The following is a 56,019-nucleotide window of genomic DNA, read 5'->3' on the forward strand; positions in this document are numbered from 1 at the left end:
CCGATAAATCTTTCCCCCGAAGGGCGTATAAGGTATTACTCACCGTTTCCAGTGGCTATTCCTTAGAGAAGGGTATGTTCCCACGCGTTACTAACCCGTCCGCCGCTAGACCCGAAGGTCTCGCACGACTTGCATGTGTTAGGCCTGCCGCCAGCGTTCGTTCTGAGCCAGGATCAAACTCTCAAGTTGAAACGCATTACTGCGTATCCTTGACGGTTGAACCTCTGCACATCTTTGATTGCACGACCGTAGCCATCTACTTGAGCGCCGAAGCGCCCGGGGAGTAGACAGTCACAGCACCCTCACCCGGCTAGGAACGAGAGTGGCAACCAAAAGTCATCTGTCTGTCTGTGCTTCAGGTTTCTAAGAAACCGAAAGTCCATACAAACAGTGAAGCTGACACCGGTCATCGGTACTCACTCGAAAGCAAATCCCTACCGGCGTTGATATACAGACGTCCATCCGTCGAAACGAACCAAACCGCCCACATATCTCTTCAGATATTAGCAATGTCAAACAGCGCAGAGACAAAAACAAACCGGATGCGCCCAAACTTATCGGCGCGCCCGCCCGTCAAAACCTCTAATTTTCTTCTCCGCTTCGTCTGCGTCAGCTCCGCGTCTCCGCCTCGCCGCCGCCCCGTCTCGCGTCCCGTTGTGCGCCTCAGCGCCGCCGGTGAGGGGGCTTTTACGGTTAGCACCTAAAACCCGCAAGGCCTTTTTGACCAAACAATGATCTTTTCTTCAAATATCCGTCACAATATAACAATATCAACGGCTTACAGGATGAAGTTTCTTCAGACAAATCCACCCGATCCCGATTTCCCACCCCCCAAGCAGCGCCCAATCCGACTCGTTTCCCCTCAATCCAAACTTCTCCACAGCCTTACCCACAGATTCACGCCAAATCAGACACGAGCAACACGCGAGTCACTCCCGACTCGGACCCGATTCACCGCCAAAACCCCTGAGTCGCCCCCGACTCGCCCCCAGCCGACTCGCCTAAAACCAAAAAGCAGCCCCAAAGGGCCGCTTCTGGTCGAAGCCGTCGAAAAGGGTCGACTTCGCGGCCCGTTACCCGAACTCTTTCGGCACTTAGAGCGATCGCGCCTCAGAACTCCGGCGCGCCCACCGCTCACCCCCTGCATTTGCACACCCCGTATAGGAGAGCAGCCCCCCGCGCAGCGCACCTTATATGCTGGCCACCACAGAGGCCCGCCTTTCCCGACCGCCACGCCGCCCTATAACAAAGCCATGGCTGACGTTCTCACCTTCACAGACAGCGGCATCTATTGCCCCGCAGGCGATTTCCATATCGATCCCTGGCGCCCGGTGCCGCGCGCGCTGATCACGCATGGCCATTCCGATCACGCCCGCCCCGACATGGGCCACTATCTCGCCACCAACGCCACGGCCCCAGTGATGCGCTATCGGCTGGGCGATGCGGCGCAGATCGAGACCATTGCCTATGGCGAGCCCCGGCAGATTGGCGGTGCGCGAGTGTCGTTCCATCCTGCGGGCCATGTGCCCGGCTCGGCGCAGATCCGGGTTGAGGTCAAAGGCGAGGTCTGGGTGGCCTCGGGCGATTACAAGACGGTCGACGACGGGCTATCCGAACCGTTCGAGCCGGTGCGCTGCCATGCCTTCATCTCGGAGAGCACCTTTGGCCTGCCGATCTTCAAGTGGACCCCGCAAGAAGAACTGGTGCAGCAGGTCAACGCCTGGTGGGCCGCCAATGCCGCCGTGGGCCGCCCCTCGCTTATTGGCGCTTATGCTCTGGGCAAGGCGCAGCGGTTGATGCGCACGGTCGACACCGGCATTGGCCCGCTGCTGACCGGCACCGCAGTCGAGAACACCAATGAGGTGCTGCGCGCCCAGGGCATCGCCCTGCCCGAGACCGTGCGGATCACCGAGGAGGTCTCGGCCAAGACCCACCCCGGCGCGCTGATCATCGCCACGCCGGGCAGCACCGCGCACAATTGGGTGCGGCGCTTCCCCAAGGCCGCCACCGCCTTCGCCTCTGGCTGGATGGCGCTGCGCGGTGTGCGGCGCAGGCGCGGCACCGACCGGGGCTTTGTCGTCTCGGACCATGCCGATTGGGAGGGGCTGAACGCCGCGATCAAGGCCACCGGGGCCGAGAAGGTCTTTGTCACCCACGGCTACACCACAGCGTTCCAGCGCTATCTTTCGGAACAGGGTTATGACGCGCATGTGGTGTCGACCGAATACACCGGCGATGACGGCGAGGAGGCCACATGAAGGAGTTCGCCGCGCTGTTCGCCCGCATCGACGAAACCACCAAGACCACCGTCAAGGTCGAGGCGCTGGCCGCCTATCTGGGCAGCGCCGCGCCGGAGGATCGGCTCTGGACCATCGCGCTTTTCACCGGACGCAGGCCCCGGCGCGCCGTCACCTCGACCCGGTTACGCGAATGGGCGGCCGAGGTGGCTGGGCTGCCGACATGGCTGTTTGAGGACAGCTATCATGTGGTGGGCGATTTGGCCGAAACCATCAGCCTTGTTCTGCCGGACCCCAGCCAACAGCGCGACCAAAGCCTCAGCCACTGGATCGCCACGGTCAAGGAGCTTGCGACCCTGGAAGAAGCGGCGCGCAAGACTGCGGTCATTGCCGCTTGGGACAGCCTCGAAGTGCGCGAACGCTTTCTGTTCAACAAGCTTTTGACCGGGGGTTTTCGCATGGGCGTCAGTGCTCGGTTGATGACCCGCGCCCTCGCAATCTCGACCGGACAGGACGAGGCGACGCTGACCCACAAGCTTATGGGCAACTGGACGCCTGAGACCACCAGCTGGGACGCGCTGATCGAGGCCGATGACCCCACCGCCGACCTCTCTCGCCCCTACCCATTTTACCTCGCGCATCCGGTGGATGACCCCACCGAACTGGGCGATCCCGCCGACTGGCACGCCGAGCGCAAGTGGGATGGCATTCGCGGCCAGTTCATCCGCCGTGGCGGCACACATCATGTCTGGTCACGCGGAGAAGAGTTGATGACCGACCGCTTCCCCGAGTTGGCGCAGCTGACTGATGTCCTGCCCGACGGCACGGTGCTGGACGGCGAGCTGTTGGCCTTTGAGGACGAGCGGCCTCTAGGCTTTAACGCGCTGCAAAAGCGCATCGGGCTGAAGAAGGTGCCGGCCAAGGTGCTGCGCGCGTCGCCGGTGATCTTTATGGCCTACGATCTACTCGAAGCCGATGGGCAAGACCTGCGCTCGGTGCCCTTTGCGAAGCGCCGCGCGCAACTGGCCGCTCTGCTGGACAAGGTGCCGCCCGAAGTGCCGCTACGCCTGTCGCAAGAGGTGGCGTTTGCCGGCTGGGATGCGCTGGCCGAGGTGCGGCTCCAGTCGCGCCAGCACCATGTCGAGGGGTTGATGATCAAGCGACGCGACAGTGCCTATTTGGCGGGCCGCAAACGCGGCGATTGGTGGAAATGGAAGGTCGACCCGCTGACCATCGACGCGGTGATGATCTATGCGCAATCTGGCAGCGGGCGTCGCGCCAACCTGTTCACCGACTACACCTTTGCGGTCTGGAACGGTGACGAGCTGACGCCCTTTACCAAGGCGTACTCCGGTCTCACCGATGCCGAATTTCGCCAGATCACCGCTTGGGTGCGCAAAAATACGCTGCAAAAGTTCGGTCCGGTGCGGCAGGTGACGCCGGCGCACGTCTTTGAAATCGCCTTTGAGGGCATACAGGCCTCGTCGCGCCATAAATCGGGCGTCGCGCTCCGCTTCCCGCGCATGCTGCGCTGGCGCAAGGACAAGCCGGTTTCCGAGGCAAACACGCTGGAAGATCTCAACGAAATGCTGGCGCTTTATGGTTAGCGAGTGGGTCAGCGTTGTGCGGCTGGACGCCACTCCCCAACGCTTGATGCCTCGGGCGCTGCCCCCGCGCAACCGGAGCCGATTCCAAAGGCTAGACTGGCCAACGGCTATGTCGGCCCAACGCGCCCCTTACCCATCTTGGGATATCAACCGGCAAGCAGAGCACTCTGCACCGCCTCGTCCCACCCCAGATACAGCGCATCCTGATCGCGGATCACCGGCCGCGCCATCACCTTGGGCTTGGCCGAAATCTGCGCCTCGGCCTCTGAATTCTTCAGCCAATCACTAAGCCCCCGGTAATCATTCGACGTTCGGTCCACCAATCGATCCCCGAACTCTGCAATCAATTCCGCCAGCTCAACGTCGCTGAGAGGGTCGGCCCGGACATCACGGAAATCGACCTCCTTGCCCTCTGCCTCCAGCGCCTTACGGGCCTTTTGACACACTGCACAGGTGCTCAATCCATAGATCATCATGCCGTTAACTCCTCTTGCGATTACCGTGTAAGGTCTTGCATCCCGGCCAAGCGCGCAACCCGTTCGTCGCCTGCGAACGCGACCAAGGCGATCTTTCATCAGATGGTGCGTGACACAAGCGACCGTTCGCGTAAGACTGGTCATATGAAGAAAATTCCCAAAGAAAACACGGATGACGCGCTGATTCAGGAATTCCTGAACAAGGGCGGCAAGGTCAAGGTCGGCAAAACCAAGCCGCTCCCCAGCGAGCTCGGCTTGAGCAACAACACCTGGAACAACAAGATGACCAAAGAAGAAAAGGCCGCGCGCGGGAAAAAGTGATTCCGTGGTGAATGCAGATTTTTCTCACGTGACATGAAGGGCTTGCGGCCCCTTGCAGCCGTCCGCTTCGGCTTGACTGTTCTTCCCCACATCGCAAAGGCAGGCGCATCCGGAGCTCTCTGGACACTCAAAACCTGCGGGCGAACTGCACATCTAAATGATGGATTTCGCCACTAAACGGCAACGAAACAGTTAACCGGAATGCGGCCATCCGTTTCAAAGCTTAGCCCGCTAACCCCCTCGGCACCCCGTCCCGCCGCTTAATATCCCAACCGCCGATATGTCACTGAGCGGCAACCGCTGAATATCTATCGGCGGCGCGCAAAGTCATGCGCACCGCGAGAATGCTGAAGGAAGTATTAGCTACGACTTATCAGATACTTAGGAGAAATTATCCGTGCAGTCGCATTTCACTCGTTGCTATTCTGGATCGCTACCTCACAGACGCCCAAGATATCTGCGCTCGACTAATGGTCACCTAAATTCAGCCATTGCCCATGAACGGGAGTGAAAGCTCATGAGGCAAATTCCGACTCTCAACGCGGCATGTCTGCGCATTCCGACGCATTCGGTCGGCTGTTCCGACAACATCCGGTCAGTCATTCCGGGGTATCCGGTCACTTGAGGATCGTCGCCGCGAAGGCATGGTTTTTGATGTCAGGCCGTGGGGCCTTCGTCAACTTTTTCTGTGGCACCTGTCGAGCGGCGCATTGAATGGCCGTCCAGTTCGAGGCGATAGGCGTTATGGACCAAGCGGTCGAGTATGGCATCGGCGAACGTGGGTTCGTCGATGACGTCGTGCCAGGCTGCGACCGGGAGTTGGCTGGTGATCAGGATCGAGCCGCGTCCATGGCGGTCCTCGACGATCTCCATGAGATCGCGACGCTGACCGGCGGTCAGGCGGTCCGGCCCCCAGTCGTCGAGAATGAGCAGGTCTGCCTTTACCAGCGATCGGAAAAGGCGTGGAAAGCGTCCGTCGCCATGGCCCAAGTCGAGATCGGCGAACAGGCGTGGCAGCCGCTGGTAGATGACGGTGAGGTTGTCGCGGCAGGCTCTCTGGCCCAGGGCGCAGGCAAGCCAGGTCTTCCCGACCCCGCAGGGGCCGGTGATCATCAGGTTGCGGGCGTCTTTGATCCAGCGTCCGGTAGCGAGTTGCTGGAACAATGCCCGGTCCAGTTTGCGCGGTGTGCGGAAGTCGACGTCTTCAATGGCTGCCCCGACGTGGCGCAGCTTTGCCGCTCGCATGCGGGTCTGGAACCGCCGGGTATTGCGGGTAGCGACCTCGCGGTCGACCAGTAGGCCAAGCCATTCGGCGTGGCTCAGGTCGGTGGTGGCATCTTGCGCCTGCAAGTCGACGAAAGCCTCGGCCATGCCGTCGAGCTTCATCTGTCGGAGCTGGTCCAAGGTGGGGTGGGTCAACATCGTTTGTCCTTGCAATGGAAGTAACCGGGGCCGCGGATATTGCCGTGCTGGATCGCGGGCCCGTCCGCGGCGGGTTCGGGCTGGTTGCGATGCAGGTTGTTCTTCAAGATCGAATTGACCGACGAATAGGACCGCGCCCCGATCGTGAGCGCCCGCTCGCAAGCCGCCTCCAGCGCCTCTGGGCCGTGTGGTTTGGCCAGGCGCATGATGCCGAGGCAGGAGCGGAAACCCTGCTCGGGGTGGCTGCGGTCGCGCAGGATCACTTCGACCAGCGTCGCGGTATTGGGCCCGATCTTCGCAGCCCAGTTCTTCAATCGTTGCGGCGACCATTCGGAGTAACGCCGATGGCTGGCTGGCATGTGATCGGCGATGGTGGTGTGCTTGCGATTGGAGGACGTTCTGGCGTGGGCGGCGACACGTTTGCCGTGGTGGAAAATCTCGACCGTCCGCGCAGTGAGCCGGACCCAGACCTTCTCCCGCAGCAGGCTGTGCGGGGCCGAGTAGTAATGCTTGTCCACCTCGACGTGATAATCGAGTCCGACAGTGCATTGCTTCCATTCAGAAAAAACGTAGGGGGCCGCGGGCAAGGACCGCAGTGCGGATCGCTCGACCTGATTGAACAGGGCCCTGCGGCTGGCACCAAGATGCCGGGTCACCCGATCATTGAGCTGGTCGAGGAGGCTGCGGATCGCCGCGTTCAGTTCCGCCAGCGAGAAGAACCGCTGGTTGCGCAGACGCGCTGCGATCCAGCGCTCTGCGATCTGAACTGCCACCTCGACCTTCGCCTTGTCCCTGGGTTTGTAGGGCCGTGCTGGCACGACAGCAGTGCCGTAATGCGCGGCCATGTCGGCGTAGGTCCGGTTCACTGCCGGTTCAAAAAAGCAGGCCTTGGTCACGCCGGACTTCAGGTTGTCGCATACCACCTGCGCCGGGACGCCGCCGAAGTAGCTGAAAGCTCGGCAGTGCGCGCCGATCCAGTCTGACAGGCTCTGGCTCCAGCTTGCCTCGGCATAGGTCAGGTTCGAGGCCCCGAGTGCGGCCACGAACAACTGCGCCTGACGAACCTCGCCCGTGCCTGCGTCGATCACCTCCAGCGTGGTGCCCGCGTAGTCGACAAAAACCCGCTCCCCGGCGACATGGTGCTGGCGCATCACCGGCGTCAGACGCCCGTTCCAACGGCGATGCAGATCGCAGAACCGGCTGTATCCATAGCCTTCCGGATGAACGGCGCGGTATTCCTCCCACAGCAAGGACAGTGTCACGCCCGGGCGCTTGAGCTCGCGATGGATCGTCGGCCAATCCGGTTGCGCCTCGACAAGTCGGCTGGCGCCACCGATCGGTTGAAACAGCAGCGCTTCCAATGCGGCGTCCGTCATCTCCGCCGCAAGCGGCCATGTGAGCGCGGCCCGTTCAATCCGCTTCAGATACTCACTGGCCGTGCTTTGCCCGACGCCAAGGCTCGTCGCTATCTTCCGGGTCGATAATCCGCTGGCGTGAAGCCGCAGCGCTTCTCTGATCTTCCGCATCTTCAGTCTCTTCATGGGGCCGCCTGCTCTGTTTGAAAGAACAAGCGTAGCCCGCCACAGGACTGCCCGGCAGCGTCACAACCTCACCCCGAAAGGGTGACCGGATACCCCGGAATCGGTGACCGGATCAGATTGGAATGGGTGACCGGATCAAATCGGAATCCCCGACCGGATCACCCCGGAATGCGCACGGCATGTCCTCTCCCTCGTAAGTGCAGGGAAGCGCATATATTTTCGCGCCGCAATAGAGCTTAGAACCGCGTTACCATACATTTATTAGAGATTGAGGCGGAACGCTCCGTGTAGTCACATTTCGTTCATAGCTGTTCTCGGTTGGAATCGCGTAGAGGCAAGTGTGTTGTCTTAGAGCTCCCGACTCCCTAAGCCTTACCATTGCCCATGAAAGAGAGTCATATCTTATTGACTCATAGGCACTTTTCGACGTGAAGGCTTTTCCACTCCAGGCGAGAAGTTGGCTAACGCGGTGCCGAATGTCTTCTTGCATCGAATTGGCCTGACACACGAGGAATGCGAATTGCCGCGAGCCCCGGACCAAGCTTCATACGCAAGAGTGCTTCGACCTCTGGCTTGTTTTCTGAGCTCCTTTACTCGCTCATTCTAAATTCGAAATCTTGCAAGAAACGCGTCTCGGTGGCTTTCTTAGCAGAAGGCTGTTGATTGTCACTGAGAACTGACCCGGTATTTTCACCGAGAATTGACCCACTTTTTCTTATGCGTCGGTGCTTATGACGCGGTCAATGCTGGCGCCTCCTTCCTTGTTTTCTTCGCTGCTTCGGAACTGGCCTTGAAACGGTAGCTGTCGTTGCCGGTTTCCAGGATGTGGCAGCGGTGTGTGAGGCGGTCCAACAGCGCGGTGGTCATCTTGGCATCCGTTGCCCGGCAGACGTTTGCTTGCAAACGCCGGGAGGGGCCGAAGACCTGAGCCCATTCTGAGAAGCTGAGGTTGGTGGTAATGATCACGCTGGTGCGCTCGTATAGTTTGCTCAGGAGGTGGAACAGCAATGCGCCGCCTGATGAACTGAACGGCAAATAGCCGAGTTCGTCGAGAATGACCAAGTCGACTTTGGTGAGCATCTCGGCCATTTTTCCGGCCTTTCCGAGCGCCTTTTCCTGTTCCAGAGCGTTGTCGAGTTCCACGGTCGAGTAGAAACGCACTTTGCATCTGTGATGCTCGATGGCCTGGACGCCGATGGCCGTTGCGATGTGGCTTTTGCCTGCCCCAGGGCCACCGATCAGAAAAACGTTTTCCGCATTTTCCATGAACTTGGACCTGTCGCGGTTTGATGCCGCTCCTTTGATAGCATTTACTGCAACAAAGGAGATTGACTATGGGACTGAAACGGACGGACGAATTCCGCCAAGATGCGGTTCGTATCGCACTAACCAGTGGGCTAACACGTAAGCAGGTGGCTGACGATCTGGGTGTTGGCATGTCAACGCTGAACAAATGGATCACCGCGCACCGAGATACAGACGTGGTTTCCAAAGAGGATTTAGACCTCGCCAAAGAGAATGATCGGCTTCGGCGCGAGATCAGGCTCCTCAAGGAGGAGAGGGAGATCTTAAAAAACCGTTCCCGGCCGCAGCCCGCCTGTGCGCAGTATAAACAGCCTGTGCTATGCTGCGCCTGAAGGGCAGTTGCCGATGGCTTATTGGTGGGCTGGACCCCGTTAAAAAACGTGGCACATGGGCTGATGCGCACTTGAGAGTGGTGACGCCGCCATCGCGGTGATCCCGGTTAGGAAGATGACGAACTTGCATAGCCCACGCCCTTCGCCTTGAACGGAGGAGGTGCCATGACGAAGCGTAAATCCGGTGGCCACCCGGACTTGAAGATGGTCAATCCCAATGCGGCCGCGATCGACATCGGCTCGACGATGCACATGGCGGCTGTGAACCCTGACACCGACATCATGCCAGTGCGCGCCTTTGGGACATTCACACAAGATTTGCACGACCTTGCCGACTGGTTCCGGTCGTGCGGTGTCACCAGCGTGGCCATGGAGTCGACCGGCGTTTACTGGATACCGGCCTTCGAGATCTTGGAAGCGAATGGCTTCGAGGTCATCCTCGTGAACGCCCGTTACGCCAAGAATGTGCCTGGCCGCAAAACCGATGTCAGCGATGCCGGATGGCTGCGTCAGCTACACTCCTATGGTCTGTTGCGTGGCAGTTTTCGGCCTGAGGCCGAGATCGCCACCTTGCGCGCCTATATGCGCCAGCGCGAACGCCTGACAGAATATGCCGCCGCTCACATCCAACACATGCAGAAGGCGCTGATGGAGATGAACCTGCAACTGCATCATGTCGTCTCCGATATCACAGGCGGGACCGGTATGCGGATCATCCGCGCCATCGTCGCTGGCGAGCGTGATCCGGAGGCTCTCGCCGCGTTCCGGGATGTTCGCTGCAAATCCTCTATGGACACGATCAAGGCCGCGCTGGTCGGCAACGACCGTGAGGAGCATGTCTTTGCCCTGACACAGTCGCTGGAACTTTACGATTTCTACAAATCGCAGATCGAAGCATGCGACCGCAGGCTCGAGACGGCGGTCGGAGCGCTGACTGCCAAGGCAGATGGAGATCTGGCCCCACTGCCCAAGGCACGGATCAAGTGCAAGCAGCACAACGCGCCGTCTTTCGATGTGCGCGCTGCACTTTACGGGGTGCTGGGCACGGACCTGACGCAGATCCATGGCCTTGGGCCGTCGCTGGCTTTGAAGCTGGTGGCCGAATGCGGCACGGATTTGCGCGCGTGGAAGAGCGCCAAGCACTTCACGTCGTGGCTCTGTCTGGCGCCGGGCAACAAGATCTCTGGTGGCAAGCTGCTGTCTTCGCGGACACGCCGATCTTCAAGCCGCGCCGCTGCACTTCTGCGTCTTGCAGCCGTCACGATTGGCCGAAGTGACACGGCCCTCGGTGCGTTCTATCGACGCCTCTCGGCCCGGATCGGCAAGCAGAAGGCGGTGACCGCAACGGCGCGCAAGATCGCAGTTCTGTTTTACAACGCTGTGCGGCACGGCATGACTTACCAAGATCAAGGCGCCGCAGCTTATGACGAACGACATCGGCAACGTGTGCTGTCAAACCTTCAACGGCGCGCCAAGACCCTCGGATTTGCATTGGCGCCCATCCCGGAGACAGCGGCTGTTTCTTAGGAAGGCCACCCAATTCTTCGCGGGTCTAAAGCAATGAGGTTTAGGTTCATCGAAGAGCACATGTCCAGCTTCCCAGCCAATCGCTTGTGCGATGTCGTTGGTGTCAGCGCACGCGGTCTACGTGCCTTCCGCAGTCGTCCTGCCAGCCGTCGGCAGCGGTCAGATCTGGTGACCTTGGCCCACATCAAAGAACAGTCCCGTCTTAGTTTGGGCAGTTATGGAAGGCCACGGATGACCGAAGAACTGAAAGAGATTGGTCTGGATGTCGGGCACCGCCGTGTCGGGCGCTTGATGCGTCAGAACGGCATATCTGTGGTCAGGACGCGCAAACACAAGGTGACCACAGACAGCAATCACAAGTTCAATATCGCGCCAAACCTGCTGGATCGTGACTTCAACGCAGATGGGCCAAATCAGAAATGGGCTGGTGACATAAGCTACGTCTGGACCCGTGAGGGATGGCTGTATCTGGCTGTGGTCATAGATTTGCATTCCCGTCGTGTCATCGCCCTCTCATGGTTTGCAAAGGCAAACCACTGCCGGGTAACAGGTGGGCTGTGAGCAATCGCATGAAGCGCGATCTTGCGATCCGGGCTTTGAAAATGGCCATCGCGTTCCGGTCACCGCCGAAAGACTGCATCCACCACACGGATCGCGGCAGCCAAGGCGGATTCAACTGGTCGTCGCAACGGTTCCAGATTGGAGGTTGTGATGACAACACACAAACGAGCTTCGGATCGAAGCACCCGAGACAAGATGCGCTCGCCAGGACGGCCCAAAGTGGCAGATCGCGCTCAGCAAGTTTTGTTTTGGCGATTGATTGAACAGGGCATTTCCAGCGAAGAAGCCGCAGTTCAAGCTGGAGCGTCTGCCCCTGTTGGCAGTCGTTGGTTTCGAGAGGCCGGAGGCATGCCGCCATCACAATACTCCAGTTCCGCACCGCCACCTTCGGGGCGCTATCTCTGTTTTGCAGAACGTGAAGAGATTGCGCTTTGTCGGGCTCAAGGTTTGGGCGTCAACGCGATCGCCCGTAAGATTGGCAGAGCTGCTTCTACGATTTCCAGAGAATTGCGTCGTAATGCAGCAACGCGCAGCGGCGGTTTTGAGTATCGCGCGACAACCGCCCAATGGCACGCTGATCGTGCAGCGCGCAGACCCAAGACAACAAAACTGGCACGACATGATATGTTGCGGCACTATGTCGAAGAGCGGCTGTCGGGTCAGATAGCGGGCCCCGATGGGGATGTTGTCGCTGGTCCTACCGTACGCTGGACAAAGCGGCGTTCGGTGCGGCGCCAGCACCGCAAATGGGCCCTGGCTTGGAGCCCTGAGCAAATTGCACGCCGCCTACCGCTGGATTATCCGGATGACCCCTTGATGCGTATCAGCCATGAAGCCATTTATCAGTCCTTGTTTATTCAGGGGCGTGGTGCGCTGCGTCGAGAATTGGTCGCTTGCCTGCGCTCTGGCCGCGCCTTGCGCGTTCCTCGCGCGCGACGAAAGGGTAAAGGCAAGGCTTACGTTACGGACGAGATAATGATCAGTGAACGTCCAGCCGAAGTCGAGGATCGTGCGGTTCCAGGACACTGGGAGGGAGATTTGATCCTCGGTCTTAAAAGCTCTGCGATCGGCACATTGGTTGAACGCAAAACCCGCTTTACGCTGCTGCTTCATTTGCCACCTATGCCCGGCCATGGAACGGGCCTGCGCCTCAAGAACGGCCCAGCTCTTGCCGGGCACGGCGCTGAAGCCGTGCGCGACGCCATCGCCAAATCCATTCAGGATCTGCCCGAACACTTGCGTAAATCACTCACGTGGGACCAAGGTGCTGAAATGGCTCAGCACGAAACGCTGACGTCTGAAACCGGGATCGACGTCTACTTTTGCGAACCTCAAAGCCCCTGGCAACGCGGTTCTAACGAAAACACCAACGGCCTGCTGCGCCAATACTTTCCCAAAGGAACGGATCTAAGTGCGCATGGTGAGGACGAGTTGAACGCCGTGGCACACACACTCAACAGCAGACCCCGCAAAACGCTTGGCTGGAGAACGCCTGCAGAGGCATTGGACGACGTCCTGCGGTAAGATATAAACCAACCGTTGCGACGACCAGTTGAATCCGCCCAATACTGCTCTCACGACTATCAGAAGATCCTGCGTCAGCATGGATTCAAAGTGTCCATGAGCGGTAAAGGAAATTGCTACGACAATGCAGCGGTCGAGACGTTCTTCAAAACCATCAAAGCTGAGCTGATCTGGAGACACCCTTGGGAAACGCGACGGAAGGCTGAGATGGCGATCTTCGAATACATCAACGGCTTCTACAATCCTCGCCGACGCCACTCGGCACTCGGCTGGAAAAGCCCGGTCGCTTTTGAACGAAAGGTGGCATAAACGAGCACTTGGGGCGGCACTAAAGCGTGACAGGTCCAGATGTTAACCCTTTTTTTGTGACTTTTCTTGCTCAGTATCTTCAAAATCGTTTCGAGGAACTGGCGGTAGTTTTCAACCGCTGCGTCTTGTGGCGCGGTATTAAAAAACGCATTGCCGGGATCATATTCGGCGGCAGGAAGAATAACCTCATGAACATACCAAGAGAAAAGATGCGCTAAGAAGTCTGCATTGTTCTCGTACTTTGTCGCCAAAGTTTCGACCGTATGTGCTTTGTCAGATCCATTCTCCTTAACTTGCAGAGCAAGGGTCGGCAGCAAGCCATAGGATGCCCCAGAGCCAAGCAGAAAATTCAAGTTCTTCTCGTAAATGTCTGATTTGTTAATCTTCGACAAAATGAATCGTCCTTTGGTTGAATGCATGTAGAACAGCACTTTTTCAAAGGGATTGCGTAACCGCTCCGTTGCTACCGCCTGCCTGATTTTGGCGTGATGGGCTAAGACACGTGCATAACGACGTCGTTTGCGACGTGTCTTATGCGGGGGTGTTGATGCGGGGTGAAATTCTTGGACTTGAGCGGCGGCGGCGGTGGAGCGATGAAGAGAAGCTCGGGATCGTCATGTCGGTCGGGATCGATAATGCGACAGTGACGCAAGTTGCGCAGCGCCATGATGTGACACGGCAACAAATTTATGCCTGGCGCCATGATCTGAAGAAGAAAGGGCTTTTGCCGCCGGAGAGCGGCGTGCTGTTCCTTGCTGTCGATATTCCACCCGCGCACCGCGTTCCCGCCATCTCCGAAGCGTCCCCCGGAGCAGAGCCCAAGCCGGTCGAATTGCGTCTACGCAGCGGGCGCTGCCTGCGCTTTGACAGCAACATGGACGCGGCGTTGCTGACGCTGCTGATCCGAGCGGTGGAGGCGGCATGATCGGCCCGGGGACCGGCGTTCGGGTGTATCTGGCCTGCGGCGTCACGGACATGAGGAAGGGCATCGCCGGTCTGGCAGCTCTGGTCCAAGATGTCTTGCGCCAGAAGCCGACAGGCGGTGCGGTTTTTGCCTTCCGGGGGCGCAGGGGCGACCGGCTGAAGCTTCTCTATTGGGACGGTCAGGGGTTCTGCCTCTATTACAAAGTGCTCGAACGCGGTCGATTTCCCTGGCCCGCAGCGACAGAGGGCGCGGCGCGGCTGACCTCGGCGCAGTTGGCAATGTTGTGGGAAGGGATAGATTGGCGTCGCCCGAACTGGGGCGCACCACCGGCTCGAGTTGGGTGAATTATCCGCCTGATTAGCCTTGTTTTTATGGCGCTTCCACTTGCGCCATGGTAGTTGGACGCATGTCAAACCATGTTGTAAATCTTCCTGATGATCCCGCTGTTCTGAAGGCAATGATCGCTGCTTTGCAGGCAGAGAATGCCAAGATATCGGCCACGTTGCGTGTCCATGACCAACTTGTTCAGGCACTGCGTTTGCGGATCGCCAAGCTGCAGAAACTGGCCTTTGGCAAAACGTCGGAAAAGATCGAGCGCGAGATCGAACAATTGGAACTGGCGCTGGAAGACCTGTTGGTCGCTGTCGCCGAAGGGGATGATGACCTCATCGATGAAGGTCAGAATGAGCCAGCACCCGATGAGACGGCAGTTCCGAAGCTCCGCCGTCGTCCGCGCGTCTCTGACGCAACGCCGCGCGAGCGTCGTGAACTCGATCCTGGCACTTGCTGCCCTGATTGCGGTGGTGATTTACGTGTAGTGGGCGAGGATGTCAGCGAACTGCTTGATATGATCGCAGCCCAGATGAAGGTGATCCAGATTGCCCGCATCAAAAAGTCCTGTCGTCGCTGCGAGAAGATGGTGCAGGAGCCCGCTCCAAGCCGCCCGATCCCCGGCAGCATGGCGGGTCCGAACCTGCTGGCCCATATTCTGGTCTCAAAGTTTGACGATCATCTTCCTTTGTATCGCCAGCACGAGATCTTTGCCCGCATGGGCGCAGATATTCCCGAAAGCACGCTTGTCAGCTGGTGTGGACGTGCCATGAAAACCCTCCAGCCGCTTATCGAGCGGATCGAGGCTGATATTATGGGCAGTGATCTGCTGCATGCGGACGACACGCCAATCCGTGTGCTGGACCGGTCCTTGCGCGACAAGGGCCTCGGCAAGGGCGTAAAAAGGGGCCGGATATGGGCCTATGTTCGTGATCAGCGCCCATGGGCGGGTTCAGCGCCACCGGGGGCGATCTATTACTTCGCCCCGGACTGGAAAGAAGAGCATGTTTTGCGGCACCTCTCGGAAGGCTGCGGCATCCTGCAGGCTGACGGTTATAAGGGGTATGCCAAGCTTTATGACCCAGAACCGGACGGAACCACGCGCTTCCGCGAGGCCGCCTGTTGGGCGCACCTGCGACGCGACTTCCATGACGTCTGGGCATCCACCAAATCCGAGATCGCCCGTGAAGCGCTCGACCGGATTGGGGCGTTCTACGATATCGAGCGCGACATCGCAGGCCAGCCTGCCGATCTGCGCCTTGCCGCGCGCCAAAAGCTGAGCAAACCGAAGGTCGAAGCCTTCCTCGCTTGGTCGGAACAACAGCTCCTGCGCATCCCCGGCAAAGGCGATCTCGCCAAGGCATTCCGCTATGGTCTGAGCCGTCAGACGCCGTTCTGCTTGTTCCTTGAGGATGGCCGCGTGGCAATCGACAACAACCCGGCCGAACGCGCCCTGAGACCGATTGGCATAGGCCGCAAAAATTGGCTTTTTGCCGGGGCCGATACCGGTGCGGAAACCCTTGTCCGGGCCATGACGATCGTTGAGACCGCCAAGCTCAACGGCCTCAATCCGCAGGCCTATCTGGCCAACATTCTCGACCGCATCCATGATCACAAGATCAACCGTCTCGACGAATTGCTACCTTGGAATTGGGTGCCCGTTGGAACCGCGCAATCGAAGGCAGCCTGATGGCAGCAGTGACGCATGTTTGCACAATCGCCCACGTCGCGAAAATGCTTGGCGAAGACCAAGACCTCCTCGAGGCAATCATCCGCAACGATGATAATCTGACCTACGGCAGCATCATCCGCATCTATACAGGGCAAGAGGAGGGCATGACTGGCCTCACCGATTACGGCATCGAAGAGCTGGCTGACATGATCAGAGAAGCACGCCTGACAACCCAGACCTGGCACGACTTCCTCGACGACTTTGTCGATGACACCGACCTTGTCGCCCGGATCAAGGCAAAATCACCGCGGTAGCAACGGAGCGGTTACGGGATTGCACGCGTCTTGGTATCAACGAAGCTGCAAGAGCGCGACAAAAGGAATGGCAGTACCTTACGGAGGAATATTATAAGAATTTTTCATGGATACTCGCCTTTCTTAGGCTTAGAACTCAGGCCCCAACTAAGAGAATGCGTAGTGCAAAGCAGACATTCGCGCGACTTGCAGCGAAATTCTGCTTTCCGCCCTATCTGCCTGTCGCTGCCTGGTAAGCAATTGCTAACCTGCGGCAACAGATAACAAAATCATCTATGATGCTCTGGGAGGAAGGAGAGGTCACAGGGCCCAGAAAGGTTGAGTGAACTTTCACTGCCTTTCATGGGCAATGACTGAATTCAGCAGATCAAGGTTTTGCCTGAGAAGATGCGGAGTTGCTGAGAAACATTGATCCCGAACGCAACGAACAAAACACCGTCGCTCGACCGAAATCACTTAACTATCTGATAAATAAACGTTTACTTTAATTTACGCAGTCTCGCGGCGCGAAAAAATATGCGCACCGCGAAAAAATATGCGCGTCCCTACAACCCGTCAGAAATCCAGATTTTCCACACTCAGCGCGTTCTTCTGGATAAACTCGCGGCGTGGCTCGACCACGTCGCCCATCAGCTTGGTAAAGATGTCGTCCGCCTCGGCCACATCGTCAACCTTAACCTGCAAAAGCGTGCGGGCGTCCGGGTCCAATGTGGTTTCCCAAAGCTGACCGGGGTTCATCTCGCCCAAGCCTTTGTACCGCTGCAACGCGTTGCCCTTTTCGCCCTCTTCCAGGATCGCGCCCAACAGATCGAGCGGCCCGTGAATCCGCTGCGAACGGTCCTTGCGATGCAGCGTGCCGGCGGTGCCGTAGACCTCTTGCAGCGATTTCGTAAACGAGCCGGTGCGCCGCGCCTCGCCAGACCGCATCATCGGTCCATCAAGCGTGCGCACCTCTTCGACACCGCGCAGAATACGGGCGAGGCGGATGCCGTGATCTTGGGTGATGCGACCGCGCCAACCCTTTTCGTATTCCAGAGCGATCAGGTCGAGCCGGGTGGCAACTTTGTCGGCCACGGCTTGCAGATCGGCGTCTACCGCACCGGGCACAAACGCCCCGGCAATCGCCGCCTGTTCGAGGATGTGGCGCGGGTAATGCGTCGGGAAGGCATCGAGCACACGCTTGAGCTGACGCGCCTCATCGACGATGCGCAACAGGTCCTGGCCCGCGATCTCTTCGCCACCGGCAAGCTTGAGCATCGCGCCCTCAATACCTTGATTCATAAGGTAATCGTCCATCGCGGCTTGGTCTTTAAGATAGACCTCAGACTTGCCACGGCTGACTTTGTAAAGCGGCGGTTGCGCGATGTAGAGATAGCCGCCTTCGATCAATTCCGGCATCTGGCGAAAGAAGAACGTCAGCAAAAGCGTGCGGATGTGCGCGCCGTCAACGTCGGCGTCAGTCATGATGACGATCTTGTGGTAACGCAGCTTGGCGATGTTGAATTCATCGCGGCCGATACCGGTGCCGAGCGCCATCACAAGGTTGCCAATCTCCTGGCTGCCCAGCATCCGGTCAAACCGCGCGCGCTCGACGTTGAGGATCTTACCTTTCAGCGGCAGGATCGCCTGTGTGCCCCGGTCACGACCGGTTTGCGCCGACCCACCGGCGCTGTCACCCTCGACGAGGAACAGTTCGGTTTTCGACGGGTCTTTTTCGGAGCAATCCTTAAGCTTGCCCGCGAGAAAGTTCACATCCATCGCCGATTTCCGCCGGGTCAGCTCACGCGCCTTGCGCGCCGCTTCGCGCGCTGTCGCGGCTTCGATGATCTTGCCGACGATCATTTTGGCCATCGCAGGGTTTTCTTCAAACCACTCCGTAAGCTTTTCACCAACAAGGTTTTCCACCGCCGGGCGCACTTCGGAGCTGACCAGCTTGTCCTTGGTTTGCGACGAGAATTTGGGATCCGGCACCTTGACCGACAGCACGCAGGTCAGGCCCTCACGCGCATCATCGCCGGTGAAGGTGATCTTTTCGCGCTTCGCAATCCCGGTTTCCTGAGCGTATTTCTGGATTGTCCGGGTCAGCGCGCCACGGAAGCCCGCAAGGTGGGTACCGCCATCACGCTGGGGGATGTTGTTGGTAAACGGCAGCACCGTTTCGTGATAGCTGTCGTTCCACCACATCGCCACTTCAACGCCGATGTCGTCACGCTCGCCGTTGACATAGATCGGCTCGGGCATCACCGCGGTCTTGTGCCGGTCAACGTATTTGACGAATTCCTTCACGCCGCCGTCATAGTAAAGCTCCACGTGCAGCGGCTCGGCAGGGCGGTCATCTTCGAGGATGATCTTCACCCCGGAATTGAGGAACGCCAACTCGCGCAGACGCTTTTCCAGCGTGTGGAAATCAAAGTCGAGGTTGGAGAACGTATCGGTCGAGCCAAGGAACCGGACTTCGGTGCCGGATTCGCCGGGGGCATCGCCAACAACGCGCAGATGCTCGGAGGTTTCGCCGTGTTCAAACTTGGCGAAATGCTCCTGACCATTGCGCCAGACCCGCAGCTCAAGCCAGACCGACAGGGCGTTCACAACCGAGACGCCAACGCCGTGCAGACCGCCCGAGACCTTGTAGGAATTGCTGTCGAATTTGCCGCCCGCGTGCAGCTGGGTCATGATGACCTCAGCGGCGGAAACGCCCTCTTCCTCGTGGATATCGACCGGAATACCCCGGCCATTATCCCGCACCGAAACCGAGTTATCCGCATGAATTTTGACGTGCACATAGTCGGCATGACCGGCCAGCGCCTCATCAATGCCGTTGTCCACGACCTCATAAACCATGTGATGCAGACCCGAGCCATCGTCGGTATCACCGATGTACATACCGGGGCGTTTGCGGACTGCTTCTAAGCCTCTGAGAACCTTGATCGAATCCGCGCCATACTCGGGTGCGGGTTGTGCTTGCTCGGACATGCGGTGCCTTCTTTTTCTGTCCTGCGAAATATATGCTTTTTTCCTGAGCATGTCACGCAAATGGCACAAGATTTTGTGTCAGTCCGGCCGCAACGTCAACCCGCTGCTATGCCGGATTCGCCGCCCTCTTCGCGCACCTCGAAACGCTGGGCGCGATCGCCGAGATCAGTGAACAATTCGGGGCCGGTGCCGGTCATCCAAGCCTGTGCGCCCAGCGCACAAATCTCGTCATACAGCGCCGCGCGACGGGCGCCATCAAGGTGCGCCGCGACCTCATCGAGCAACAGGATCGGCGGGCTGCCGATGTCATTCGCCAAGGCCCGGCCATTGGCAAGGATCAGCGAAATCAGCAGCGCCTTCTGTTCCCCGGTCGAGCAATCGCGCGCCGGCACGCCCTTGGCGGCAAAGACGGCGTGCAGTTCGGCCCGGTGCGGCCCCACCATCGCCCGCCCCGTCGCCAGATCGCGAAACCGGCTCTCGGCCAGCGCGGCGCGCAGATCCTCCTCGGTGGCGGGCATTTCACCTTCGGTGGCACTCAATTCCAGCTCGCTGATTGGAAAGGCGGTTTCGGCATCCTGCTGCGCCGCCGAAATCCGCGCCAACGCCGCTTGTCGGTTGGCGTGGATCACCGCCCCTGCCCGCGCCATCTGCATCTCGAGCGCCTTGTACCAATGCGCATCCCGCACCTGATCCTTGAGCAGCCGGTTGCGTTCGCGCATCGCCTTTTCATAATCAAGCACAGCATTGGCGTGGTCTGGGAAAAAGCTCAGCGTCATCCTGTCAAGGAAGCGCCGCCGCCCGTCGGCGCCCTCGATCCAAAGCCGGTCCATCGACGGAACCAGCCAGAGCACGCGCGCCAGTTTGCCCAGGGCGATCTGACTTGCCGCTTTCCCGTCGATTTTCACCTGCCGCGCGGCCCCGCGGTCCGACAGGCTCTCGATCTCATGCAGCCGCCCTTCAGCGTGCAAAAGGCCGGTGACTTTCCAGCCCAGCGCCTCGGGCCTGCGGGTCATTTCCTCGGCACTGGCGCGGCGCAGACCCCGGCCGGGCGACATCAGCGACACAGCTTCCAGGATATTGGTCTTGCCCGCGCCATTGGCCCCGTACAGCGCAACAGGACGCGCATCGCAGGCGATCTCAACCCGTTTGTGCGAGCGGAAATGCGACAGTTCAAGATGGGTGACGTGGGTCGACATGCCCTAGCTTCTTACGATGAGCCGCGCCATCGCCGACACGCGGGGCGGCGATCCGACGAAGATGTAGGCCACTTTATCACTCAAAGCCGAATACATTGAAAGCGAGACGCTGTCCCACAAAAATCGCCGCCCCGGAGGGGCGTGTCGGCGATGGCGCGGCGGCCTGCGGCCTTGATTCCGCGCCGAGTGCAAATTGCGACGGGCGTCACACCCGCATCGGCATGACGACATACACCGCGCTGGTGTCGTTGCCTTCCCGCATCAAGGTCGGGTCGCCAGAGGAGTTGAACATGAACACCGCGTTTTCACGGTCCACCTGGCTGGCGATCTCCAGCAGGTATTTCGCGTTGAACCCGATTTCCAGCTTCTCGTCGTTATACGCCACGGCCAGCTCTTCTTCGGCAGCACCGCTGTCGGGCGCATTGACCGACAGAACCAGACGATCTTCGTCAAGCGACAGCTTCACCGCGCGCGACCGTTCCGAGGAAACAGTGGCCACACGGTCCACCGCGCGGGCGAAATCAGAGGCGTCAACTTCCAGTTTGCGGGTGTTGCCCTGCGGAATGACGCGGGTGTAATCGGGGAACGTGCCGTCGATCACCTTCGACGTCAGCGTGATCTCTGGCGTCGCAAAGCGCACCTTGGTTTCCGACACCGACACCGCAATCTCCATGTCGTCGTCTTCCAGCAGTTTGCGCATCTCGCCCACGGTTTTGCGCGGCACAATCACGCCGGGCATATCCGAGGCACCCTCGGGCAGGTCAGCATCGATCCGCGCCAGACGGTGGCCATCGGTGGCCACACAGCGCAGCACCCTGCCGTTTTCGCCGTCCGACACATGCATGTAAACGCCGTTGAGGTAATACCGCGTCTCTTCGGTGGAGATGGCGAACTTCGACTTGTCGAACAGCCGCCGCAGCACCGGCGCGGGGGCCGAGAAGTTGCAGGCATATTCCGACGTCGCCATCACCGGGAAATCTTCTTTCGGCAGCGTCGCGAGCGAGAAGTTCGACCGCCCCGCCTCGACCGTCAAGCGCCCCGATGCGCCCTCTTCCGTCAGCGTGACAAGCGCGCCATCGGGCAGCTTGCGCACGATTTCATGCAAAGTGACGGCGGAAACGGTTGTTGCCCCGGCCCGTTCGACCTGGGCGTTGACCTTGTCGACCACCTCGATATCGAGATCGGTCGCGCGGAAAGAAACGCTGTCGCCTTCGGCTTCGATCAGCACATTGGCAAGGATCGGGATGGTGTTGCGCCGTTCGACAACCGATTGCGCTTGCGCCACTGCCTTGAGCAATGTGCCGCGTTCGATGCTGATCTTCATATCCCTGTCCCTCCGAAAGCCCGGGATCGGCACGTTAGCCGCATCCCCCGGTCGCTCCAAGCCCTTTTCGGGCGTTAGAGACAGGTTTCCAATGGTTTGGGAGGGGCGTCAAGGGCGTGGCGGGCCAAGAGTGAAGTTGGCCCGCCAAACGATGCCTTTTGCCTACGCTTCGAGTGAGCGGCGCAGCATTTCCAGGTCTTCGGCAATCTGGCCGTCCTGAATCTTGAGCTCTTCGATGCGACGCACGCCGTGCATCACAGTGGTATGGTCCCGCCCGCCAAAGCGGCGACCGATCTCGGGCAGTGACCGCGAAGTGAGGTGCTTGCACAGATACATCGCCACCTGACGCGGACGGGCAAAGATGCGCACCCGCTTGGGGCCGATCAATTCCGACATGCGGATATTGTAGTGCTCGGCCACCTGACGCTGGATCTCTTCGATGGTGATCTTGCGTTCCGAGGCGCGCAAAACATCCGCCAGACAGTCTTGCGTCAGTTCCATCGTGATCGGACGGCCCACCAACGACGCGAAGGCAAACAGCCGCGTCAAAGCACCTTCAAGCACACGCACGTTGGTCGAGATCCTATGTGCGAGGAATTCGAGCACCTTCTCGTCAAGCTCCAGATCGGGATACTGCAAGCGGTGAGTGGCCAGCTTTGAGTGCAGAATGCCGAGGCGAAGCTCATAATCCGTCGGGTGCAGATCGACCACGAGGCCCGACTGCAAACGCGACTGGATGCGGTTTTCCAGATCCTTGATCTCACCCGGCGCACGGTCCGCCGAAATGATGATCTGCTTATTCTGGTCCACCAGCGCGTTGAAGGTGTGAAAGAACTCTTCTTGTGTGCTGTCCTTGCCGGCGATGAACTGAACGTCATCGACCATCAGCACGTCGACCGAGCGGAAGATTTGTTTGAAGTCCATCATCTTGCGATCACGCAGCGCCTGCACAAAGCGATACATGAACTGCTCCGCCGAGAGGTACAGCACATTGAGATGCGGCGACCGGGATTTCAGATCCCAGGCGATCGCATGCATCAAGTGCGTCTTACCAAGCCCGACACCGCCGTAAAGGAACAGCGGATTGAACGTCACTTCGCCGCCCTCGGCCACCCGACGTGCTGCTGCATGCGCGAGTTCGTTGGGCTTGCCGACGACAAAGGTGTCGAAGGTAAAGCGCTTGTCGAGCGGCGCGCTTGGCAGCAGATCGGCCATCTCGGACCGCGCCGCTTTGGCGGCCGGTTTCGGCGCCGGCTTGCGCGGCACGCTGCCGGTCTGGTTGGTCACGGCGGCCATCGCCGGATTGCTGGTCTTGTTTGCCGGCACATTAAAGGCGATGTCGCGCACCTCGGCCCCGGCATTTGTCATCGTATACAGCAACAGTTCGCCAAAGTTGCGCGAAACGTAGTTGCCGAGAAAGCTGGTGGGCACCTGAAAGCGCGCCACCCCGTCTGTTACCCCGTCGAATTCCAACGGCTCAATCCAGTTTGCGTAGTTGTTTACTCCAACGGTCTCACGCAACTGCCCCTGTAGCTGTCCCCACTGGTCTCTTGTCATTTGTCCCTGCGTCCGTTTCCAATTTCCGGGTAGCAGCACCCGGTTCCCCAATTCTCCGAACGATGCCCCCTTGCCAGATCATCCGACAACATCATCCGGCCAATAGAACAGCGAACCCCGACCAAGAACTTGCGTTCTCGGGATTCGTTGTCTCAACCACCTCGTTTTTAACTTGGACACGCATCAAGCGAATTGCTGTAACTCATTGGAGTTATTGCATTTTACATGCAATCAATGAGTAGCCCAGTCGTGGCAAATCGACTGTTCGCGCCTGTCCCCCCAGTGCGACGGTGAATCGCAGGATTGAAACTAGCAACAGGTCCGGCGCACCGGCAACCTAAACTAAATCTTGACTCGGATAATGCTGGAAAAGAATCTCAGAGGCTGTGCAGACGCGCCACAGGGTGCCACGTCATCGTAAAATAAACATTAAAAAAGGCGCCCCAAACCGGGGCGCCTTCTTGCAGAATCATCGAAGGTCGGGGCGGCTTTGCCCTGCCCTTGAGGCCGTCCTTAGCCGAGTGCTTTGACGCGAGCCGACAGGCGCGACATCTTGCGCGAGGCGGTGTTCTTGTGCATCACGCCGCGCGAAACGCCGCGCATCAGTTCGGGCTGAGCCGCGCGCAGAGCGGAGGTTGCCGCGTCTTTGTCACCCGAGGCAATCGCCTCTTCGACTTTGCGCAGCTGGCCGCGGATACGCGAGCGACGTGCTTTGTTGATGAGGGCACGCTTCTCGTTCTGACGAGCGCGTTTCTTGGACTGGGGTGTATTGGCCATGCTGATCTTCCCTTTCGCGGGTCTGGTATCTCAAATTGTAATAGCGCAATGCCAGACCGACCGGACCTGTTGTCACCGGGATGATTCTAGCCTGAGCGGGCTGCACGCGCATGTATGGCGGCGGGAATTACATGAATTCACCGCGATTGCAAAGGCCAAAACGCCACAGCGCCCGGCCTTTGCTGTGTTTGCTTACTTGTCGCGGAACTGCGCCTGGCGCTTTTCCTGAAAGGCGGCCATGCCTTCGGTCTGGTCTTCGCTGGCAAACAGCGAATGGAACAGCCGCTTTTCAAACAAAAGCCCCTCGTCGAGCGAGACTTCCTCGGCGCGGTTCACGGCCTCCTTGGCGGCCATCGCGGCCAGCATGGATTTCTCGGCAATCTTCTGCGCCGCGCCTGTCGCCTCTTCCAACAGCTTCTTGGCGGGCACCACGCGGCTGACAAGCCCCGCGCGCTCGGCCTCTTCGGCGTCCATGAAGCGGCCCGTCAGGTGCATGTCCATCGATTTGGACTTGCCCACCAGGCGGGTCAGGCGCTGCGTGCCACCAAGCCCGGCGATGACGCCAAGATTGATCTCTGGCTGGCCGAATTTAGCGTTGTCAGCCGCAATGATGAAGTCGCACATCATGGCCAACTCGCAACCGCCGCCCAGCGCATAGCCTGCGACGGCGGCAATGATGGGTTTGCGCACGCCCATGATCGCCTGATGTTCGGGCCAGAAGAAATCTTCTGTGAACACGTCGACATAAGATTTGTCTGCCATCTCCTTGATGTCGGCCCCGGCGGCGAACGCCTTGTTCGAGCCGGTCAGGATGATGCAGCGCACCTTGTCGTTCTCCGTAGCCTCGCCCAGCGCCTTGCACAGCTCGCCCAACAACTGGGAATTCAACGCATTAAGCGCGTCGGGCCGGTTCAGGGTGATGGTGGCAACGTGGTCTTCTACTTCGACGATGATCGTCTCATAGGCCATGTTAGATGCTTTCCGTTGTTTCGGTCAGTTTTACGTGCTTATCACTCTGACTATGCGGTTCAAGCTATCTTTGGCAATTGGCGCAATAGAAGCTTGAGCGACCCGATTGCACGATCCGCGTGATCACACCGTCGCAGTCGGGCGTGCGACAGGCCTCGCCCTCGCGGCCATACACATCAAAGCTGTGCTGAAAATATCCAAGCTCGCCATCGGCTTGGCGGAAATCCTTGAGCGATGAGCCCCCCGCAGCAATCGCGTCGGTCAAAACCTCGCGGATGGTGGGCACCAGCGCCTGCGCCTTTTTTCGCGCCACATCGCGCGCCTTGCGACTGGGGGAGATTCCGCAACGGAACAACGCCTCGCAAACATAGATATTGCCCAACCCCGCGACGATCTTCTGATCGAGGAGAGCCGATTTGATCGGTGTGTTGCGCGTCGCCAAGGCCTCGGCGAGATAGGATTCGCTGAATCCGTTGCCAAGCGGCTCTGGCCCGATCTTCGCCAAAAGCGGATGCGCCTCGGCGGTTGCGGTGGTCAAAAGGTCCATCGCGCCAAAGCGGCGGGGGTCGTTAAAGGTGATGCGCGCACCACTCTCCATCTCAAACACCACATGGTCGTGTTTTTCCGGCGCGGGGTGATCGTGCACATATTGCCCCAGCGGATCGCCCGAGATCAAAATGCGCCCCGACATGCCGAGATGAATCAACAGCGTCTCGCCACTGTCGAGATCGGCAAGGATGTATTTCGACCGCCGCCGCAGCGCCAGAACCCGCTTGCCGCCCAGCCGCTCGGCCATGCGGTCGGGGAACGGCCAGCGCAGATCGGGGCGGTTCACGGCGACCTCTGCCATCACCACCCCCTCCATCACCGGGGCAAGGCCGCGGCGAACCGTCTCGACTTCGGGTAATTCGGGCATCCGGGGCGGCTCCTTCTATGGGGCCGCATTGTAACGGCCATTCAGCGCACTATAAGAAAGCGGGACACAATAAAACGGCAAGCCTTCATGACCCAGGACGAGCAGAAGACCACGCATTTCGGGTATCAGACCGTACCCGAGGATGAAAAGGCCGGGCGGGTGCAGGGCGTATTCGGCTCTGTCGCCTCGCGTTATGACGTGATGAACGACGCCATGTCGATGGGCATTCACCGGATCTGGAAAGATGCGATGATGGATTGGCTGGCACCACGGCCCGGCCAAAAGCTGCTTGATGTGGCCGGTGGCACCGGCGATATTTCGTTCCGCTTTCTCGGGCGCGCAGGGCAGGCCCATGCCACCGTGCTTGACCTGACCGAGCCGATGTTGGTCGAGGGCCGCAAACGCGCCGAGGCCGAGAGCATGGCCGACAGCCTTGATTGGGTGGTGGGCGATGCGATGGCGCTGCCGTTTGAGGACAATACCTTTGACGTCTACACCATCAGCTTCGGCATCCGAAACGTCACCCGCCCCGAACAGGCGCTGGCCGAGGCTTACCGCGTGCTGCGCCCCGGTGGCCGCCTGATGGTGCTGGAGTTCAGCCAGATCCCCAATCCCGGCCTGCAATGGGCCTATGACCGCTATTCCTTTAACGTCATTCCGGCGATGGGACAGGCGATTGCCGGCGACCGTGACAGCTATCAATATCTCGTCGAATCGATCCGCCGCTTTCCCGATCAAGAGACCTTTCTTGGCATGGTGCGCAGCGCCGGGTTTGAGCAGGCCAAGTATCGCAATCTGACGCTGGGCGTCGCCTGCCTGCATTCCGGCTGGAAGCTGTAGATGCGCGGCCCTCACAATATTCTCCGCCTGATCCGCACCGGCGCGACGCTGGAACGCACCGGGGCGATGAACGACGTGCTTGATGCCTTTGACGCGCCGCCGTTTCTGCGGCTGGCGGCCAAGGCACTGGGCTGGCCGTTCAAATGGCTTGGCTATCGCGGCGATCCCACCCTGCCCCCGGTGCCGCGTGCGCTGACGGCGATGGGGCCGGCCTATATCAAGTTCGGCCAAATCCTCTCGACCCGGCCCGATGTGGTGGGGGATGCGCTCGCGCTGCAAATGCGGGTGCTGCAGGACAAACTGCCGCCGTTTTCGGTGCAAGAGGCCCGCGCCACGATCAGTCAGGCGCTCGGCCAACCCGCCGATGTCGTGTTTTCCGAGATCAGCGCGCCCGTCGCCGCCGCCTCTATCGCGCAGGTCCACAAGGCGCGGGTGGCTGAGACCGGCGAAACCGTCGCCATCAAAGTGCTGCGCCCCGGGATCGAGCGCGCCTTTCGCCGGGACATCGATGCGTTTTATTTCGCGGCGCGTGCTGTCGAAGTGCTGTCACCGTCGTCGCGCCGTTTGCGCCCGATGGAGGTGATCCGCCACTTCGAAGGCGTGGTGATGGGCGAGCTTGATCTGCGTCTTGAAAGCGCCGCCGCCTCGGAATTTGCCGCCAACACCAAAGACGACGCCGGGTTTCAACTGCCTGAAATCAAATGGCATTTGTCTGACCGTCGGGTGATGACAATGGGCTGGGCCGAGGGGCTGCCTCTGGGTGATAACGCCGCGCTGGATGCCGCTGGCATTGATCGGGTGGCGCTGTCGGAGCGGGTGCTGCAACTGTTCCTCAACCATGCGCTGCGCGACGGATTTTTCCACGCCGACATGCACCAGGGCAATCTTAAGGTCGCGGCCAATGGCGATATCATCGCCTATGATTTCGGCATCATGGGCCATATCGATGAGTACACCCGCCGGGTCTATGCCGAGATCCTGTTTGGCTTCATTCGCCGCGATTACAAACGCGTCGCCAAGGTGCATTTCGAGGCTGGCTATGTGTCAGCCGACCGCGATGTTGATGAATTTGCCCGCGCCCTGCGCGCCGTGGGTGAACCGATCTTCGGGATGGATGCCACCCGGATTTCAATGGCCAAGCTTTTGGCCTATCTGTTTGAAGTCACGGAACGTTTCGGCATGGAAACCCGCACCGAGCTGATCCTTTTGCAACGTACAATGGTGGTTGTCGAAGGCGTGGCCCGCTCGCTTAATCCGCATATGAACATCTGGGAAACCGCCCATCCGATTGTCGAGGATTACATCCGCAACTCTCTGGGCCCCCGCGCGCTTGCCGGTGATCTGGCAACGACGGCACGGGTTTTGGCCCGCTTTGGGCCGCGTTTGCCGGCCTTGGTGGAATCGGCGCTGCTGCAACAAACCGAACGCCCGGTGGTCATGGTTGACAGGCGCGCACGCAGGGCGCGTTGGCTTTATCTTGGGATCGGGTTTCTTGCAGGGGGCGCGACGATCGCCGTGTTGCTGCCAGCGCTTTGAAGGGATCGCGGATTGGCGTTCCAGCACGCCACGAGACGCGCCGAAAACAAAAATGGCGGCCACAGGGGCCGCCATTTTCGCAAATCTCGAATGAGATAATCTTAGTTGGTGCCAGTCGAGCTCGACGAGTCGCCGCTTGTCGCGGCAACGATGAGCACGCCACCAGCTGCTGCGCCCAAAATGACCAGGGCAGTGCCTTCACCTTGGGTCGACAAAAACGGATCGGCAGCGGTATCGGCTTGTTGGGCCAGAACCGGTGCGGCAGCGGACAGCGACAGCGCTGCTACGGCTGCAAAAGCAAACTTGTTCATTGTGTTCTCCAGACAGTCTTTGGGTGAACATTCACCCCACGCGGGCAGAACGTACTACGAAGGTGTTTGGTTTTCAAACCCGTTCACCGGGTCATTCATCGCTATTCTGCACCTGCGTAGTTTTGCGGCAATTTCGCAACAAACCAACGCGAAATAGCCTGTAAAAGCCGGATTTAGCCGGTTTTCCGTGGGTTCGCCGCTCAAATTATGAGCGGCATTTTGCCTGCCGGGGTTTGGCACCCTCCCTAGCGTCACCTTGCCTGCCCAAAAATCGGTGGGAATCATTGCCCTCGCCTAACGGATATGCGGTAACCACGCCATTGATACCGCAGCTTATGCGGCTTGACTGTCCGTTACGGTTTCCAGCGGCCCCCAGTTCCACGGCAGCAGTTCACCCAACCGGTTGATCTTGTGATCATGGATGCGGTCGAGGATGTCGGCGAGATAGGCTTCTGGATTGAGGCCGTTCAGCTTGGCCGTTTCGATGAAGGTCATGGCGCGGGCCAGGGTTTCCGCACCGGTGTCGGCTCCCGCGAACAGCCAATTTTTTCTTCCGATTCCGATGGGGCGCAGGGCACGTTCGGCCGGATTATTATCGATGGCCACACGCCCGTCGGTCAGGAACGGGCTGAAGGCGGCTCGACGAGACAGACCATAGCGGAAGGCCTTGGCCAGATCGCTTTTGCCCGGAATGCGCTGAAGTTGCAGTTCGGACCAGTCAAAGAAAGCCTCAACCTTCGGCAGGCTGAGCTGTTGACGCGCTGCATAGCGGACGTCGGCGGTCTGACCGTTTATGTCGCGCTCGACATCGTAGAACTTGCCGATCCGGTCCAGCGCCTCGCGGGCGATCTCGGACTTGGTCGAGGTCCAGAAGTCGTGGAAGTCGCGCCGCAGGTGGGCCCAACAGGCCGCCTCTCGCAAACGCCGCGTGCCATCTGGATCAGGCTCGTAAAGCTTGGCATAGCCCTTGTAGCCGTCCGCTTGGAGGATGCCGCGGGCATTGGCCAGATGGCTGAGGACATGCGCTTCCTTCCAGTCCGGAGCAAAGCGATAGACAGCACCCGGTGGCGATGACCCCGCCCACGGACGTTGATCCCGCACATAGGCCCAGATCCGACCTTGTTTGACCCCTTTACCAAGCCCCTTGCCGCGCAAAGAGCGATCCAGCACCCGGATCGGTGTATCATCTGCATGCAGCAGATCGCTGCCCATGATATCGGCCTCGATCCTCTCGATCAGCGGCGATAGGGTCTTCATGGCGCGGCCGCACCAACCGACCAGCGTGGTCTCGGGAATGTCCGCGCCCATGCGGGAGAAGATTTCGTGTTGGCGATAGAGGGGAAGATGATCGTCGAACTTTGAGACCAGGACATGTGCCAGAAGGTTCGGCCCGGCCATGCTGCCCGGGATCGGACGGCTTGGCGCGGGGTCCTGCACGATCCGCTCGCAGCGGCGGCAGGATTTCTTAATCCGGGCGATCTGTATCACCTTCATCTGGGCGGCTATCATATCGAGCAGTTCGCTGACATCCTCGCCCATCGCACCAGAGGTGCGTCACTGAATATGCACGCCTCTGGCGTGACACGTAGATCGCCACCACAGTCAGGGCAGCAGGTGCCGGGGTCCAGTTCACGCCGCTCGCGTGGGGTCGTATCCGAGACCCGTGGTCGGCGGCGCAAAGCGGGTGCATCGGCAGCTTCCGGTGACGGTTCATCCTGCCCTTCGTCGATGGGGGCGTCATCGTTTTCTGCTACGGCGACCAACAGGTCTTCGAGCGCCAGTTCCAGCTGCTCGATTTCGCGCTCGACCTTTTCCGAGGACTTGCCAAAGGCCAGTTTCTGCAACTTGGCGATCCGCAGGCGCAACGCTTGAACCAGTTGATCATGGACACGCAATGTCGCCGACATCTTGGCGTTCTCTGCCTCGATCCGAGCATTTTCTACCTGCAAAGCCGCGATCATCGCCCTCAATTCAGCGGGATCATCAGGCAAATTTTCATCAGGTTTCGACATGCGCCTGACTACCAAAAATCAGGCTATGGCACCATATAAATAAAGCAAATCAGGCCGCAAAATCACCCGACCCGCGCAGGCGGAGCCCCCCAATTCGGACGCCGCCAGTCGATCCCCTCCCAGAGCATCGCGAGCTGAGCAGACGTCATCCGCACCGCTCCATTCTTGGCATTCGGCCATGGAAACCGGCCCCGCTCAAGCACCTTGTAATAGAGGCAAAATCCCTGACCATCCCAATAGAGCAACTTGATCCGATCCCCGCGTCGCCCACGGAATGCAAACACTGCGCCACTGGTGGGTTTCTGATGCAGGACGTCCTGCGCCAGTGCTGCCAACTCCGCGATTCCTTTCCGCATATCTGTCACGCCGCAGGCCAAATATACGCGAACACCGGTGCCGGGACCGATCATGCCACCTCCACCGCGCGGATCAGCGCCGTCAGTGCGGCCGGGTCTATCGTGCTATCAAAATGAAGGCGGTGGCCGCACCGTAAGCGCAATTCGACTGCAACTGGTGGCGACGTATTAGCTGCCGCAGGCACTGGCACATCCAAAGGGTAGAAAAGCGCTCCGGCATCAGGCGACCACAGACCTTTCTTCTTCAGGTCGTGTCGCCATGCGTAAATCTGTTGCCGCGTAACCTCATGGCGTTGCGCCACCTGGGTCACCGTGGCACCGTCTATCCCAACCGACATGACAATCTCGAGCTTGTCCTCGTCACGCCAGAAACGCCGTCGCTCCACCCCAAGAATTTCACCACGCATCGATGACCCCGCATAAGACACGTCGTTAAACACGTCGTTAAACACGTCGTTAAACACGTATCTTAGATCAGGGCGCGAAGCTCAGGCAGGCGGTGCCAATGGCGTGGATACGATATGCGGGCCACTAAGGTCGCGGATTTGTCTAAAATGTCCCGCAAACAGGCAGCTTGAGTTAGCAAACTTTTAGGGCCGCGCCGTCACATTGAAAGCGTGATCTGAGAAGGGATTCTGTGGTCTGGCAACGTCGCCAGGCATCGGCGGACCTCACTTGGGATATGATGCCAAATCGGCGCGGGCGCGTCGAACATGCGAGGAAGAGCTCATGTTTAGGACTTCGAAAAACTCGAATGACGCGACTGCAGAGAGGCCGAAGATGATACGCGACCTGTCCGAAAGGAAGAGTTTCTCAGTTTCGGGTGGCCACACATGACCGGCCTCGTTCTCAAGCTAGGGCCAAAAGAGCGGGTCCTGATCAATGGCGCCATCATCGAAAATGGGGATCGGCGAAACCGGCTTAATATCGTTACGCCAAACACCAAGATACTGCGCCTTCGCGATGCCATTGAACCGCACGACGCCACCACGCCGGTCCGGCAGATTTGCCTGACCGTGCAAATGGTTCTGACCGGGGATGCGGCACCCGAGGCGGCACGCCGTCAGATCTTGCTGCGGCTCGAAGAATTGGGGAACTTCCTTACGGACACCGACAGCCAAAGGCATCTTGCCTCAGCGACGGAAGCCTTGCTTGGCAATCAGTTCTATCACTGCCTGAAAGCCTTGCGTGCGCTGATACCAAGCGAAGACCGCGGGCTCGCTGCGGGTTAAGCACCCGGCCAAAGTCACGCCAGTCCGGCACAACCGTGTGCGCCGTCTGGCGTAAATCCCTCGTTTCTGGGGTATTCGTTCACTGCAAACAGCGGCCCGTTGGTGTTAACGGCCGTCTGTAGCGCCGCAGGACCGTTAACAATTTACCACAACTGAGAGCTTTCCAATTCCGCGGAATGGACTCAGCATGACCTAGCCCGTAACACTGAGCCAATTAGATTTGGGACAGGGCGACTTCATGCCAAAATCATTAAGAGCCACCCTGCGTGGGAGTGCGGCAGCGACACTTGCAGGGTTGACGGTGTTTGCCGCACCTTCCGCGGTTGCCGAAGCCATCCCATCGCACAACCTGTTCGGTTTGCCCGGGCTGATCGACATGCCAACGGCGGCTGTTTCGCCAGATGCTACACTGTCTATGTCCTTGGGCGCTGTTGGTAATCAGGCACGCGGCACCCTGTCCTTCCAGATCTCTCCGCGGCTCAGCGGCTCTTTCCGCTATTCCCGCATTGCGGACTTTCCGATCAAGGGGGCCGTCGATGGCGTCTATTTTGACCGCAGCTTCGATCTTCGATACCAGCTGCTTCGCGAAAGCGACATGTTGCCGGGTGTGGCTGTCGGGCTTCAGGATTTCATCGGCACCGGCCTTTACGGGGCCGAGTATATTGTCGCCACAAAAGAAGTTCTTCCCGGCCTGCAACTAACCGGCGGCGTCGGTTGGGGCCGGCTTGGATCGCGCAATCCGCTGGGCGCAACCGGGGATCGCCCGGTCGAAATCATCGGCGAGGGTGGCCTGCCAACCTATGACCGCTGGTTCAGGGGGGACGCTGCGGCATTTGGCGGCGTCAGCTACGCGCCAACCGCAAACCTGACGTTTTCGGCCGAATATTCCTCAGACACCTATGTCGAGGAACGTAAATTCGGGGATCATGAAGACGACTCGCCTTGGAACTTTGGTGTCGATTATCGGTTTAAGAAAGGCGCGCAACTTTCGCTGTACCACATGTACGGCAACACGGTCGGCGCACAGATTACACTGCACACCAACCCCAAAACCGCCGCCATCAATGGCGGCAATGAATCTGCGCCGGTGCCGGTTTTGCCGCGTGCGCCGGGGGCAAGGAATGATCTGGGCTGGGTCGGGGCTGACACTGGCAGCTATCGGACGTCGCTGAACACGGCGATGACCAATGACGGCTTGGTGTTTGAGGGCTTGGAGCTTGAGCCAAACCGCGCCACCGTGCGGCTGCGCAATCCACGATATGGCCAGATTCCGCAGGCCGTCGGGCGGACCGCACGCGCAATGACCCGCATTTTGCCTGCCTCGGTCGAGACTTTCGTTGTTGTGCCTGTCGTCAATGGCATGGCGCTTTCGGCTGTCACCATGCGGCGCAGCGATCTCGAAGCGCTCGAGCATGAAGACAATGCCGAAATGCTTGCGCGCACCGCGATCACCGATGGCTTTGGCCGGGCGCCCGCAGCGTTCAACGATCAATATCCCCGGTTCGGCTGGTCGATTTCGCCGTACCTGCAAACCTCTTTCTTTGATCCCGAAAACCCGGCGCGCGCTGATCTTGGGCTCCGCGCCAAGGCGAGCTATCGCCCCACGCCCAATCTGTTGATCTCCGGGTCGGTGACCAAACGGTTGACCGGCACGCTGGCGGATATCGATCGCAAAGACTCTGCCGTGCTGCCGTTGGTTCGGACGGAAAAGGCGCGCTACCTGAAAGAGGGCGATCCCGCGATCGAAACCCTGACATTGGGGCACTACGGGCGGCCCGCGCAAAGCATCTATAGCCGTGTCACTGTTGGCTATCTTGAAGAAATGTATGCCGGTATTTCCGGGGAAGTGCTGTGGAAGCCTATCGACAGCCGCCTCGCTTTGGGGGCCGAGCTTAACTACGTCAAACCTCGGGATTTCGATCAGCTGTTTGGCATCCGGTCGTCTGAAACCCGCACAGGCACAATTCCTGATTTCAATGGTCACGTCTCGGCCTACTACGCGTTCGGGGCTGGCTATCATGGCCAACTCGACGTTGGGCGCTATCTGGCTGGCGATTATGGCGCGACGGTCGCACTTGACCGTGAATTCGTGAATGGATGGCGCGTCGGTGCCTATGCCACTGTAACCAATGTCAAATTCGATGACTTCGGCGAAGGATCGTTTGACAAGGGCATCCGCATCACCATCCCATTGGGGGCGATTTCCGGCAAACCCTCGACTGAACGCAACGATTTCAAAATTCAGTCGCTGACCCGCGATGGTGGCGCCCGCCTGAATGTGGACGGACGCCTCTATGAGGAAATCCGGTCCTATCACCAGCCCGAAATGGCCAAGACCTGGGGCAAGTTCTGGAGATGAGCGTGACCACCGTGAAACACCCGATCCGCCGCGCCTCTCGATTTGCCAAACTGGCCGGTCTGGCCTGTGCCGCCCTTCTGGCCGCCTGCAGCAGCGCCGAGGAAGGCACCGATGCCGGCAAAATTGTGCGCGATGCTGCGCTGAGCAAATTCCGGGGCGAAAAGACGTCCGGCAGCACCAGAGTGAGCGCAGAACAAGTTCGACAATTGGCGGCAAACGCCACCAAGCCTATGATTTTGATAGATCTTCCCGATCGTGGCGCGAATGGTGTGCTGGTCGAGATTGGCCGCAATGGGCGCGTGCAGGCATTTGCCTCTTCCGCGCGTCAAACTGTTTCGCTTGAAAACGGGCTGGTCCGCGCCACCCGCGGTTTGGGTGGTGATCTGATGTCAGCCGAGCTGGGAAATCTGCCCCACCTTATCGCGCACCGCCAAAGCGGCGCGACACAGCGGGAAATGCGCTTTCTCAACGGTGAAGACATCACCGTTCGGATGCGGTTTAGCTGTTCGGTACAGGCGAGCGGGTCGCGCGCAACCACGATCACCGAAACCTGCACGCAGCAGAACGGCCCGGTTCAATTCACCAACAGCTATTCGGTGAACGGCAGTGGTCGGGTTTTGAGCTCGGAGCAGTGGCTTGGTGCCGACATCGGCCCCGCCAAAATCCAACATCTGAAATTCTGAACGGCGCGGTCGTCTCAGACCGCGCTCAGACTTCCTTCGACACTGGCGGTTTTCTCCAGGTGACGTTCGACCCAGCGGTCGGCAATCTGGTTTGCCGCCTCGCAGTCATGCGCCTCGATTGCCTTGCGGACCTCTTGCACGACATTCGCCATTTCCAGTTCCGACAGATGGGTTTCCTGCGCGCGCAGGATTTTCGGATGTGGCGTTGTCAGCATGTCAGAGCCAATCAACAACTCTTCGCGCAGCTTTTCGCCCGGGCGCAAACCGGTGAACAAGATCTCGATATCGCCGCTCGGGTTGGCGGCATCCCGCACGGTATATCCGGCGTTCTGGATCATTTTGCGCGCGATCTGCCGGATCGACATCGGCTTGCCCATGTCGAGTACAAAGACATCGCCGCCCCGCGCAAATGACCCGGCCAGCAGCACAAGGCGCACCGCTTCGCTGACCGTCATGAAATAGCGGGTCACGTCGGTATGAGTCACCGTCACCGGCCCGCCGCGCGAAATCTGATCTTGGAACAGCGGAATAACCGAACCGGACGACCCCAGAACATTGCCGAACCGCACCATTGAATACAGGGTGGTTTCAGATCGGGTTGCCAGATCCTGTATCAACATTTCCGCCAACCGCTTGGACACGCCCAGAACACTGGTCGGGCGCACCGCCTTATCGGTGGAGATCAGAATAAAGCGTTCGGCCCCGTGCCGCCGCGCCGCATCGGCAAGAACCTTGGTGCCGATCACGTTGTTGCGCATGCCCTCAATGGTGTTCACCTCCAGCAAGGGGAGGTGCTTGTAGGCGGCGGCATGAAGCACCACATCGATATCGTGCACTTCAAAAACCCGCTCAACCAAGCCCTTTTCGCAGATCGAGCCGAGGATACAGACGATTTCAACGTCGAGTTCAATCGATTCCAGTTTGCGCTGAATGTTGTAAAGCAGCAGTTCGGAGTGATCGAGCAGGATGAGTTTTGATGGCTGGCACATCGCGATCTGGCGGCAAAGCTCAGAGCCAATCGACCCCCCTGCCCCGGTCACCAGCACGCATTTGCCCTCATAGGCGTCGCTGACCCCCGGCAATTCGGCCTCAAGATGGTTGCGCCCGAGAAGCTTGGAAAAATCCAACGGCTTGGTCGCTGTGCGCGGGCCATGCGCCACAAGCATCTGCGCAAAAGACGGCATGATGTGCACTTCGCAGGACAAATGGCTAAGCTGCCGCGCGATCCGCGCCTTGTCGGCCTCACTGGCCGAGGGCATCGCCAGAATGATCCGGTCAATCCGAAGCTTTTCGACAAGCCGCTCAAGCTTGCCCGGTGGATGCACTTTGAATCCCGAAACCGTCAGACCGTGGGTTGCGGCATTGTCATCGACAAATCCCTGAAGCTGAAGCTCGATATCGGTGAGCAGGGCCGAGGCCAACTGCTGGCCCGTGCGACCGGCGCCGTAGATCAGCACACGTTTCAAAGATTTGCCGCCGCGGTAAATGCGCACCACAAATTCGCGCAGGATAAGCCGCGCCCCCGCCGACGAAATCAGCAGGATCATCGCGGCAATGACAAAGAGTTGGGCGGAGATATTGGTGCCGAGGGCCGAAGAGGTCAGCAGGCCAGACGTGCCCGTCAGCGCCGCCATAAAGCCCGTTTGCAGAACGCCTTTCAGCTCATACGAGATCAGCTTGGTGCGGTGCAGATCGAAGTAGAGGATGACCGCCAGCGACACCGGAATCATCACAGCCAGATAGGGCAGGCTGGCGCGCAAAACGTCTGCTGTTGGCATCTGTCCAATCAGCAGCGAATTCGCCCCGACAAACGACAGGATCACCAAAAGAACGTCGATGCCAGCGATAATAATCGCTTTTTGGCCGCGGCTCATTCGAACCACAATACTGTGCAGCATGGCTTACCCCAGAAACTTTTGCTGCCCGTCGAACCTGCGCAGCACCTCGGCAACTCACTATCATGAATACCAAACCAGTCTATCGATTGGGCCGGTACTTCGCTACAACCTCAGCCGCCGCCGTGCCGGATGCACAGAGCTACGGCGGTATTTCGCCCATTTAATGCCCGATCCAGCCGAGTTATCGGCGTGATCGCACACTTATAGAGCGAAAAACAGTCGCAATCATCAATCTAAGGTCAAAACACACCGTCTGTCGCTGTGTGTAAAGCCGGTCAAGCTCCGCCTTTCGCGGCACGCATCTGCGCGAATAGACCGAGTCGGTTTCTTCGGACGAGTGACATTGGGCCAGCAGGCGTTCTTCGTGTTGGTGATAGATCAGGGTGGCCAAACCGGTGACGCCGGGGCGCGATTTAAGCACCTCTGCGTAGATCTCGGGAAACCGTTCGACATACATCCGTAGCGGCGGACGCGGGCCCACAAAGCTGATGTCGCCCTTGAGGATGTTGAACAGCTGCGGAAGCTCATCCAGGCGCTTGGCGCGAAGGAACTGGCCGATGGGTGTGATCCGTGCGGATTTATCGCCCCCCGATACGCCCGAATCCCCCGCCGCATTTGTCATCGTGCGAAACTTGAACAGCCGAAACGGGGTGCCCGGCGCCTTCATCCGTTCCGAGACATAAAGGATGGGGCGACCGTCCTGGAACAGGATGGCAAGCGCCACGCCGATCAGCACCGGACTTAACACCACCAAAAGGAAGAGCGCGCTGACGATATCGAAAATCCGTTTTTGAACCGTCATCTGGCAGCCCCGTATTTGCGCCATTGCGCGACAAGCGCGGCCGCGTCGGTGCTTTCGTCGCCAATCGGGACCAGCGCAGCCAACTGCGAAACGTCTACTGACATCAGTGCAAGCGCCCCCTCGGGGGCCGGTTTCCAGTTCAGATCCAGCCCGGCGGCCCGCACAATATCGGCCATCGCAACCGGCCTGCGCCCGGCGAGGTTCACCGTGTCCGGCATGCGAGCCAACGGCAGGCGCGCGAGACCTTCCACGCAGTGGGCCAACGTCGAGGGCGCAAGGTAACTGCGGACAGGGCCAGAGCCATCGGCAAACTGATCCAAGGTGATCGCCCTGCCCCGCTCCATCGCGGCAAACAGCCCGTCGGCCCCCGCCATATTGCCCATCCGCAAACAGATCGCCTTGGGCTGCGCAGCACTCAGAGCCTGCTCCATCTGCAACTTGGCCCGCCCATAAGGATTGCGTGGCGCGCAATCGGCGGTCTCGGAGAGCGGCTCGCTTGCAGGAGAATAAACCGCCACCGACGACGCGTGCAGCACCCGGTCTGCTCCACAGCGGCGCGCGATTTGCTGCGCGTCTTGGGCCAGCAAACGGTTGGCGTTTAGCGCCGCCTCATCGCCTGCGACCACGCCCCAGAGCGCCAGAACCGTATTGCACTGTGGCAATTTATCCACATCCGCCGGATCATTGATCACATGATCCACACCCGGAGCATCGCGCCGGGCAACCCAACAGAGTTCCATGTTTTCAGGCGCTTGATCCGTCCAATAGTGCCGCAACATGCGCGCCACACGGCCCGTGGCCCCCAGAACAAGAACCTTGGTTTTTCGCTGTGACACCGACACCCGTGCAAACCGTACAGTTTATTAAAATCTCGGACTGTTTATCATCCCGAAGAGCGGCTAGAAAGCTACTGAATTCTATGAAGATAATTCGGGGAAATAATCGTGGCGATATTGATGCGGTCTGTCACAGTTTTGCTTCTCTTGGCTCTGTCTGCCTGCGGAAACCTGCCGCGCGGTGCCGCGCTTCATAACGAAGTGACCCGAGAGGCCGCTTCGGATAACGCTCAGTTCGATCTCATCCCGGTGAACCGCGCCAATGCGCTGGCGATTGCCGACTGGCCGATCACCGGCTGGAAGGGCGCCTTTCTCTGGATCAAGGCCAGCCGTGGCCCGCAGAGCCAGGTTCTGCGCGTTGGCGATCAGATCAATCTCAAGATTTGGGACAATCAGGACAACTCGCTTCTGACACCGCTCGGAGTGAACTTTACCCAGATGGACGGTCTTGTTGTCTCGCCCAGTGGCACGATCTTTGTGCCCTACGTCGGTGACGTGGTGGTGAACGGCCTGACGCCCGATGGCGCACGCGGCCGGATCCAACGCGAGCTTTCGCCAATTGCGCCCGATGCGCAGGTGCAGCTGACCGCGACGCCGGGCATTGCCAATTCCGTTTCTGTTGTCGGCGGCGTTGCCAAACCCGGAAGCTATCCGCTGCCCACGCGCGACACCTCGATCCTCAGCATGATTGCAAGCGCTGGCGGCATCTCGCCAAACATGCGCAACCCGGTTGTTTCGCTGATCCGCGGGAATACAACCTATTCCATTCCCGCCAAAGACCTGTTCGACAGCCCAAACAAAAACGCCCGCCTGCACGGTGACGACAACATCGTTGTGCAACAGGACGACCGCGCCTTTACCGCGCTTGGCGCCGCCGGATCGGAAAGCCTGATTTATTTCCCCAAGGAATACGTGACCGCGCTTGAGGCGATGTCGCTGATGGGCGGAATCAATGATGACCGCGCCGATCCCAAAGGCATTCTGGTGCTGCGTGAATATCCCGCCAGTGCCGTCGTCGCGGCGCCGCACAATGGCCCGAAAAAGCAGCAGGTGATCTTTTCGCTCGACCTGACCTCGGCGGATGGGTTGTTTGCAGCGCGCAATTTCCTGATCAATCCCAACGATACGGTTCTGGCCACGGAATCGCCGATTGTCGTGTTGCGCACTGTGCTTTCGCTCTTTGGTACGGCGCTCGGAACCACGGCGCAGGTCGCCTCGACCGTCAACACCGTGTCCAACTAGACCCTCACACATTCGGCCCCGACGTGGACCTGTGTCACAGGAGCATGTGTCTTGTCTGAAAGACCTTTTCTGGCGCAAAACGCCCCTTGGCTGGCCGCCGGGGCGTTGCTTGCCTTTATGTCGAGCTTTGGCCAAACCTTCTTTATCTCGATTTTTGCCGGCGAAATTCGCGCCGAATTTGATCTGTCGCACGGCGCTTGGGGCGGGATCTATTCGCTCGGCACCACGGCCTCGGCCGCTGTCATGGTTTGGGCCGGCGGCCTGACCGATAGGTTCCGGGCGCGGGTTCTGGGATCGGGCGTGCTGATCCTGTTGTCGCTGGCCTGCTTGTCGATGGCATTTTCCACGGTCTGGCTGTTGCCGCTGGTGATTTTCGCACTGCGGCTGACCGGACAAGGCATGACAATGCACATTTCGGCGGTGTCGATGGCGCGCTGGTTCGTCGCCTCGCGCGGCAGAGCGTTGTCAATCGCAGCGCTTGGGTTCTCGGCAGGCGAGGCGCTGTTGCCGATCATGTTCGTCGCCCTGCTAACAACTTGGGATTGGCGCTTTCTCTGGATCGGCTCGGCGATGGTGGCGATGGCCGCTGTGCCGCTGCTTTTGCTGTTGTTGCGTCGCGAACGGACGCCGCAAAGCCTGGCGCAGAGCGATCAGGCCACCGGGATGGACGGGCGTCATTGGACCCGTGCTCAGACCCTGCGGCACCGGCTGTTCTGGTTCATGGTCCCTGCCCTTCTCGGCCCCTCCGCCTTCAACACCGCGTTCTTTTTCCAACAGGTGCATTTCGCCGAGGTCAAAGGCTGGGCGCATCTTGAACTTGTGGCGCTGTTCCCGATCTACACCGCGATCAGCGTCACGGCGATGGTGGTTTCGGGCTGGTTGCTCGACAAACTCGGCACCGCGCGGTTGATCCCGTTTTACCAATTGCCGATGGTCGCGGCCTTTGTCTGCTTTGCCTACGCGGGCACGCCGGGATCGGCGCTGTTCGGGTTCCTGTTTCTCGGGCTGACCACTGGCGCCAATTCCACCTTGCCGAATGCCTTTTGGGCCGAGTTCTATGGCGCCGCGCATCTTGGCGCGATCAAGGCGATGGCGGCAGCTGTGATGGTGCTTGGCTCGGCACTTGGCCCGGGGCTGACCGGGGTGTTGATCGATCAGGGCGTCAGGATTGAGGCGCAGTATCTCGGTATCTCGGCGTTCTTCATCTTCACCACGGTGATGATGATCGTCGGCGTTCGGCGCGCGCGTCCCGCGCTTAGCGCCGCCGCCTGAGATAAACGTAATAGGCGCCGCCGCCGCCGTGGCGAAGATGCGCTTCGCTGATCTGAAGCACATTCGGGCCAAGCGGCGCCATGCGCAGCCATTGCGGCACCTGATGGCGCAAAACGCCGTGGCGCTGGGGGATCGGCCCGTCGTCGTCTTTGTGTTTGCCCTTGCCGGTGATCACCAGCACCAGCCGCATCTCGCTCGCGGCGGCGCGTTGGATAAAGCCGATCAACGCGGGATGCGCCCGGTCAAGTGTCATGCCGTGCAAATCAAGCCGCGCTTCGGGTTTGAGCTTGCCGCGTTTGAGCTTGGTAAAGGCTTTCTTGTCCATCTCCACCGGATCGGCGGACAAAGAGGTGCGGATCGATGGCGCGAGGTTGTGCGGCCTTGGCGCGCCGCTGGATTTCTCACCGATGCGAAACGACTTGATCGCCGCGGGGTCTTTGGGCTGCGCTTTAAGCTGAGGGTCTGGTTTGCGCGGTTGCGCGCGCGGCAATTCAAGCGTGCGGGGCTTGGCCAGCGGGGTGGCGGTTTTCGCGACCTGCCCCCAAAGCTCTACCTCGTCGGCCCGCAGCTTTCGCTTTCGGGTCATTGCACCGCTTCCGGCAAAAGAGCATAGGCGCGCTGGATTGGCATCAGCACCATCATCCGCCCGGGATCACGCAGCTTTCCCGCCGCACGCCCGGCCCGGTCGCCGGTGCCAACGAAAATATCCGCGCGTTGTGCGCCCTTGATCGCCGACCCGGTATCCTGCGCAATCATCAACCGCCGCAGCGGTTTGGCGCCGTCTTTCTCAACCCAAACCGGCGAGCCCAGTCGCACGATGTCGGGATCAACGGCAATCGAGCGCATTGTGGTGATCGACCGGTTCATCGCCCCCAAAGGCCCCTTTTCGGCGGGCACCTCCGAGACTTCGCGGAAAAACACGTAAGACGGATTGTGAAACAGCAGCTCTTGCCCATCAATCGGATTGCGCCGCACCCAGTTCTTGATCACCTGCGCCGAGACCTGATGCGCATTATAGACGCCACGCCGGACAAGCTCCTGCCCGACCGAGCGGTAATCATGGCCGTTCTTGCCGCCATAGCCGACCCGCACCACGGAACCATCATCCATACGAATGCGGCCAGAGCCTTGGATTTGGAGGAAAAACAGCTCGACCGGATCATCGACCCAGGCAATCTCAAGCCCGCGACTGTCCATCACGCCACTGGTCAGGATATCGCGACGGCTGAGCCAAGGCAGATTGTTGCGCGCCTCGGACGGCATCCGATAGACAGGATAGCGATAGCGGCCGCCGCGATAGCGCGCGCCTTCCAGTTCCGGTTCGAAATAGCCGGTGAACAGCGGGTCCTGACCATCTTCGATCAGAACCGGGCGGAACATCAGTTCAAAGAACGCCCGCCCATCGGTCATGTCATGCGCAAAGGCGCAAAGGGCCCGCCAATCGGGGTCTTTCATGTCGCTGCAGGTGTTGCGAAACACCCGCAGCGCGGCGTCATGGTCATCGTCCGCCCAGCCTTGCATCTGGTCAAACGACAAGACCTTGATCGTGGTTTCAGCAGATGCGGGTATGCTGCCCATCGTCAGGCCGATCAAGCCAAGAAGGGCCAGCAATCTCCGCATCGAACCGGCTCACTCATCTGTTGCTACAAGAACCCAGTTCGGGTCATCGCTGCCCATCGTGCGGCCGAAGGTCCAGATATCTTTCTGTTTCTTCACCTGCGTCGGGCTGCCTTCGATCACTTCGCCAGAGCTGTCGCGCACAACCTGCGTCATTTCACCGATGAATTTCATCGTGATTTCGGCCCGGTCAGACGCCTTGTCATAGGTCGCATCCACAAGGCTAAGCTCGCGCACGCCGACAAAATCGGCCTCGATGGTCAGGCCCTGCTCTTCGCGTTGTTCCACGACCTGGGCAAAGGTTTCATAAACTTCCTCGGCCAGGAACGGCTTGATCTCGGCCAGATCGCCACGCTCGAACCCCATCAGGATCATCTCATAGGCGCCGCGCGCGCCGCCCATGAATTCGCTGACGTTAAAGCTCGGCTCGCCGCGCTTCATCTCGGTCAGCGCTTGGGCTGCCGGGCTGCCTTCTGTGACGTGATCGGTGATATCGCGGTCGGGGCCGCCTTCGATCACTTCGAAATCCCGGCGCTGCTCTTGCGGAGCGGCACCTTTGGGCAGGGGCGGTTTCTCAAAACCGTCGCGTGTGCCCAAAACAGATTTGAGCCGCAAAATAAGAAAAACGGCAATCCCAGCAAGGACAAGAAGCTGGAGCAGGGGCGAATTCATCAGGACCTCATGAGTGACACACTTTGAAAGCGGATGCTGTTGCACTTATGTAAGCACAGTGCGGGGTCAAGTCCACCACGCCATCCGTAACGTTTGGGATAACAAGACATGTATCTTCTGCTGGCCTTTCTGCTCGTTCCTCTGATCGAGATTGCGTTGTTTGTTCAAGTCGGGGGCGCAATCGGTCTTTGGCCAACGCTTGCCGTGGTGGTGATCACCGCGATCGCAGGCACTATGCTGGTGCGTCAGCAGGGGCGGCACGCGATTGCCAGCTTGCAGCGGTCGTTCTCTGATCTGCAAAATCCGACCAAACCACTGGCCGACGGGGCGATGATCCTATTTTCCGGGGCGCTGCTTCTTACGCCGGGGTTTTTCACCGATGCGGTTGGCTTTGCCCTTCTGATGCCGCCGGTGCGCCACGCGGTTTTTGACTTTGTCAGCAAGCGGATAAAGGTACAGCGCTTTGAAATGGGGCAGGGGCAAGCGGCGCAAGATCCGCGCCGCCAAGGGCCGCGTGACACCGTCATTGACGCCGAGTATTCCGAAGTTGCGCCAGAAAACGACAAACGCGACGGGCCATCAGGCTGGAGCAACCATTGAGCCTGTAAGCGCGGGCTGATAAAGCTCCGCCAAACCAATTGCGGAGACACCCCATGGCGGAAAACGAAAACGGCGCGGCTGAACAGGCGGAACAGCCGCAGCAGATGAAAATGAACGTGCTGGCGCAATATGTGCGCGACCTGTCGTTCGAAAACATCCTGTCGCAAAAGGGCGCGACCGGCGAAGTGCAGCCCGACATCGAAGTTCAGGTCAACCTTGACGCCAAGAAACGCCAGCAGGCGGATCAGTACGAAGTGCTGCTCAAGCTGAAGGTGACATCGAAATCCAAGGCATCGGCTGACGTGCTGTTCCTGCTGGAAATGGATTACGCCGGTATCTTCCAGATCGAGAACATCCCCGAAGACCAGCTGCACCCGTTCCTGTTGATCGAATGCCCGCGGATGATTTTCCCCTTCGCACGCCGCATCGTTTCGGATGTGACCCGCGATGGTGGCTTCCCGCCGCTGAACCTTGAAACCATTGATTTTGTGGCGCTTTATCGCAACGAGATCATGCGCCGTCAGGCCGAGCAAGCAGCAGAAGCACCGACAAACTAAGCAATTGGGCCGGGGGCGATCCCGGCCTAATCCTTGATCCAGAGCGCGCTGTCACCCATCTTTTCAACAAAGCTGGCGTGGGCGGCGCGCTCTTCCTCGCTCAACCGCGAGGGCAGGGGCGTTGGCCGGGGTTTCGGCTTCCAAACGCCACCGCCGCTGGCGACATTGGTCTTTTCGACCGAGGCCAGCACCAGCCCGGGTTGGCGCCCGCCAATCAGCTCCAGATAGACTTCCGCCAGAATTTCACTGTCGAGCAAAGCGCCGTGCAGCGTGCGCGACGAGTTATCAATGTTGAAGCGACGGCACAGCGCATCAAGCGAGGCGGGCGAGCCTGGAAACTTCTTGCGCGCCATTCCCACGGTATCAAGCGCCCGGTCAAACGGGATTTTCGGCATGTTGAGCCAGCCAAGCTCGGCATTGAGGAATTTCATATCGAACGAGGCGTTGTGGATCACCAAGATCGAATCGTCCGCGATGAAATCAAGGAAGTCTTGTGCAATATGACGGAAAAGAGGTTGGTCTCGCAGGAAATCGTCGCCCAGCCCGTGCACCTCAAACGCCTCTTTCGGCATTGAGCGTTCCGGATTGATGTACTGGTGATAGGTCCGCCCGGTCGGCATGTGGTTAAGCAGCTCGACAGCGCCGATTTCAACGATCCTATCGCCGGATTCGGGGTCAAATCCCGTGGTCTCGGTATCCAGAACAATTTCACGCATGGGCCAGCCCCCTTTCGATGTCGCGGACCACTCTTTGCACCTGGGCGCGGGCATGGTCCAGCGTGTCAGTCTCGATCACATAGGTCGCGCGGGCGCATTTCTCGGCATTGGGCATCTGGCGCGACAGGATCAGGTCGAAATCCGCCTCGCTCATCGTGCCGCGCGCCAGAACACGGGCGCGCTGAGTCTCGCGCGGCACGTTCACACAGGCCACAGCATCCATCGCCGCCTCGCCACCAGTTTCAAAAAGCAACGGGATGTCGAGCACGGCAATCGTCGCGTCGGCCGCGGCCAAAAAGTCTTTACGGTCCTGTTGCACCAGAGGATGCACAATCGCTTCGATTTGTTTCAAAAGCGCGGGACTTTGACGAATGGCCTCGCGCAGGGCAACGCGGTCCAACTGGTGGTCCTTGATTGCCCCCGGAACCAGCGCGCCCACCGGGCCAATCGCCGGACCGCCGGGCGCATAGGCCCGGTGCACCGCCGCATCCGCATCCCAAAGCGCGCAACCGGCGTCGGCAAACATCGCCGCCGTGGTTGATTTGCCCATGCCGATGGATCCGGTCAGCCCAAGCCGAAAGGTCATAAAAGTACGGCCTGCCGCAGCTCTTCGTCGACCTCGGGGCGCTTGCCAAACCAACGCTCGAACCCCGGCACCGCCTGATGCAGCAACATGCCAAGACCATCCACCGTGTGACAGCCGCGCTCTGCCGCAAATTCCAGAAGCGGCGTGCGCAGCGGATTATACACCAGATCGGTGACAACAGTGCCCGGACGCAAGCCATCAAGCGGCACACGCAGCTCTGGCTGGCCGGTCATGCCCAGCGACGTGGTGTTCACCACAAGCGCCGCATCCTCAAGTACATTCCCCGCCTGAACCCAGTCAATCACTTGAATTCGCTTACCAAATTCGTACTGCAATTGCTCGGATTTAATCCGGGTGCGGTTGGACAGCAGGATGTTGGGCACTCCGGCATCAATCAAAGACGACACCACGGCGCGACAGGCCCCCCCGGCGCCAAACACCATCGCGGGCCCATCCGAAGCCTTCCACTGTGGCGCCCCTTGCCGGAGGTTTTCCAGAAAGCCGTAGCCGTCGGTATTGTCGGCCATAATCTTGCCATCACGCCGGAAAATCAGCGTGTTGGCGGCGCCGATGATCGTCGCCCGGTCGGTGATATTGTCGACCAGCTCCAGCACTTTGATCTTGTGCGGAATGGTGACATTGATGCCGACAAATCCCATCTTGGGCAGGGTGCGCAGAACCTCGGCCAAATCGCCGAGCCCCACGTCCATCGGAATATAATGCCCCCGGATGCCATAGCGGCGCAGCCAGTGGCCGTGCAGCCTTGGTGACTTGGATTGAAGGATCGGATGGCCGATCACGCCGGCCAGCGGCACATTTTCCGTCATGTTGAAATCTCCCCGCGAATCGCCAGCCAATTCAACAGAGGCAAGAGCGGAAGTCCAAGGACTGTGAAGTAATCGCCCGAAATCGTGGTGAAAAGGCGGCTGCCTTCCTCCTCGAGCTTGTAAGACCCCACCGAATGGCGGATCGAATCCCAGCTCCGGGCCACGTAGTCTTCGATGTAGCCAGCGCTGAGTTCGCGCATCTGAAGCGTGACGACGCCAACATGGCGCCAGGCCGGTTTGCCGTCTTCAAACGCCACGCAGGCCGACAAAAGCTTGTGCCGCTGGCCGCTTAGATCGGTCAATTGCGCGATGGCCGCCTCGGGTGTGGCCGGTTTCGACAGTGACGCCCCGTTGAAGTCCAGCACCTGATCACAGCCCAGCACCAAGGCATCAGGCCGCTTGCCCGCAACCTTGGCGGCTTTCATCTCAGCCAGAAGATCCGCGATGTCGCGCGGGCTGGCCTCTTCGGCCAACATCGCGATCTTAACCGAATCTTCATCAATCCGCGGTGGTATGGTTTCCACATCTATATTGGCGCGCTGCAAAAGCTGCGCACGAATTTTGGACCCCGAGGCCAGAACGATCGGTTTCGGCATGTGGATGACTCCGTGGATGAGAGGCAGAACAAAATGATGATTACATCCCCGAAACTGCAAGGTCGAGCAGGCGATTGCCCGAAATGGTCCAATCTCACCGAGTTGGCGGGAAGCTGGACACAACGGGAAAAACATAAGTAGACTGGCGTGGGGGACTCATCCCATCCGAGAGCTATCCTCGTATTTGTCCACATGTTGAGAGCTGGGAAATGACCCATTAACCTACTGAATTAAAACGGGTTAAAAATATAACTTTTGCTCTTGCGTCGAAACCGTCCCAAGAGTCGTGCTGGTGCCATCCACACTGTTGATAAACCAAGGCACAGAACAGTAATCCACAGGAAAGGCGCTGCCTACACACATCATCTTTCTCTTTTCATTCTTTATTTATTTAAAGGAGCTATGAGCATCGTATCGAGTGCAGGCTCATGGATTTTCCAGAAGACTTACAGGTGATTGACTTTATCTTCGGTCCTGACTACCTAGGAGGTCCATACCGTCCGGTATGTGATTTTCCCTTTCAGACGAAGCCATATCACCCTTCAAGGGGTGTAGGTCCGGATATCCCATGACAGAAGAACATTTGAACCTGGCCGACCTTAAGGCGAAGAGCCCCAAGGATCTGCTTGCGATGGCAGAAGAGCTTGAGATCGAGAACGCCTCGACCATGCGTAAGGGCGAGATGATGTTCCAAATTCTGCGTGAACGCGCGGATGAGGGATGGATGGTGTCCGGTGATGGCGTGCTGGAAGTTCTTCAGGACGGGTTTGGATTTCTGAGATCGCCCGAGGCGAACTATCTGCCGGGTCCAGACGATATTTATGTGTCGCCGACGATGATCCGCAAATTCTCGTTGCGCACCGGCGATACGATTGAAGGCGAAATTTGCGCACCGGACGATACGGAACGCTATTTTGCTTTGGTCAATGTCACCAAGATCAACTTTGAAGACCCTGAGCGCGCCAAGCACAAGATCGCCTTTGACAACCTGACGCCGCTCTATCCGGACGAGCGGTTCAAGATGGAAATCGAAGATCCGACGATCAAGGACCGCTCCGCGCGGGTGATCGACCTTGTTGCGCCCATCGGCAAAGGCCAGCGCTCGTTGATCGTGGCGCCGCCGCGCACAGGTAAAACGGTTCTGTTGCAGAACATCGCCAGCAGCATCGCGGCGAACCACCCGGAATGCTATCTGATCGTTCTGCTGATCGACGAACGCCCCGAAGAAGTGACGGATATGCAGCGCTCGGTGAAGGGTGAGGTGATTTCCTCGACCTTTGACGAGCCGGCACAACGCCACGTCGCTGTCTCGGAAATGGTGATCGAAAAAGCCAAGCGGCTGGTCGAACATAAGCGTGATGTGGTGATCCTGCTCGATTCCATCACCCGCCTTGGTCGTGCCTATAACACTGTGGTTCCGTCGTCGGGCAAGGTTCTGACCGGTGGTGTGGACGCCAACGCGCTGCAACGGCCGAAACGGTTCTTTGGTGCCGCGCGGAACATCGAAGAGGGCGGTTCGCTGACCATCATCTCAACCGCGCTGATCGACACCGGCAGCCGGATGGATGAGGTGATCTTTGAAGAATTCAAAGGCACCGGCAACTCCGAAATCGTGCTGGACCGTAAAGTGGCAGACAAACGCGTCTTCCCGGCGATCGACATTCTGAAATCGGGCACGCGGAAAGAGGACTTGCTGATCGAAAAGCTCGATCTTCAAAAGACCTTTGTGCTGCGGCGCATTCTCAACCCGATGGGAACAACCGATGCGGTGGAGTTCCTGCTGTCGAAGTTGAAGCAGACCAAGTCGAACGCGGAATTCTTCGATTCAATGAACACTTAAGCCGGAGGCGGCAATGGACACGATCTTTGCCCTGGCATCAGCCCAGGGAAAGGCCGGTGTTTCGGTCATACGGATTTCCGGCCCGCAGGCGTTTGCCGCGGGCCGTTCGCTTTGTGGCCCTTTACCGGACATCCGCCAAGCGGGCCTTCGCGTGTTGAAAGACGGCGAAGGCGCGCGGATCGACGAAGCCTTGGTGCTGTGTTTTGCCAAAGGCGCTTCGTTCACCGGCGAAGACACTGTGGAATTGCAAGTTCATGGATCGGTGGCCGTGGTGCGGCGTCTGTTGAATGAACTTGGCGGAATGTCGGGTCTGCGGTTGGCAGAGGCTGGCGAGTTCACCCGGCGCGCGTTCGATAATGAATGCCTCGACCTTGCGCAGACCGAGGGTTTGGCGGATCTGATTGACGCAGAAACAGAAGCCCAACGTCGCCAAGCGCTGCGTGTGCTTTCCGGCGATCTTGGAAAATTGGTGTCACGCTGGCGGGAAGATTTGGTGCGGGCGGCCGCCTTGTTAGAGGCGACGATCGACTTCGCTGATGAGGAGGTTCCGATTGATGTGACGCCAGAGGTGGGTGCCTTGTTGGATGGCGTTGAGCTGGCGATTGATCGGCAGGTCGTGGGCGTCGCGGTGTCGGAACGAATCCGCAGTGGGTTTGAAGTTGCGATTGTCGGGAAGCCAAACGTCGGCAAATCAACGCTTCTCAACGCACTGGCCGGGCGGGATGCCGCGATCACATCTGAAATCGCCGGGACGACCCGCGACGTGATTGAAGTGCGGATGGACCTCCGCGGATTGCCGGTGACCTTGCTGGACACAGCCGGTATTCGCGATACGGAAGATCAGATCGAGGCCCTGGGCGTGGCGCGAGCACGAGACCGGGCGGATGCCGCAGATCTACGGGTTTTTCTTTTGTCGCCGGGGGATCAGCCCGAGTTGGTGCCACGGCCGGGTGATATTGTGGCCTTTTCCAAGGCAGATCTACATACGGCGGATGGGTTTTCTGTTTCCGCCAAGTCTGGTGTTGGCCTAGATGATCTGGTAGAACGGCTATCCTCAGTGTTGACAGAGCGAAGCGCAGGTGCCGGTTTGGCGACGCATCTTCGTCATCGGCATGGTATGATCCGTGCGCTGGAGCATCTGAAAGGCGCAAAGGATTGGGTTCGAAAAGGTGCTGTTGGCTATGATATAGCTGCAGAAGAGTTGCGTATCGCGATTCGTGCATTAGAGAGCTTGTTAGGGCGGGTGGATGTTGAAGACCTCCTTGATGAAATATTCTCGCGGTTTTGTGTCGGAAAGTAGGAGTGTTTCACGTGAAACATTTTGATGTCATCGTTGTCGGCGGCGGCCATGCCGGGTGTGATGCTGCGCATGCAGCGGCCAGGATGGGTGCGAAAACCGCACTTGTTACCCTAAAGCTGGATGGAATTGGCGTTCTTTCCTGTAACCCCGCAGTTGGGGGTCTGGGAAAGGGGCACTTGGTCCGTGAGGTGGATGCGCTCGACGGAGTTATCGGCCGGGTTGCCGACAAGGCCGGTATCCAATTTCGGCTACTCAATCGCCGGAAAGGGCCCGCTGTACAGGGCCCGCGTGCGCAGGTAGATCGGTCAGTCTACCGCGCGACCATGCTGCAAGAAATCCAAAGCTGTGAAGGGCTGTCGATCATTGAGGGCGAAGTCGTCGACCTTTTGACGCAAAATGGAACGGTCTCTGGGATCGAACTGGCCGACGGGAGCGAGGTTCATGCTAAAGCAGTCATCCTCACGACCGGCACGTTTTTGCGGGGTGTCATCCACATTGGCGATGTGTCGTACTCTGGTGGCCGCATGGGTGACGAGGCTTCGAACCGGCTGGCAGAACGGCTTTACGCCATGGATCTCCCGATTGGGCGGCTTAAGACGGGAACACCGCCACGCCTGAACACAAAATCAATCAACTGGCCGATCCTCGAAAACCAACCGGGCGATGACGATCCGGTGCTGTTTTCCTTTCTGTCCAGCGGCGTTCATCTGAAGCAGGTGTCTTGTGGCATTACGCATACCAACGAAAAGACCCACGATATCATTCGCGACAACCTTGAACGATCGGCTATGTACGGCGGTCATATCGACGGGATTGGCCCGCGATATTGCCCGTCTATAGAAGACAAGATTGTCCGGTTTGCCGACAAGAGCAGCCACCAAATTTTTCTGGAGCCAGAAGGGCTTAACGCCGACACAGTGTATCCGAACGGGATATCCACCAGCCTTCCGGTTGATGTGCAGGACGCTTATGTGCGTTCGATCAAAGGCTTGGAAGCCGTTGAAATTCTCCAGCCCGGCTATGCAATTGAATACGACTATATCGATCCAAGAGCGCTGAACTCGCAACTGGGGCTCAAGGAGCTTCCGGGTTTCTACTTGGCAGGGCAGATCAACGGGACCACGGGCTATGAAGAGGCCGCCGCGCAGGGACTTGTCGCTGGTCTAAACGCTGCGGCTTTTGCGCTTGGGCGGGACCCGATCTATTTCAGCAGATCCGACAGTTACATTGGCGTGATGATTGATGATCTCGTGACGCGGGGCGTGTCCGAACCTTACAGGATGTTCACCTCGCGCGCTGAGTTCCGGTTATCTTTACGAGCGGACAATGCGGATCAACGGTTGACTGATATGGGTATAGCCATTGGTTGTGTAGGGCCACAGCGGGCCGATATCTTCGTGGATAAGAAGTCGCGGCTGGCCAGTGGGCGTGCCTTGTTAGAAGATACTGAGTTCACGCCCGGGCAAGTCGCGAAGACGGGCGTCTCAGTATCACACGACGGATCGCGTCGCTCAGGATTTCAGCTGCTTTCATTTCCGGATATCGGGATCAAGCAGCTGGAGCAGCTCATACCCGAACTGGCGAATTTGGACCAAGATATTGTGGAGCAGCTTTCAAAAGACGCTCTATATGCCAATTATGTCGAGAGGCAGCGTCGGGATGTAGATGCGTTGAAGCGGGACGAAAATATGCGAATTCCTGTGGGCTTTTCATATGACGACATCGATGGTCTGTCTAATGAGCTAAAAGCGAAGTTGAATGCGGCGCGGCCAGAGAACATTCTGCACGCTTCTCGCGTAGAAGGCATTACTCCGGCGGCTCTAACGCTTCTTCTGTCGCGAATTCGGAAATTATTGGAACGTAAATCGGCATGACAGCGCCCTCATCAGAGTACCTGAATGTTTCACGTGAAACATTTGAGCGGCTGAGCACCTATGTGGCGCTTTTGGAAAAATGGAACCCAAAGATCAATCTCGTGGCTAAGTCTACGCTTGATGACGTTTGGGACAGGCATATCGTCGACTCTCTGCAAGTGCTTGATGCAAGCGCAGGACTATGCGGCCACTGGCTAGATATCGGAACGGGCGGGGGCCTCCCTGGTCTGATTATCGCGCTGTGCACACCAGAAAACGTTGAAAAGGTATCTCTCATCGAGTCTGACCAGAGGAAAGCAGTGTTTTTGCGTACAGTTCTCCGCGAGACGGACTCTCAAGCCAAAGTGTTTGCTGACAGGATCGAGGCTGTGGCCCCACAAAATGCGGATATTCTTTCTGCACGGGCACTAGCTCCACTGCCGCAACTTTTAGAATTCGCGTGTCGTCATCTCGCACCAAGCGGAACGGCGCTCTTTTCTAAGGGCGTCACGTGGGAAAAGGAGCTTGATATAGCTCAGAAGGCATTTTCATTTCGCTGCGAGGCGATTAAAAGCAGTACTCAGCAAGGCGCTGTCATTCTTCGTATAAGTGAGATTTCCCGTGTCTGATCCAATTTGGCCCGCAGGCCCAAAAATTATCGCCATCGCCAACCAAAAAGGCGGCGTCGGCAAAACCACGACAACGATCAATCTCGGCGCGGCATTGGCTGAACAGGGTTTCAATATCTTGATCGTGGATCTTGATCCCCAAGGCAACGCGTCGACCGGCATGGGCGTTATACCGCAAGACCGTGATTTGACGACCTATGAACTTCTGCTCGAAGATGTGTCGCTGTCCGACGCCATCAAGACCACAGATGTCAAGAATGTCGCGATCATTCCGGCAACCGTTGATTTGTCTTCGGCGGATATCGATCTGATTTCGAACGAAAAAAGAAGCTTCCTGCTGCACGACGCACTGCGCCAAACCGCAATTGATGAGTACCGTTTCGATTTCGTGCTGATCGATTGTCCGCCGTCCTTGAACTTGCTGACGGTTAACGCGATGGTCGCCGCGCACTCCATTCTGGTTCCGCTCCAAAGCGAGTTTTTCGCTTTGGAAGGGCTGTCTCAATTGATGCTGACGATCAGAGAAGTACGGCAAAGCGCCAATCCAAATCTCCGTATCGAGGGCGTGGTGCTGACGATGTATGACGCCCGGAACAATTTGTCCCAGCAGGTCGAAATGGATGCGCGGGAAAACTTGGGCGATTTGGTGTTCCAGACACTGATTCCGCGAAATGTTCGGGTGAGCGAAGCACCGTCGTATTCCGTACCCGTTTTGGAATACGACTCAAATTCAAAAGGCGCGATGGCCTACCGGGCGCTGGCGCAAGAACTTGTAGGTAAAAATGCCCGGCGCGCGGCATGAGGGAGAGCAGATGATACCGGCAAAAGAAAAACGTCGCGGCCTGGGCCGCGGATTGTCCGCACTCATGGCCGATGTTGAGCCGGCTCCCTCGGAAAGCCCCGATGCGCCGCGTCGAGCAGAGCGCATGATACCGGTTGAACGGATTTCGCCAAATCCCGATCAGCCGCGCCGTCAATTTACGCCAGATGCCCTGCAGGAACTCGCGAATTCCATTGCGGAAAAAGGCGTGATTCAGCCTCTGATCGTCCGCCCTAAAGGCGAAGATCGGTTCGAGATTGTTGCGGGCGAACGCCGCTGGCGCGCCTCTCAAATGGCACAACTGCACGAAGTTCCGGTGATCGTTCGCGATTTCACCGACACCGAAGTCCTCGAAGTTGCGATCATCGAGAACATTCAGCGCGCCGATCTCAATCCAGTCGAAGAAGCGACGGGCTATCGCCAGCTCATGGACCGGTTTGGGCATACTCAGGATAAGCTGGCCAAGGCGCTTGGCAAAAGTCGCAGCCATATCGCAAACTTACTGCGCCTTCTTAACCTTCCGGATGAAGTGCGCGACATGCTGCAAAACGGTGATCTGTCCGCCGGTCACGCACGCGCGCTTGTCACCAGCGAGAACGCGGTTGAGTTGGCGCGTCGCGTTGTCTCGCAAGGGCTGTCGGTGCGCGATACGGAAAAGGCCGCCAAGCAGCCCACGACTGTGGAGCCTGTGAAAAAGACGACCTCCTTCCTGTCCGAAAGCCCCGGCAAAGATGCCGACACGCGCGCGTTGGAAGGGGACCTTTCGGCGCACCTTGGCCTGAAAGTCAGCGTTGACCATAAACCTGGCGGCGAGGGCGGAAAGCTGGTTCTGACCTATAACTCTCTCGAGCAGCTCGACGATCTTTGTCGCCGCCTCGCCGGAGAATAAGCCTTACTGTAGATCGCGGGCGAGTTCCGCGATCACCGCATTTAGCACTGGTCGCCCTTGCGCTGTAACGGTCACCTGTTGATCGCCGAGCGTGATCATGCCCAAGGACTGCAAATGAGAAAGCGTTTCGGGGTTCAAATCTTGCCCCGACACGCGCCGCAACCGCACCAAATCGAGTGGTTCTTTGGTTCTCAGCCCCATCATGAGGTATTCTAACGCGATATCTTGAAGGGCTAGACTGTCTCGCGTTTCCGCATCTTTGGTCTCAACCGCATTCAACCAGGCACCGGGATTGCGCCGTGCTTCCGTCGCCCAGCGTTGGCCAGACAGCGTCAAACGGCCATGCGCGCCGGGGCCGATCCCAGCGTAATCTCCGCCTTGCCAATAGATCATATTGTGCCGAGATTCCTGTCCCGCGCGGGCATGATTTGAAACTTCATAGGCGGGCATATCGGCCGCCTCGCAAATCGACTGCGTCAGCTCATACATATCCGCCGCCAAACCCTCTTGGGGCAAACCGCGAAGCTTACCGGCGTCAAACCTGTCGCCAAACGCTGTCCCGTCTTCGATGGTCAGTTGATACATCGACAGGTGATCAGCGCCCATAGCCAAAGCTTGCCGAAGCTCGGCCTCCCAGGCCGCAAGTGTCTGATCTTGACGCGCATAAATCAGATCAAAGCTCATACGCTCGAATGTGTTTTGGGCAATTGCGATCGCTGTTCGCGCCTGTGCCACATCGTGCAGCCGCCCCAAACGCCGCAAATCTGGGTCATTCAGAGCCTGCACGCCCAGCGACACCCGGTTCACACCCGCCGTCCGATACCCTTCAAATCGACTGGCTTCGACAGACGAAGGATTCGCTTCCAGAGTGATTTCGACGTCATTCGCCAAGGTCCAGCGCGCCGCCACCCGGTCGAGAATGGCGGCCACGGTTTCGACTTTCATCAGCGAAGGGGTGCCTCCGCCAAAGTAAACCGATCGCAAAACCCGGCCTTCGGTCTGGTCTGCGGTCCGGTCGATTTC

Annotated in this window: 49 protein-coding genes, 1 rRNA gene and 5 pseudogenes (2 of these 55 running past the window's edge); 27 read left to right on the forward strand and 28 right to left on the reverse strand. The window is 58.9% G+C overall.

Features of this window, described 5'->3' with window-relative positions:
• Nucleotides 1-189: ribosomal RNA gene (locus ACW9UO_RS10755) — 16S ribosomal RNA — on the reverse strand (it extends 1,276 nt beyond the left edge of the window).
• Nucleotides 190-1,253: 1,064 nt separating this feature from the next.
• Here ACW9UO_RS10755 and ACW9UO_RS10760 point away from each other — a divergent pair.
• Nucleotides 1,254-2,258 (forward strand): ligase-associated DNA damage response exonuclease, encoded by a 1,005-nt coding sequence (locus tag ACW9UO_RS10760; protein ID WP_457085808.1) that lies wholly within the window; start codon nt 1,254-1,256, stop codon nt 2,256-2,258.
• Entirely contained in the window at nt 2,255-3,844 is a 1,590-nt protein-coding gene (locus ACW9UO_RS10765; RefSeq protein WP_457085809.1) for an ATP-dependent DNA ligase, read from the forward strand. The genes ACW9UO_RS10760 and ACW9UO_RS10765 overlap by 4 nt, the downstream gene beginning before the upstream one ends.
• 146 nt (nt 3,845-3,990) lie before the next feature.
• Here ACW9UO_RS10765 and ACW9UO_RS10770 read toward each other — a convergent pair whose 3' ends face one another.
• Nucleotides 3,991-4,320 carry an arsenate reductase family protein gene (locus ACW9UO_RS10770; protein WP_457085810.1) on the reverse strand — a complete coding sequence of 110 codons (330 nt, stop codon included), beginning with the start codon at nt 4,318-4,320 and terminating at the stop codon, nt 3,991-3,993.
• Between the two features lie 102 nt (nt 4,321-4,422).
• On the opposite strand from ACW9UO_RS10770, the gene ACW9UO_RS10775 reads away from it, so the two are divergent.
• A complete protein-coding gene (locus ACW9UO_RS10775) occupies nt 4,423-4,641 on the forward strand; it encodes a hypothetical protein (RefSeq protein ID WP_457088688.1) in 219 nt (72 codons plus the stop codon).
• Between the two features lie 657 nt (nt 4,642-5,298).
• On the opposite strand, the gene istB is transcribed toward ACW9UO_RS10775, so the two are convergent.
• The 3 genes and pseudogenes from istB to ACW9UO_RS10790 form a co-directional block, all read right to left on the reverse strand.
• Nucleotides 5,299-6,063, reverse strand: a complete 765-nt coding sequence (istB, locus tag ACW9UO_RS10780; protein ID WP_457085811.1) for an IS21-like element helper ATPase IstB — start codon at nt 6,061-6,063, stop codon at nt 5,299-5,301.
• A complete protein-coding gene (gene istA, locus ACW9UO_RS10785; RefSeq protein WP_457085812.1) occupies nt 6,057-7,604 on the reverse strand; it encodes an IS21 family transposase in 1,548 nt (515 codons plus the stop codon). Before istA ends, istB begins: the two co-directional genes overlap by 7 nt.
• A 729-nt stretch (nt 7,605-8,333) precedes the next feature.
• A pseudogene (locus tag ACW9UO_RS10790) lies at nt 8,334-8,882 on the reverse strand (ATP-binding protein); the annotation flags it as partial.
• Between the two features lie 56 nt (nt 8,883-8,938).
• On the opposite strand from ACW9UO_RS10790, the pseudogene ACW9UO_RS10795 reads away from it, so the two are divergent.
• From ACW9UO_RS10795 to ACW9UO_RS10815, 5 genes and pseudogenes are all read left to right on the forward strand, one after another.
• Nucleotides 8,939-9,193 (forward strand): annotated as a pseudogene (locus tag ACW9UO_RS10795) (transposase); the annotation flags it as partial.
• Nucleotides 9,194-9,406: 213 nt separating this feature from the next.
• The gene (locus ACW9UO_RS10800; protein ID WP_457085813.1) at nt 9,407-10,768 is read left to right on the forward strand and encodes an IS110 family RNA-guided transposase; all 1,362 of its coding nucleotides are present in this window, start codon (nt 9,407-9,409) and stop codon (nt 10,766-10,768) included.
• A pseudogene (locus ACW9UO_RS10805) lies at nt 10,769-11,433 on the forward strand (IS3 family transposase); the annotation flags it as partial.
• A 46-nt stretch (nt 11,434-11,479) separates the two neighbouring features.
• A complete protein-coding gene (locus ACW9UO_RS10810; protein ID WP_457085814.1) occupies nt 11,480-12,853 on the forward strand; it encodes an IS30 family transposase in 1,374 nt (457 codons plus the stop codon).
• A 36-nt stretch (nt 12,854-12,889) separates the two neighbouring features.
• Nucleotides 12,890-13,162: pseudogene (locus ACW9UO_RS10815) on the forward strand (integrase core domain-containing protein); the annotation flags it as partial.
• Here ACW9UO_RS10815 and ACW9UO_RS10820 read toward each other — a convergent pair.
• Nucleotides 13,090-13,593, reverse strand: coding sequence for a hypothetical protein (locus ACW9UO_RS10820; protein ID WP_457085815.1), 504 nt, complete (start codon nt 13,591-13,593; stop codon nt 13,090-13,092). The pseudogene ACW9UO_RS10815 and the gene ACW9UO_RS10820 sit on opposite strands and share 73 nt — an antisense overlap.
• Nucleotides 13,594-13,709: 116 nt before the next feature.
• Between ACW9UO_RS10820 and tnpA (ACW9UO_RS10825) the strand changes: the two genes are divergently transcribed.
• The 4 genes from tnpA (ACW9UO_RS10825) (at nt 13,710) to ACW9UO_RS10840 (ending at nt 16,403) form a co-directional block, all read left to right on the forward strand.
• Nucleotides 13,710-14,087: an IS66-like element accessory protein TnpA gene (gene tnpA, locus ACW9UO_RS10825; RefSeq protein ID WP_457085816.1), complete on the forward strand. Its 378-nt coding sequence runs from the start codon at nt 13,710-13,712 to the stop codon at nt 14,085-14,087.
• Nucleotides 14,084-14,431 carry an IS66 family insertion sequence element accessory protein TnpB gene (gene tnpB, locus ACW9UO_RS10830; protein ID WP_457085817.1) on the forward strand — a complete coding sequence of 116 codons (348 nt, stop codon included), beginning with the start codon at nt 14,084-14,086 and terminating at the stop codon, nt 14,429-14,431. The genes tnpA (ACW9UO_RS10825) and tnpB (ACW9UO_RS10830) overlap by 4 nt, the downstream gene beginning before the upstream one ends.
• A gap of 62 nt (nt 14,432-14,493) precedes the next feature.
• On the forward strand, nt 14,494-16,107 hold the full coding sequence (gene tnpC, locus ACW9UO_RS10835) for an IS66 family transposase (RefSeq protein WP_457085818.1): 1,614 nt from the start codon (nt 14,494-14,496) through the stop codon (nt 16,105-16,107).
• Entirely contained in the window at nt 16,107-16,403 is a 297-nt protein-coding gene (locus ACW9UO_RS10840) for a hypothetical protein (protein WP_457085819.1), read from the forward strand. Before tnpC (ACW9UO_RS10835) ends, ACW9UO_RS10840 begins: the two co-directional genes overlap by 1 nt.
• Nucleotides 16,404-16,958: 555 nt before the next feature.
• On the opposite strand, the gene gyrB is transcribed toward ACW9UO_RS10840, so the two are convergent.
• The 7 genes from gyrB to mutM all read right to left on the reverse strand — a co-directional run bounded on the left by gyrB (nt 16,959) and on the right by mutM (nt 26,115).
• Complete coding sequence (gyrB, locus tag ACW9UO_RS10845) at nt 16,959-19,376, reverse strand: DNA topoisomerase (ATP-hydrolyzing) subunit B (protein WP_457085820.1); 2,418 nt, start codon at nt 19,374-19,376, stop codon at nt 16,959-16,961.
• A gap of 95 nt (nt 19,377-19,471) precedes the next feature.
• Complete coding sequence (gene recF / locus ACW9UO_RS10850; RefSeq protein ID WP_457085821.1) at nt 19,472-20,572, reverse strand: DNA replication/repair protein RecF; 1,101 nt, start codon at nt 20,570-20,572, stop codon at nt 19,472-19,474.
• Nucleotides 20,573-20,777: 205 nt separating this feature from the next.
• Complete coding sequence (gene dnaN / locus ACW9UO_RS10855) at nt 20,778-21,896, reverse strand: DNA polymerase III subunit beta (protein ID WP_457085822.1); 1,119 nt, start codon at nt 21,894-21,896, stop codon at nt 20,778-20,780.
• A 162-nt stretch (nt 21,897-22,058) separates the two neighbouring features.
• A complete protein-coding gene (gene dnaA / locus ACW9UO_RS10860; protein ID WP_457085823.1) occupies nt 22,059-23,453 on the reverse strand; it encodes a chromosomal replication initiator protein DnaA in 1,395 nt (464 codons plus the stop codon).
• Between the two features lie 513 nt (nt 23,454-23,966).
• Complete coding sequence (gene rpsT / locus ACW9UO_RS10865) at nt 23,967-24,230, reverse strand: 30S ribosomal protein S20 (protein ID WP_457085824.1); 264 nt, start codon at nt 24,228-24,230, stop codon at nt 23,967-23,969.
• A gap of 192 nt (nt 24,231-24,422) precedes the next feature.
• On the reverse strand, nt 24,423-25,199 hold the full coding sequence (locus tag ACW9UO_RS10870; protein ID WP_457085825.1) for an enoyl-CoA hydratase: 777 nt from the start codon (nt 25,197-25,199) through the stop codon (nt 24,423-24,425).
• Nucleotides 25,200-25,263: 64 nt separating this feature from the next.
• Nucleotides 25,264-26,115 (reverse strand): bifunctional DNA-formamidopyrimidine glycosylase/DNA-(apurinic or apyrimidinic site) lyase, encoded by an 852-nt coding sequence (gene mutM, locus ACW9UO_RS10875; RefSeq protein ID WP_457085826.1) that lies wholly within the window; start codon nt 26,113-26,115, stop codon nt 25,264-25,266.
• Nucleotides 26,116-26,202: 87 nt separating this feature from the next.
• On the opposite strand from mutM, the gene ubiE reads away from it, so the two are divergent.
• Entirely contained in the window at nt 26,203-26,955 is a 753-nt protein-coding gene (gene ubiE / locus ACW9UO_RS10880; RefSeq protein ID WP_457085827.1) for a bifunctional demethylmenaquinone methyltransferase/2-methoxy-6-polyprenyl-1,4-benzoquinol methylase UbiE, read from the forward strand.
• A complete protein-coding gene (gene ubiB / locus ACW9UO_RS10885; RefSeq protein ID WP_457085828.1) occupies nt 26,956-28,491 on the forward strand; it encodes a 2-polyprenylphenol 6-hydroxylase in 1,536 nt (511 codons plus the stop codon).
• Between the two features lie 101 nt (nt 28,492-28,592).
• Here the strand turns inward: ubiB and ACW9UO_RS10890 are convergent, their stop codons facing one another.
• The 4 genes and pseudogenes from ACW9UO_RS10890 to tnpA (ACW9UO_RS10905) all read right to left on the reverse strand — a co-directional run bounded on the left by ACW9UO_RS10890 (nt 28,593) and on the right by tnpA (ACW9UO_RS10905) (nt 31,634).
• A complete protein-coding gene (locus tag ACW9UO_RS10890; protein WP_457085829.1) occupies nt 28,593-28,802 on the reverse strand; it encodes a hypothetical protein in 210 nt (69 codons plus the stop codon).
• A 333-nt stretch (nt 28,803-29,135) separates the two neighbouring features.
• Nucleotides 29,136-30,814 (reverse strand): annotated as a pseudogene (gene tnpC, locus ACW9UO_RS10895) (IS66 family transposase).
• A 62-nt stretch (nt 30,815-30,876) separates the two neighbouring features.
• Nucleotides 30,877-31,170 carry an IS66 family insertion sequence element accessory protein TnpB gene (tnpB, locus tag ACW9UO_RS10900; protein ID WP_457085830.1) on the reverse strand — a complete coding sequence of 98 codons (294 nt, stop codon included), beginning with the start codon at nt 31,168-31,170 and terminating at the stop codon, nt 30,877-30,879.
• Between the two features lie 50 nt (nt 31,171-31,220).
• Nucleotides 31,221-31,634 (reverse strand): IS66-like element accessory protein TnpA, encoded by a 414-nt coding sequence (gene tnpA, locus ACW9UO_RS10905; RefSeq protein ID WP_457085831.1) that lies wholly within the window; start codon nt 31,632-31,634, stop codon nt 31,221-31,223.
• 369 nt (nt 31,635-32,003) lie between these two features.
• Between tnpA (ACW9UO_RS10905) and flbT the strand changes: the two genes are divergently transcribed.
• The 3 genes from flbT (at nt 32,004) to ACW9UO_RS10920 (ending at nt 35,444) form a co-directional block, all read left to right on the forward strand.
• Entirely contained in the window at nt 32,004-32,402 is a 399-nt protein-coding gene (gene flbT / locus ACW9UO_RS10910; protein ID WP_457085832.1) for a flagellar biosynthesis repressor FlbT, read from the forward strand.
• Nucleotides 32,403-32,640: 238 nt separating this feature from the next.
• Entirely contained in the window at nt 32,641-34,761 is a 2,121-nt protein-coding gene (locus tag ACW9UO_RS10915; protein ID WP_457085833.1) for a YjbH domain-containing protein, read from the forward strand.
• The gene (locus ACW9UO_RS10920; RefSeq protein WP_457085834.1) at nt 34,758-35,444 is read left to right on the forward strand and encodes a YjbF family lipoprotein; all 687 of its coding nucleotides are present in this window, start codon (nt 34,758-34,760) and stop codon (nt 35,442-35,444) included. Before ACW9UO_RS10915 ends, ACW9UO_RS10920 begins: the two co-directional genes overlap by 4 nt.
• A 14-nt stretch (nt 35,445-35,458) precedes the next feature.
• On the opposite strand, the gene ACW9UO_RS10925 is transcribed toward ACW9UO_RS10920, so the two are convergent.
• From ACW9UO_RS10925 to ACW9UO_RS10935, 3 genes are all read right to left on the reverse strand, one after another.
• Nucleotides 35,459-37,318 (reverse strand): polysaccharide biosynthesis protein, encoded by a 1,860-nt coding sequence (locus ACW9UO_RS10925; RefSeq protein WP_457085835.1) that lies wholly within the window; start codon nt 37,316-37,318, stop codon nt 35,459-35,461.
• 205 nt (nt 37,319-37,523) lie between these two features.
• Complete coding sequence (locus ACW9UO_RS10930) at nt 37,524-38,144, reverse strand: sugar transferase (RefSeq protein ID WP_457085836.1); 621 nt, start codon at nt 38,142-38,144, stop codon at nt 37,524-37,526.
• Nucleotides 38,141-38,980, reverse strand: coding sequence for an NAD-dependent epimerase/dehydratase family protein (locus ACW9UO_RS10935; protein ID WP_457085837.1), 840 nt, complete (start codon nt 38,978-38,980; stop codon nt 38,141-38,143). The genes ACW9UO_RS10930 and ACW9UO_RS10935 overlap by 4 nt, the downstream gene beginning before the upstream one ends.
• A 120-nt stretch (nt 38,981-39,100) precedes the next feature.
• On the opposite strand from ACW9UO_RS10935, the gene ACW9UO_RS10940 reads away from it, so the two are divergent.
• Complete coding sequence (locus tag ACW9UO_RS10940) at nt 39,101-40,222, forward strand: polysaccharide biosynthesis/export family protein (RefSeq protein WP_457085838.1); 1,122 nt, start codon at nt 39,101-39,103, stop codon at nt 40,220-40,222.
• A 117-nt stretch (nt 40,223-40,339) separates the two neighbouring features.
• Nucleotides 40,340-41,494: an MFS transporter gene (locus ACW9UO_RS10945; RefSeq protein ID WP_457088639.1), complete on the forward strand. Its 1,155-nt coding sequence runs from the start codon at nt 40,340-40,342 to the stop codon at nt 41,492-41,494.
• Here the strand turns inward: ACW9UO_RS10945 and ACW9UO_RS10950 are convergent.
• Genes ACW9UO_RS10950 through ACW9UO_RS10960 form a run of 3 tightly spaced genes read right to left on the reverse strand, consistent with a single transcriptional unit; the run spans nt 41,478 to nt 43,783 of the window.
• Nucleotides 41,478-42,080 carry a Smr/MutS family protein gene (locus ACW9UO_RS10950; protein ID WP_457085839.1) on the reverse strand — a complete coding sequence of 201 codons (603 nt, stop codon included), beginning with the start codon at nt 42,078-42,080 and terminating at the stop codon, nt 41,478-41,480. The genes ACW9UO_RS10945 and ACW9UO_RS10950 overlap by 17 nt on opposite strands.
• Nucleotides 42,077-43,114 (reverse strand): murein transglycosylase A, encoded by a 1,038-nt coding sequence (gene mltA, locus ACW9UO_RS10955; protein WP_457085840.1) that lies wholly within the window; start codon nt 43,112-43,114, stop codon nt 42,077-42,079. The genes ACW9UO_RS10950 and mltA overlap by 4 nt, the downstream gene beginning before the upstream one ends.
• Nucleotides 43,115-43,123: 9 nt before the next feature.
• Complete coding sequence (locus tag ACW9UO_RS10960) at nt 43,124-43,783, reverse strand: Tim44/TimA family putative adaptor protein (protein ID WP_457085841.1); 660 nt, start codon at nt 43,781-43,783, stop codon at nt 43,124-43,126.
• Nucleotides 43,784-43,891: 108 nt separating this feature from the next.
• On the opposite strand from ACW9UO_RS10960, the gene ACW9UO_RS10965 reads away from it, so the two are divergent.
• Together ACW9UO_RS10965 and secB are read left to right on the forward strand one after the other, a co-directional pair.
• On the forward strand, nt 43,892-44,383 hold the full coding sequence (locus ACW9UO_RS10965) for an FxsA family protein (protein ID WP_457085842.1): 492 nt from the start codon (nt 43,892-43,894) through the stop codon (nt 44,381-44,383).
• Between the two features lie 53 nt (nt 44,384-44,436).
• Complete coding sequence (gene secB / locus ACW9UO_RS10970; RefSeq protein ID WP_457085843.1) at nt 44,437-44,940, forward strand: protein-export chaperone SecB; 504 nt, start codon at nt 44,437-44,439, stop codon at nt 44,938-44,940.
• 26 nt (nt 44,941-44,966) lie between these two features.
• Here the strand turns inward: secB and dnaQ are convergent, their stop codons facing one another.
• The 4 genes from dnaQ to ACW9UO_RS10990 are packed head-to-tail and all read right to left on the reverse strand — an operon-like array spanning nt 44,967 to nt 47,665.
• The gene (dnaQ, locus tag ACW9UO_RS10975; protein WP_457085844.1) at nt 44,967-45,656 is read right to left on the reverse strand and encodes a DNA polymerase III subunit epsilon; all 690 of its coding nucleotides are present in this window, start codon (nt 45,654-45,656) and stop codon (nt 44,967-44,969) included.
• A complete protein-coding gene (gene coaE, locus ACW9UO_RS10980) occupies nt 45,649-46,242 on the reverse strand; it encodes a dephospho-CoA kinase (protein ID WP_457085845.1) in 594 nt (197 codons plus the stop codon). Before coaE ends, dnaQ begins: the two co-directional genes overlap by 8 nt.
• Nucleotides 46,239-47,069, reverse strand: coding sequence for a shikimate dehydrogenase (locus tag ACW9UO_RS10985; RefSeq protein WP_457085846.1), 831 nt, complete (start codon nt 47,067-47,069; stop codon nt 46,239-46,241). The genes coaE and ACW9UO_RS10985 overlap by 4 nt, the downstream gene beginning before the upstream one ends.
• The gene (locus ACW9UO_RS10990; protein ID WP_457085847.1) at nt 47,066-47,665 is read right to left on the reverse strand and encodes a Maf family protein; all 600 of its coding nucleotides are present in this window, start codon (nt 47,663-47,665) and stop codon (nt 47,066-47,068) included. The genes ACW9UO_RS10985 and ACW9UO_RS10990 overlap by 4 nt, the downstream gene beginning before the upstream one ends.
• 568 nt (nt 47,666-48,233) lie before the next feature.
• On the opposite strand from ACW9UO_RS10990, the gene rho reads away from it, so the two are divergent.
• The 6 genes from rho to ACW9UO_RS11020 are packed head-to-tail and all read left to right on the forward strand — an operon-like array spanning nt 48,234 to nt 54,996.
• Nucleotides 48,234-49,505 (forward strand): transcription termination factor Rho, encoded by a 1,272-nt coding sequence (gene rho, locus ACW9UO_RS10995; protein ID WP_457085848.1) that lies wholly within the window; start codon nt 48,234-48,236, stop codon nt 49,503-49,505.
• A gap of 13 nt (nt 49,506-49,518) precedes the next feature.
• A complete protein-coding gene (mnmE, locus tag ACW9UO_RS11000) occupies nt 49,519-50,805 on the forward strand; it encodes a tRNA uridine-5-carboxymethylaminomethyl(34) synthesis GTPase MnmE (RefSeq protein ID WP_457085849.1) in 1,287 nt (428 codons plus the stop codon).
• A gap of 2 nt (nt 50,806-50,807) precedes the next feature.
• Entirely contained in the window at nt 50,808-52,679 is a 1,872-nt protein-coding gene (gene mnmG, locus ACW9UO_RS11005) for a tRNA uridine-5-carboxymethylaminomethyl(34) synthesis enzyme MnmG (protein WP_457085850.1), read from the forward strand.
• On the forward strand, nt 52,676-53,287 hold the full coding sequence (gene rsmG, locus ACW9UO_RS11010) for a 16S rRNA (guanine(527)-N(7))-methyltransferase RsmG (RefSeq protein ID WP_457085851.1): 612 nt from the start codon (nt 52,676-52,678) through the stop codon (nt 53,285-53,287). The genes mnmG and rsmG overlap by 4 nt, the downstream gene beginning before the upstream one ends.
• Nucleotides 53,280-54,089 (forward strand): ParA family protein, encoded by an 810-nt coding sequence (locus ACW9UO_RS11015; RefSeq protein WP_457085852.1) that lies wholly within the window; start codon nt 53,280-53,282, stop codon nt 54,087-54,089. Before rsmG ends, ACW9UO_RS11015 begins: the two co-directional genes overlap by 8 nt.
• A gap of 10 nt (nt 54,090-54,099) precedes the next feature.
• Nucleotides 54,100-54,996, forward strand: coding sequence for a ParB/RepB/Spo0J family partition protein (locus tag ACW9UO_RS11020; protein WP_457085853.1), 897 nt, complete (start codon nt 54,100-54,102; stop codon nt 54,994-54,996).
• 3 nt (nt 54,997-54,999) lie between these two features.
• On the opposite strand, the gene hemW is transcribed toward ACW9UO_RS11020, so the two are convergent.
• On the reverse strand, nt 55,000-56,019 hold the 3' portion of the coding sequence (gene hemW / locus ACW9UO_RS11025) for a radical SAM family heme chaperone HemW (RefSeq protein ID WP_457085854.1). It continues 171 nt past the right edge of the window; only the last 1,020 of its 1,191 coding nucleotides appear in the window; the start codon falls outside the window, past its right edge; its stop codon occupies nt 55,000-55,002.

This window comes from Marinovum sedimenti (assembly GCF_054052205.1).

What these genes read in the sequence shown, in the direction of transcription:
- ACW9UO_RS10990 (WP_457085847.1), bottom strand. Translation starts at nt 47,665, where the DNA reads ATGCCGAAACCGATCGTTCTGGCCTCGGGGTCCAAAATTCGTGCGCAG.
- ACW9UO_RS10945 (WP_457088639.1), top strand. Translation starts at nt 40,340, where the DNA reads ATGTCGAGCTTTGGCCAAACCTTCTTTATCTCGATTTTTGCCGGCGAA.
- ACW9UO_RS10775 (WP_457088688.1), top strand. Translation starts at nt 4,423, where the DNA reads ATGGTGCGTGACACAAGCGACCGTTCGCGTAAGACTGGTCATATGAAG.
- ubiB (WP_457085828.1), top strand. Translation starts at nt 26,956, where the DNA reads ATGCGCGGCCCTCACAATATTCTCCGCCTGATCCGCACCGGCGCGACG.
- istB (WP_457085811.1), bottom strand. Translation starts at nt 6,063, where the DNA reads ATGTTGACCCACCCCACCTTGGACCAGCTCCGACAGATGAAGCTCGAC.
- ACW9UO_RS10765 (WP_457085809.1), top strand. Translation starts at nt 2,255, where the DNA reads ATGAAGGAGTTCGCCGCGCTGTTCGCCCGCATCGACGAAACCACCAAG.
- tnpC (WP_457085818.1), top strand. Translation starts at nt 14,494, where the DNA reads ATGTCAAACCATGTTGTAAATCTTCCTGATGATCCCGCTGTTCTGAAG.
- gyrB (WP_457085820.1), bottom strand. Translation starts at nt 19,376, where the DNA reads ATGTCCGAGCAAGCACAACCCGCACCCGAGTATGGCGCGGATTCGATC.
- secB (WP_457085843.1), top strand. Translation starts at nt 44,437, where the DNA reads ATGGCGGAAAACGAAAACGGCGCGGCTGAACAGGCGGAACAGCCGCAG.
- ACW9UO_RS10890 (WP_457085829.1), bottom strand. Translation starts at nt 28,802, where the DNA reads ATGAACAAGTTTGCTTTTGCAGCCGTAGCAGCGCTGTCGCTGTCCGCT.
- ACW9UO_RS10960 (WP_457085841.1), bottom strand. Translation starts at nt 43,783, where the DNA reads ATGAATTCGCCCCTGCTCCAGCTTCTTGTCCTTGCTGGGATTGCCGTT.
- ACW9UO_RS10920 (WP_457085834.1), top strand. Translation starts at nt 34,758, where the DNA reads ATGAGCGTGACCACCGTGAAACACCCGATCCGCCGCGCCTCTCGATTT.
- mnmE (WP_457085849.1), top strand. Translation starts at nt 49,519, where the DNA reads ATGGACACGATCTTTGCCCTGGCATCAGCCCAGGGAAAGGCCGGTGTT.
- ACW9UO_RS10810 (WP_457085814.1), top strand. Translation starts at nt 11,480, where the DNA reads ATGACAACACACAAACGAGCTTCGGATCGAAGCACCCGAGACAAGATG.
- ACW9UO_RS10965 (WP_457085842.1), top strand. Translation starts at nt 43,892, where the DNA reads ATGTATCTTCTGCTGGCCTTTCTGCTCGTTCCTCTGATCGAGATTGCG.
- ACW9UO_RS10760 (WP_457085808.1), top strand. Translation starts at nt 1,254, where the DNA reads ATGGCTGACGTTCTCACCTTCACAGACAGCGGCATCTATTGCCCCGCA.
- dnaN (WP_457085822.1), bottom strand. Translation starts at nt 21,896, where the DNA reads ATGAAGATCAGCATCGAACGCGGCACATTGCTCAAGGCAGTGGCGCAA.
- dnaA (WP_457085823.1), bottom strand. Translation starts at nt 23,453, where the DNA reads ATGACAAGAGACCAGTGGGGACAGCTACAGGGGCAGTTGCGTGAGACC.
- recF (WP_457085821.1), bottom strand. Translation starts at nt 20,572, where the DNA reads ATGTCGACCCACGTCACCCATCTTGAACTGTCGCATTTCCGCTCGCAC.
- ACW9UO_RS10925 (WP_457085835.1), bottom strand. Translation starts at nt 37,318, where the DNA reads ATGAGCCGCGGCCAAAAAGCGATTATTATCGCTGGCATCGACGTTCTT.
- coaE (WP_457085845.1), bottom strand. Translation starts at nt 46,242, where the DNA reads ATGACCTTTCGGCTTGGGCTGACCGGATCCATCGGCATGGGCAAATCA.
- ACW9UO_RS10940 (WP_457085838.1), top strand. Translation starts at nt 39,101, where the DNA reads ATGCGGTCTGTCACAGTTTTGCTTCTCTTGGCTCTGTCTGCCTGCGGA.
- ACW9UO_RS11020 (WP_457085853.1), top strand. Translation starts at nt 54,100, where the DNA reads ATGATACCGGCAAAAGAAAAACGTCGCGGCCTGGGCCGCGGATTGTCC.
- ubiE (WP_457085827.1), top strand. Translation starts at nt 26,203, where the DNA reads ATGACCCAGGACGAGCAGAAGACCACGCATTTCGGGTATCAGACCGTA.
- tnpA (WP_457085816.1), top strand. Translation starts at nt 13,710, where the DNA reads ATGCGGGGTGAAATTCTTGGACTTGAGCGGCGGCGGCGGTGGAGCGAT.
- ACW9UO_RS10950 (WP_457085839.1), bottom strand. Translation starts at nt 42,080, where the DNA reads ATGACCCGAAAGCGAAAGCTGCGGGCCGACGAGGTAGAGCTTTGGGGG.
- ACW9UO_RS10930 (WP_457085836.1), bottom strand. Translation starts at nt 38,144, where the DNA reads ATGACGGTTCAAAAACGGATTTTCGATATCGTCAGCGCGCTCTTCCTT.
- ACW9UO_RS10800 (WP_457085813.1), top strand. Translation starts at nt 9,407, where the DNA reads ATGACGAAGCGTAAATCCGGTGGCCACCCGGACTTGAAGATGGTCAAT.
- ACW9UO_RS10870 (WP_457085825.1), bottom strand. Translation starts at nt 25,199, where the DNA reads ATGGCCTATGAGACGATCATCGTCGAAGTAGAAGACCACGTTGCCACC.
- flbT (WP_457085832.1), top strand. Translation starts at nt 32,004, where the DNA reads ATGACCGGCCTCGTTCTCAAGCTAGGGCCAAAAGAGCGGGTCCTGATC.
- rsmG (WP_457085851.1), top strand. Translation starts at nt 52,676, where the DNA reads ATGACAGCGCCCTCATCAGAGTACCTGAATGTTTCACGTGAAACATTT.
- ACW9UO_RS10770 (WP_457085810.1), bottom strand. Translation starts at nt 4,320, where the DNA reads ATGATGATCTATGGATTGAGCACCTGTGCAGTGTGTCAAAAGGCCCGT.
- mutM (WP_457085826.1), bottom strand. Translation starts at nt 26,115, where the DNA reads ATGCCCGAATTACCCGAAGTCGAGACGGTTCGCCGCGGCCTTGCCCCG.
- dnaQ (WP_457085844.1), bottom strand. Translation starts at nt 45,656, where the DNA reads ATGCGTGAAATTGTTCTGGATACCGAGACCACGGGATTTGACCCCGAA.
- ACW9UO_RS10915 (WP_457085833.1), top strand. Translation starts at nt 32,641, where the DNA reads ATGCCAAAATCATTAAGAGCCACCCTGCGTGGGAGTGCGGCAGCGACA.
- istA (WP_457085812.1), bottom strand. Translation starts at nt 7,604, where the DNA reads ATGAAGAGACTGAAGATGCGGAAGATCAGAGAAGCGCTGCGGCTTCAC.
- ACW9UO_RS10985 (WP_457085846.1), bottom strand. Translation starts at nt 47,069, where the DNA reads ATGACGGAAAATGTGCCGCTGGCCGGCGTGATCGGCCATCCGATCCTT.
- rpsT (WP_457085824.1), bottom strand. Translation starts at nt 24,230, where the DNA reads ATGGCCAATACACCCCAGTCCAAGAAACGCGCTCGTCAGAACGAGAAG.
- tnpB (WP_457085830.1), bottom strand. Translation starts at nt 31,170, where the DNA reads ATGCGGAAAGGAATCGCGGAGTTGGCAGCACTGGCGCAGGACGTCCTG.
- tnpB (WP_457085817.1), top strand. Translation starts at nt 14,084, where the DNA reads ATGATCGGCCCGGGGACCGGCGTTCGGGTGTATCTGGCCTGCGGCGTC.
- rho (WP_457085848.1), top strand. Translation starts at nt 48,234, where the DNA reads ATGACAGAAGAACATTTGAACCTGGCCGACCTTAAGGCGAAGAGCCCC.
- ACW9UO_RS10840 (WP_457085819.1), top strand. Translation starts at nt 16,107, where the DNA reads ATGGCAGCAGTGACGCATGTTTGCACAATCGCCCACGTCGCGAAAATG.
- mltA (WP_457085840.1), bottom strand. Translation starts at nt 43,114, where the DNA reads ATGCGGAGATTGCTGGCCCTTCTTGGCTTGATCGGCCTGACGATGGGC.